Origin of the sequence: Paraburkholderia sp. Ac-20340, assembly GCF_017104965.1 — a bacterium.
Classification (GTDB): Bacteria; Pseudomonadota; Gammaproteobacteria; order Burkholderiales; family Burkholderiaceae; genus Paraburkholderia.
The window spans coordinates 1-46321 of the sequence record NZ_JAAGPR010000049.1 but is presented as its reverse complement, the minus strand read 5'-3'; the positions used below and the strand labels follow the sequence as shown (position 1 = coordinate 46321).

41 protein-coding genes and 1 rRNA gene are annotated in these 46321 nt (G+C 64.0%); 26 read left to right on the top strand and 16 right to left on the bottom strand.

The features are described 5' to 3' along the window. Nucleotides 1–115: 115 nt before the first annotated feature. From G3N59_RS34470 to G3N59_RS34445, 6 genes are all read left to right on the top strand, one after another. A complete protein-coding gene (locus G3N59_RS34470) occupies nt 116–889 on the top strand; it encodes a class II aldolase/adducin family protein (RefSeq protein WP_205987310.1) in 774 nt (257 codons plus the stop codon). A gap of 40 nt (nt 890–929) precedes the next feature. Further along, nucleotides 930–1118 (top strand): 4-oxalocrotonate tautomerase, encoded by a 189-nt coding sequence (locus G3N59_RS34465; RefSeq protein ID WP_205987309.1) that lies wholly within the window; start codon nt 930–932, stop codon nt 1116–1118. 428 nt (nt 1119–1546) lie between these two features. Continuing rightward, nucleotides 1547–3019, top strand: a complete 1473-nt coding sequence (locus G3N59_RS34460; RefSeq protein ID WP_241024753.1) for a cytochrome ubiquinol oxidase subunit I — start codon at nt 1547–1549, stop codon at nt 3017–3019. 53 nt (nt 3020–3072) lie between these two features. After that, the gene (cydB, locus tag G3N59_RS34455; RefSeq protein ID WP_205987308.1) at nt 3073–4077 is read left to right on the top strand and encodes a cytochrome d ubiquinol oxidase subunit II; all 1005 of its coding nucleotides are present in this window, start codon (nt 3073–3075) and stop codon (nt 4075–4077) included. Beyond that, entirely contained in the window at nt 4052–4201 is a 150-nt protein-coding gene (locus tag G3N59_RS34450) for a hypothetical protein (RefSeq protein ID WP_205987307.1), read from the top strand. The genes cydB and G3N59_RS34450 overlap by 26 nt, the downstream gene beginning before the upstream one ends. A gap of 72 nt (nt 4202–4273) precedes the next feature. After that, on the top strand, nt 4274–5062 hold the full coding sequence (locus G3N59_RS34445) for a hypothetical protein (protein ID WP_205987306.1): 789 nt from the start codon (nt 4274–4276) through the stop codon (nt 5060–5062). 16 nt (nt 5063–5078) lie between these two features. On the opposite strand, the gene G3N59_RS34440 is transcribed toward G3N59_RS34445, so the two are convergent. Together G3N59_RS34440 and G3N59_RS34435 are read right to left on the bottom strand one after the other, a co-directional pair. Then, a complete protein-coding gene (locus G3N59_RS34440; protein ID WP_205987312.1) occupies nt 5079–5756 on the bottom strand; it encodes an isoprenylcysteine carboxylmethyltransferase family protein in 678 nt (225 codons plus the stop codon). 55 nt (nt 5757–5811) lie between these two features. Continuing rightward, the gene (locus G3N59_RS34435; RefSeq protein WP_205987305.1) at nt 5812–6654 is read right to left on the bottom strand and encodes an arylamine N-acetyltransferase; all 843 of its coding nucleotides are present in this window, start codon (nt 6652–6654) and stop codon (nt 5812–5814) included. A 383-nt stretch (nt 6655–7037) separates the two neighbouring features. Here G3N59_RS34435 and G3N59_RS34430 point away from each other — a divergent pair, with 383 nt between their 5' ends. The 6 genes from G3N59_RS34430 to G3N59_RS34405 all read left to right on the top strand — a co-directional run bounded on the left by G3N59_RS34430 (nt 7038) and on the right by G3N59_RS34405 (nt 14879). Next, nucleotides 7038–8441 carry a carbohydrate porin gene (locus G3N59_RS34430; protein ID WP_241024758.1) on the top strand — a complete coding sequence of 468 codons (1404 nt, stop codon included), beginning with the start codon at nt 7038–7040 and terminating at the stop codon, nt 8439–8441. 97 nt (nt 8442–8538) lie between these two features. Next, entirely contained in the window at nt 8539–9699 is a 1161-nt protein-coding gene (locus G3N59_RS34425) for a hypothetical protein (RefSeq protein WP_241024750.1), read from the top strand. Between the two features lie 3 nt (nt 9700–9702). Further along, on the top strand, nt 9703–11013 hold the full coding sequence (efeB, locus tag G3N59_RS34420) for an iron uptake transporter deferrochelatase/peroxidase subunit (protein WP_205987303.1): 1311 nt from the start codon (nt 9703–9705) through the stop codon (nt 11011–11013). Nucleotides 11014–11151: 138 nt separating this feature from the next. After that, nucleotides 11152–12108, top strand: a complete 957-nt coding sequence (locus tag G3N59_RS34415; RefSeq protein ID WP_241024756.1) for an iron ABC transporter substrate-binding protein — start codon at nt 11152–11154, stop codon at nt 12106–12108. A gap of 65 nt (nt 12109–12173) precedes the next feature. Next, complete coding sequence (locus tag G3N59_RS34410) at nt 12174–13799, top strand: iron ABC transporter permease (protein ID WP_205987301.1); 1626 nt, start codon at nt 12174–12176, stop codon at nt 13797–13799. 33 nt (nt 13800–13832) lie between these two features. Further along, entirely contained in the window at nt 13833–14879 is a 1047-nt protein-coding gene (locus tag G3N59_RS34405; protein WP_205987300.1) for an ABC transporter ATP-binding protein, read from the top strand. On the opposite strand, the gene G3N59_RS34400 is transcribed toward G3N59_RS34405, so the two are convergent. Beyond that, nucleotides 14867–15736 (bottom strand): LysR substrate-binding domain-containing protein, encoded by an 870-nt coding sequence (locus tag G3N59_RS34400; protein WP_205987299.1) that lies wholly within the window; start codon nt 15734–15736, stop codon nt 14867–14869. The genes G3N59_RS34405 and G3N59_RS34400 overlap by 13 nt on opposite strands. 105 nt (nt 15737–15841) lie before the next feature. Here G3N59_RS34400 and G3N59_RS34395 point away from each other — a divergent pair, with 105 nt between their 5' ends. After that, nucleotides 15842–16780, top strand: coding sequence for a DMT family transporter (locus G3N59_RS34395; RefSeq protein ID WP_205987298.1), 939 nt, complete (start codon nt 15842–15844; stop codon nt 16778–16780). 75 nt (nt 16781–16855) lie between these two features. Here the strand turns inward: G3N59_RS34395 and G3N59_RS34390 are convergent, their stop codons facing one another. Next, complete coding sequence (locus G3N59_RS34390; protein ID WP_205987297.1) at nt 16856–18154, bottom strand: MFS transporter; 1299 nt, start codon at nt 18152–18154, stop codon at nt 16856–16858. 262 nt (nt 18155–18416) lie between these two features. On the opposite strand from G3N59_RS34390, the gene G3N59_RS34385 reads away from it, so the two are divergent. Genes G3N59_RS34385 through mdcH form a run of 8 tightly spaced genes read left to right on the top strand, consistent with a single transcriptional unit; the run spans nt 18417 to nt 25521 of the window. After that, on the top strand, nt 18417–19250 hold the full coding sequence (locus tag G3N59_RS34385) for a GntR family transcriptional regulator (RefSeq protein ID WP_205987296.1): 834 nt from the start codon (nt 18417–18419) through the stop codon (nt 19248–19250). Further along, a complete protein-coding gene (gene mdcA / locus G3N59_RS34380; protein WP_205987295.1) occupies nt 19234–20916 on the top strand; it encodes a malonate decarboxylase subunit alpha in 1683 nt (560 codons plus the stop codon). The genes G3N59_RS34385 and mdcA overlap by 17 nt, the downstream gene beginning before the upstream one ends. A 5-nt stretch (nt 20917–20921) precedes the next feature. Continuing rightward, on the top strand, nt 20922–21881 hold the full coding sequence (locus G3N59_RS34375; RefSeq protein WP_205987294.1) for a triphosphoribosyl-dephospho-CoA synthase: 960 nt from the start codon (nt 20922–20924) through the stop codon (nt 21879–21881). Continuing rightward, on the top strand, nt 21869–22219 hold the full coding sequence (locus G3N59_RS34370; protein WP_205987293.1) for a malonate decarboxylase subunit delta: 351 nt from the start codon (nt 21869–21871) through the stop codon (nt 22217–22219). Before G3N59_RS34375 ends, G3N59_RS34370 begins: the two co-directional genes overlap by 13 nt. Beyond that, a complete protein-coding gene (locus G3N59_RS34365; RefSeq protein ID WP_205987292.1) occupies nt 22216–23094 on the top strand; it encodes a biotin-independent malonate decarboxylase subunit beta in 879 nt (292 codons plus the stop codon). Before G3N59_RS34370 ends, G3N59_RS34365 begins: the two co-directional genes overlap by 4 nt. Next, nucleotides 23091–23915 (top strand): biotin-independent malonate decarboxylase subunit gamma, encoded by an 825-nt coding sequence (mdcE, locus tag G3N59_RS34360; protein ID WP_205987291.1) that lies wholly within the window; start codon nt 23091–23093, stop codon nt 23913–23915. Before G3N59_RS34365 ends, mdcE begins: the two co-directional genes overlap by 4 nt. Then, nucleotides 23915–24598 (top strand): malonate decarboxylase holo-ACP synthase, encoded by a 684-nt coding sequence (locus G3N59_RS34355; protein WP_205987290.1) that lies wholly within the window; start codon nt 23915–23917, stop codon nt 24596–24598. The genes mdcE and G3N59_RS34355 overlap by 1 nt, the downstream gene beginning before the upstream one ends. Next, nucleotides 24595–25521, top strand: a complete 927-nt coding sequence (mdcH, locus tag G3N59_RS34350; RefSeq protein WP_205987289.1) for a malonate decarboxylase subunit epsilon — start codon at nt 24595–24597, stop codon at nt 25519–25521. The genes G3N59_RS34355 and mdcH overlap by 4 nt, the downstream gene beginning before the upstream one ends. 128 nt (nt 25522–25649) lie before the next feature. On the opposite strand, the gene G3N59_RS34345 is transcribed toward mdcH, so the two are convergent. Then, nucleotides 25650–26249 carry an alpha-ketoglutarate-dependent dioxygenase AlkB gene (locus tag G3N59_RS34345; protein ID WP_205987288.1) on the bottom strand — a complete coding sequence of 200 codons (600 nt, stop codon included), beginning with the start codon at nt 26247–26249 and terminating at the stop codon, nt 25650–25652. Nucleotides 26250–26355: 106 nt separating this feature from the next. Next, entirely contained in the window at nt 26356–26679 is a 324-nt protein-coding gene (locus G3N59_RS34340) for a hypothetical protein (RefSeq protein ID WP_205987287.1), read from the bottom strand. Nucleotides 26680–27065: 386 nt separating this feature from the next. Here G3N59_RS34340 and G3N59_RS34335 point away from each other — a divergent pair, with 386 nt between their 5' ends. Then, nucleotides 27066–28223 carry a metallophosphoesterase gene (locus tag G3N59_RS34335; protein ID WP_205987286.1) on the top strand — a complete coding sequence of 386 codons (1158 nt, stop codon included), beginning with the start codon at nt 27066–27068 and terminating at the stop codon, nt 28221–28223. A gap of 118 nt (nt 28224–28341) precedes the next feature. Continuing rightward, complete coding sequence (locus G3N59_RS34330) at nt 28342–29439, top strand: AI-2E family transporter (protein ID WP_205987285.1); 1098 nt, start codon at nt 28342–28344, stop codon at nt 29437–29439. A 9-nt stretch (nt 29440–29448) separates the two neighbouring features. Here G3N59_RS34330 and G3N59_RS34325 read toward each other — a convergent pair whose 3' ends face one another. The 6 genes from G3N59_RS34325 to G3N59_RS34300 form a co-directional block, all read right to left on the bottom strand. Continuing rightward, complete coding sequence (locus tag G3N59_RS34325; RefSeq protein ID WP_205987284.1) at nt 29449–30897, bottom strand: heavy metal sensor histidine kinase; 1449 nt, start codon at nt 30895–30897, stop codon at nt 29449–29451. Continuing rightward, entirely contained in the window at nt 30894–31583 is a 690-nt protein-coding gene (locus G3N59_RS34320) for a heavy metal response regulator transcription factor (RefSeq protein WP_103706550.1), read from the bottom strand. The genes G3N59_RS34325 and G3N59_RS34320 overlap by 4 nt, the downstream gene beginning before the upstream one ends. A gap of 60 nt (nt 31584–31643) precedes the next feature. Beyond that, the gene (locus G3N59_RS34315) at nt 31644–33188 is read right to left on the bottom strand and encodes an efflux transporter outer membrane subunit (protein WP_205987283.1); all 1545 of its coding nucleotides are present in this window, start codon (nt 33186–33188) and stop codon (nt 31644–31646) included. After that, on the bottom strand, nt 33188–34426 hold the full coding sequence (locus G3N59_RS34310; protein ID WP_205987282.1) for an efflux RND transporter periplasmic adaptor subunit: 1239 nt from the start codon (nt 34424–34426) through the stop codon (nt 33188–33190). Before G3N59_RS34310 ends, G3N59_RS34315 begins: the two co-directional genes overlap by 1 nt. 19 nt (nt 34427–34445) lie before the next feature. Then, nucleotides 34446–37643 (bottom strand): efflux RND transporter permease subunit, encoded by a 3198-nt coding sequence (locus G3N59_RS34305; protein ID WP_205987281.1) that lies wholly within the window; start codon nt 37641–37643, stop codon nt 34446–34448. 300 nt (nt 37644–37943) lie between these two features. Further along, the gene (locus G3N59_RS34300) at nt 37944–38984 is read right to left on the bottom strand and encodes a LysR family transcriptional regulator (protein WP_205987280.1); all 1041 of its coding nucleotides are present in this window, start codon (nt 38982–38984) and stop codon (nt 37944–37946) included. 241 nt (nt 38985–39225) lie between these two features. Between G3N59_RS34300 and G3N59_RS34295 the strand changes: the two genes are divergently transcribed. Beyond that, entirely contained in the window at nt 39226–39933 is a 708-nt protein-coding gene (locus G3N59_RS34295; RefSeq protein ID WP_205987279.1) for an MgtC/SapB family protein, read from the top strand. A gap of 205 nt (nt 39934–40138) precedes the next feature. Beyond that, nucleotides 40139–40390 (top strand): GlsB/YeaQ/YmgE family stress response membrane protein, encoded by a 252-nt coding sequence (locus G3N59_RS34290; RefSeq protein WP_205987278.1) that lies wholly within the window; start codon nt 40139–40141, stop codon nt 40388–40390. Nucleotides 40391–40507: 117 nt separating this feature from the next. Here the strand turns inward: G3N59_RS34290 and G3N59_RS34285 are convergent, their stop codons facing one another. The 3 genes from G3N59_RS34285 to G3N59_RS34275 all read right to left on the bottom strand — a co-directional run bounded on the left by G3N59_RS34285 (nt 40508) and on the right by G3N59_RS34275 (nt 44796). Next, nucleotides 40508–42040 (bottom strand): acetyl-CoA hydrolase/transferase family protein, encoded by a 1533-nt coding sequence (locus G3N59_RS34285; protein WP_205987277.1) that lies wholly within the window; start codon nt 42038–42040, stop codon nt 40508–40510. A gap of 186 nt (nt 42041–42226) precedes the next feature. Then, a complete protein-coding gene (locus tag G3N59_RS34280) occupies nt 42227–42445 on the bottom strand; it encodes a hypothetical protein (RefSeq protein WP_205987276.1) in 219 nt (72 codons plus the stop codon). Between the two features lie 137 nt (nt 42446–42582). Further along, on the bottom strand, nt 42583–44796 hold the full coding sequence (locus G3N59_RS34275) for an FUSC family protein (RefSeq protein WP_205987275.1): 2214 nt from the start codon (nt 44794–44796) through the stop codon (nt 42583–42585). 249 nt (nt 44797–45045) lie between these two features. On the opposite strand from G3N59_RS34275, the gene G3N59_RS34270 reads away from it, so the two are divergent. After that, a complete protein-coding gene (locus G3N59_RS34270) occupies nt 45046–46047 on the top strand; it encodes a LysR family transcriptional regulator (RefSeq protein WP_205987274.1) in 1002 nt (333 codons plus the stop codon). A gap of 160 nt (nt 46048–46207) precedes the next feature. On the opposite strand, the gene rrf is transcribed toward G3N59_RS34270, so the two are convergent. Next, a 5S ribosomal RNA gene (rrf, locus tag G3N59_RS34265) occupies nt 46208–46321 on the bottom strand.

Here is a 46321-nt window from a genome sequence, read left to right as displayed (position 1 = left end):
CCGTTCGCGCTCGCGGGCTGGGCCGTGCATCTTGCCGCGCGCCTGCCGCGGCATCGGCGCCGCGCAAGCTGAGCCAAGCCGCGCGCGCCACCTCACTGACGTAGAAGGAGACCTCATGTCATTCGCGCATCGCCCGGCCGGCTTCGCCGACGCCACGCCGCCCTCCGAAGCGGAGCTGCAACTGCGCGTCGATCTCGCCGCCGCCTACCGCCTGATCGCGCTCCATGGCTGGGACGACCTCATCTACACGCACGTTTCGGCCGCCATTCCGGGCGAGCCGGGCCGCTTCCTGATCAACCCATTCGGCCTCGCCTTCGACGAAGTGCGCGCCTCGAACCTCGTCAAGATCGATACCGAAGGCCGCATCGTCGGCAACAGCGAGCACCCGGTCAACGCCACTGGCTTTGCGCTGCACGCCGCCGTGCATCTCGCGCGGCCGGACGCCGTCTGCGTGATGCATCTGCACAACACGGCGGGCATTGCCGTGTCGATCCAGCGCGACGGCCTGCTGCCCGCTTCGCAACACGCGCTGCGTTTCTACGGCCAACTGGCCTGGCACGACTACGAAGGTCTCGCCTTTTCGCCCGCCGAAGGCACGCGCCTGACCGCGAACCTCGGCGACAAACCGGCCATGCTGCTGCGCAATCACGGCACGCTCACCACCGGCCGCACGGTCGCCGAAGCCTTCGTCCTGATGGCCACGCTGATCAAGGCCTGCGAGATCCAGTTGCAGGCGCAGGCGGGCGGCGTGCCGCTCGTGACGCCGCCACCCGACATCTGCGCGCGCACGGCCGAACAGCTATTCGACGGCGGCGCCATCGAAGGCGCGCTCGAATGGCCTGCGCTGCTGCGCAAGCTCGACCGCATCGATCGCTCGTTCCGGGATTGAATTCCTCATCGCTTCAGCAACATCCAACACGGAGATCACCATGCCCACGTTCCATATCGAACTCTTCGAAGGCCGCAGCGTCGAGAAAAAGCGCGAACTCGCCGCCGCGCTGACCGAAACCACCTGCGCGGTGCTCGGCTGCGACGCTCAATCCGTCGACATCATTTTCCACGACGTCAAACCCGAAAACTGGGCGACGGCGGGCAAGCTCTGGAGCGATCCGCGCTGATCGCCTCACAGTCGATTAGATGGGTATCCTGAGTATTTTCATTCGAAGCGCCACGATCTCCGTGGCGCTTTTTTTACGCCTCGTCAGCGTAGAAAAAGCGTAGAAAAATTGCCGGCTCGAACACCGTTTCTTCGCGCACCTGGGCCAATTGACGCACCGCGCGCGACCATCGCGAAAATTGACGCATATTGCCGCAGCGCGCACGCCTTGCGCTAAATCAAGTAATCGCAAAACTTCCGCCGAAATTTATCGCTATCAATGCTTTAGCGCAGTCGACGACCGCTTGACGTGGGTGCGCATGCGACATGCTGGCGCAGATCGCAGCGCAGCAAAGCAGGCCATGTTCCCCTACGCTTACGTCAAATCGCACGACGCCTCGCGCGTCATGTGGAGTTTTCCGACGTATAAAAAGAGCATCAGGCACGCATATGCACCCGTCCCTCCCCGCTATACCGGCGCTCTCGGCCTTTGACCTGGCCCGGCTCCAGTTCGCCTTCACGGTGTCCTTCCATATCGTCTTCCCGGCGCTTTCCATCGGCCTCGCGAGTTTTATCGCGGTGCTCGAAGCGTGCTGGCTCAAGACCCGCAAACCGTTCTACAAAGAGCTCTGCCACTTCTGGTCGAAGATCTTCGCCGTGGCTTTCGGCATGGGCGTGGTGTCGGGCGTCGTGATGAGCTACGAATTCGGCACCAACTGGGCCGGCTTCTCGTCGTTCGCGGGTCCCGTCACCGGGCCGCTGCTGATGTACGAAGTCATGACCGCATTCTTCCTGGAAGCGGGCTTCCTCGGCATCATGCTGTTCGGCTGGAATCGCGTGAGCGAACGTGCGCACTTTGGCGCGACGCTGATGGTCGCCATCGGCACGCTGATTTCGACGTTCTGGATTCTGGCTTCGAATAGCTGGATGCAGACGCCGCAAGGCTTCAAGATCGTCGATGGTCACGTCGTCCCGACCGACTGGCTCAAGATCATTTTCAACCCGTCGTTCCCGTACCGTCTCGCGCACATGGCGATTGCCGCCTTTATCGTGGCTGCGCTGGTGGTGGCCGCAACGGGCGCATGGCACCTGCTCAAGGGCCGCCGCGATCCGGCTGTGAAGAAGATGTTCTCGATGGCGCTGGGTCTGCTGCTCGTGCTCGCGCCGATCCAGGCTTTCGTGGGCGACGCGCACGGTCTGAACACGCGTGAATATCAGCCCGCCAAGATCGCGGCGATCGAAGGCATCTGGGATACGGAACACGGCGGCACCGCGCTGAACCTGTTCGGCATTCCCGACATGAAAGCCGAAACCACGCGCTACGCCGTGCAGGTTCCGCACCTCGGCAGCCTGATCCTCACGCATAGCTGGGACGGCGAAATTCGCGGTCTCAAGACCTTCCCGCCCGAAGATCGTCCGAACTCGACGCTGATCTTCTGGACCTTCCGCGTGATGGTTGGCTTAGGCATCCTGATGATCGTGCTGGGCGTGACCGGATGGTGGCTGCGCAAGCGCGGCACGCTGTATGAATCGCGTCTGTTCCAGCGCTTCACGCTGCTGATGGGCCCGACCGGTTTCATCACGCTGCTCGCGGGCTGGATCACGACCGAAGCCGGCCGCCAGCCGTGGGTGGTCTACGGCGTCATGCGCACTTCGCAGGCCGTTTCGCCGCTCACGGCGCAGCAGGTCGGCATTTCGCTGATGGCCTTCGTGTTCGTGTACTTCCTCGTGTTCGGCACGGGCATCTATTACCTGCTCAAGCTGATGCGCAAGGGTCCGGCGCTGCCCGGCGCGCCGTCGCATGACGGTCACGGCAATAACGGCGGCCACGGCGAACGCATCGTGGAAGCCCACTCCGCGCTCGCCGCGAACCAGACCGCGCGCCGCCCGATGGCCGCCGCCGATCAACTGATCGACGCCTGACGCGAAGCTTCAAAGCCCCAACACACACGCACACAGAAACGAGGCAACGCAACATGGATGTCACCGTCATCTGGGCCGCGATCATCGCGCTCGGTCTTTTACTCTACGTCGTGCTGGACGGTTTCGATCTGGGTATCGGCATCGTCTTCCCGTTCTTCCCCGACGAGGAAGAGCGCAACCTGATGATGAACACCGTCGCGCCCGTCTGGGACGGCAACGAAACCTGGCTCGTGCTGGGTGGCGCGGGCCTGTTCGCCGTGTTCCCGATCGTGTATTCGACGGTGCTCTCGGCGCTCTATCTGCCGCTGATTTTCATGCTCGCCTGCCTGATTTTCCGCGGCGTGTCGTTCGAGATTCGCGCCAAGGCCAACCGCACGCGCCATCTGTGGGATCTCGCCTTTATCGGCGGATCGACGGGCGCGGCGTTCTTCCAGGGCATCGCGCTGGGCTCCTTCCTGCAAGGCATTCCGATGCAGGACGGCCATTTCGCGGGCGACGCATTCGGCTGGCTCACGCCGTTCACCCTGCTTTCGGGCTTCGGTCTGGTGGCCACGTATGCACTGCTCGGCAGCTGCTGGCTGGTCGCGAAGACCGAAGGCGATCTGCAGCGCCGTCTGCACAAACTGGTCTGGCCGCTGACGGTCATGCTGCTCGGCTTCATTGCGCTCGTGAGCCTGTGGACGCCGCTGCAAGACCCGTCGATTGCGAATCGCTGGTTCTACTCGGGTCTGTTCTGGCGTCTCGCGCCGGTGCCGCTGCTGGTGATCGCCTGCGCCGTGTGGATGCGCTGGGCCGTGCAGTCGCGCCATCACAAGACGCCGTTCGTGGCCGCGCTCGCGCTCGTGCTGCTGGGCTATATCGGCCTGCTGGTGAGCCTGTGGCCGTACGCGATCCCGCAGCATCTGACGCTCTGGGAAGCCGCTGCACCGCGCGAAAGCCAGACGTTCACGCTGATCGGCGCATCGGTCATCCTGCCGATCATCCTCGCCTATACGGCGCTCGGTTACTGGGTTTTCAGAGGCAAGCTCAATCATGGCGACGCTCATCACTATCACTAGGAAGGGCGCCCTGCCCGGCTGGCTCTGGTTCGTGCTGCTCTGGTGCGGCGGCGTGGCCGGGGCGGTTTCGCTCGGCGAAGTGTTCAGGGTGTTCATGAACCTGACGCTATTCGCCGTGAAATAGCGCAAACCGGGCGCACTCGGGTCCCACGCCGCGTTAGACTGTAGGCCATCTGTCAACTTCGACCTAAGCACCATGCAACAGATGACCTTCATGGAATGCGTCAAGCGCGCGTGGGCCAGCGCCTGGCAAACCGTCACGCACATGCCCGCCGTGGTGCTGGGCGCGTTTGCCATCTATGCCGTGCTGGGCTGGCTCGCGCTGGCCGGCCGCCCCATCCCGGGCGAGGGCGACATGCCCTCCACCGCCCTCATTCTCGCGGGCAATATCGCGTCTCTCTTCAACGCCCTCGTTTATCTCTGGTTCACGCTGAAGGTCTACCGCTTCGTGCTGCTGGGCGAGCGCACCGCGCCGCTCATGCCCAACGGCGCGCGGCCGATGCTGCGCATGCTCGGTCTGGGCGTGCTGATGATGCTGTTCTTTATCGGCACCGGCGCGGGACTCTGGCTGATGTTGAGTCCGCGCACCGCGGCCAGCGAGTTGTTCCTCGCGCTGGTCGTCGCGGCCATCTGGATGATCGTGGGCGTGCGCGTCTGCCTGCTCTATCCGGCACTGGCGATCGGCGAGCGTTTCTCGCTGGGCGCCGCGTGGCGCGATAGCCAGGGGCACTTCTGGAATCTGCTGGGTGTCTCGTGCGTGGCGGCGTTGCCGCTGATCGTGTGCGCTGCGCTCGTGCTGATCGGCATGGGCCACGCGGGGATCTCGCCTGCCGTCGTGCAGACGCCGGGATGGTTTACGGCGCTCGCGATCATGCAGAGCGTGGCCAATCTGGCCTTCGCGCTGGTGACGAGTTCGGCGCTGGCCTGGCTGTATCGGCGCTACGCAAATGCGCTGGGGCCGGCTGCGGGTTCTTCTGCGCACTGAAGCGGCGCGTTTGGCGTCACCACACGCCAGGCACGAACCGATACCTCACCCGCTCCATATACGCGCGATAGCCCGGCAATTCCGCGGCTAACGCGCGCTCTTCACGCACGGCGCGCCAGCCGACGCCCACGATCATCAACGGCACCCACGCCAGCCCCCACCACGATCCCAGCATCAGCGGCGTGCCCGCAAGCAGCAGGATCGCGAATGCGTACATGGGATGGCGCACATACGCATACGGCCCGCTATCCGTCACCGCATGCCCACGCTCGCGCTGGATCTTGACGACAGGCGCCGCGTAGCGATTCGCCGCGAACACACAACGCGTGGCATACAGATCGACGAAGATCGCCACCGCGCCGCACACGCTGAGCCACAGCGGCACATGCGACCAGTGAAAACGCATGGCATCCACGCCGATAAAAACCAGCCATCCGCACCAGACCAGCGCCACGGCGATCATGAACACGCGATCCCAGCGCGCCTGTTCGCGCTGCGCAAACGGTGCAAGACGCTCGGCCAGCAGACCCGGATCGGTGCGGGCGAGCCACAAGCCGATCCACGCGCTGCACGCCGCCCATTCGAGCAGCCAGAGCCACGCCGCCGGCCAGGCCAGCGTGCCCGCGCCGACGAACAACAGCGCGCCCTGAAACACCAGCCAGATGGCGGTCTGCGTAACGAGCCGCAAGACCAGTGGCGTGTTCATCGTCCCCTCCCTGCGCCGCGTTCGAAGCGGACGCAACGAAGCTTCAGCGTGCGAGACTCTGTTCGCGTCCTTCCACGCGCGCGAACATCTCAGGCACATCGAAGCCTGTCGTATCCAGATTGAAGCCTTCGTTCAGGCATTGCGCGAGTTCGCCAGCGCTGCCGATAAAGCGTTCGACCAGCAACTGGCCGTTACCGTCGCGTTCGCTATAGCGATTGTTGAACAGCACCGCGCGGCGTCCTTCGTGCGCGATGCACGCGATCAGGTTGCCCCTGAAAAACGATTCCGGCAAGGTCGACGTGTACCAGTTCGACATTTCGTAATCGACCCACTGTGCCGGTTTATCGTCGAAGCGATAAACATCCACCCACGCATTGCCGTCGAACGATTCGAGCTTCCATTCGGTTGCGTCGATCGGCGCGAGGCGCGCGGGTTCGAGCCGCGTCTGTTGCGTGCCGCGTTGCGCGAACGCGAGCGGCGCGCTCAGCGATGCGCCACCAAAGCCGACATCGGCGAGCCATGCCTGGCCGTCGATCTTCACGCGCAACAACATATGCGTGCGCGGCATGATCAGGCCGTCCGGCAGACCGAACAGCACGCGCGCCGCCATCGGCTCGACTTCGAAACCCAGTTGCATCAGCACGTGCGCGAACAGCGTGTTGTGCTCGAAGCAGTAACCACCGCGTCGCGAGTCCACCAGCTTCGCGACGATATCGGGCAACGCCACCGACACCGGCCGCGCCGCGAACGGATTCAGGTTTTCGAAAGCAATCGCGCGCGGATGCAGGTCATGCAGCGCGCGCAAAACATCGATCGTTGCTTCACGCGGGCCTGCATAGCCGATACGGGAGAAATAATCGTTCAGATTTAGTTCGAATGCGGACATCGGTCTCACCTGCGTGCAAATAAATGAAATAACAGCATCAAAAAATCGGGCTGACAGACGAGGCATTTTCGCGTGATTTCCTCATACCGTACAGCGGCTTATCTAACTGCTTGTAATGATCAGGATCACCGATGAAAGCGCCTTGTAAACACTGCGCTTACGACTCGTAATTAATGTGAGAATCATTCTCATTTGTGTTGACGACCTTATTAGCGAATCGTACGATTGCGCCGTCTCGGAGACAAACGATTCACGCTCGCTAATTAAGCGGGCATGGAGATTCGATACCGCTATAAAGAATTAAATAAGTAAGGAATACGATGAAACCAATCCGGTCATCCCGTTCGTTCGAACGGCGTGCGCCTGCCCTGCGCGGTCTCGCGATGTGGGCTGCCTGTGCGACTTTCGCATGCGCTGCACACGCCCAGTCGAGCAACCCCGATGCCGCGCCCGAAGCCCCCGAGGCCGATCTGTCGATCAAGGCGCAACCGTCGAACTTCTGGACCGGCATCTGGACGCGTCAGAACCTGCTCGGCGATATGGGCGGTCTGCGTCCGTGGCTCGGCAAATACGGCGTGACGTTCGAACTGACCGAGACGAGCGAATATCTGGCGAATCTGCGCGGCGGTCTGAATCGCGGCGGCGCCTATGACGGCCTCACAACCGCGACGGTGCAGGTGGATACGAGCAAGGCGCTCGGCATTCAGGGTGGCCTGTTCAATATCAGCGCACTGCAGATTCACGGCTCGAATCTGAGCGCGAATAATCTCGGCACGCTGAATACCGCGAGCGGCATCGAGGCGCAGGACACCACGCGTCTGTGGGAGATGTGGTATCAGCAGTCCTTCCTCGACAAGAAGCTCGATATCAAGGTCGGTCAGCAAAGTATCGACCAGGAATTCATGGCGAGTCAGTATTCGGCGCTGTTCGTCAACACGATGTTCGGCTGGCCGGCACTGCCTTCGTACGACATGCCTTCGGGCGGCCCGGCGTATCCGCTTGCGGATCTGGGCGTGCGCGTGCGCGGCCAGATTACGCCTTCGCTGACGGGTTTGATCGGCGTATTCGATGGCGATCCGCTCGGCAACAATCCGAATAACCTTAGCGGTACGAACTTTAATCTGCACAACGGCGCACTCGTGATCGGCGAGTTGCAGTATGCGATTAACCAGCCGTCCGAAGGCGAACTCGTGAGCGCGGACAATCACGGTCTGCCGGGCACCTACAAACTGGGCTTCTGGTACAACAGCAATTCGTTCGACGACCTGCACTACGACACCACGGGGCCGTCGCTGAACAATCCGGCCAGCACCGGGATTGCCGCGCAACATCACGGCGACTACAGCATCTACGCCGTGGCCGACCAGATGATCTGGCGTCCCGATCCCGACGAACCGCGCAGCATCGGCGTATTCGCACGCGTGATGGGCGCGCCGGGCGACCGCAATCTCGTGAGCTTTTCGGCGAATGCGGGCGTGGTCATGAAGGCGCCGTTCAAGGGTCGCGACAACGACAGCGTGGGTCTGGCGCTCACGTATATCAAGGTCAGCAATGCCGTGCACGACCTCGATCTGGACTACCGAAATTACTACGGTACGCCCTATGGCGTGCGTACCCAGGAAACCACGCTGGAAGCGACCTACCAGTATCAGGTCACGCCCTGGTGGCAATTGCAGGCCGACGCGCAATACACCTTCAATGCCGGCGCCGGCCAGAATCCGAACGATGCGACCGCGGCGCTGCGCAACACCTTTGTGTTGGGCGTGCGCACCAACATCACGTTCTGATCCGCTCGATCCGTTTATGTCTAACCCCAAGTCCTCGCGCTTTTCCGCTACGCCCATGAAGGCGCGTGCGTGCCTGCGCGGGGCACGGAGAAATACCATGAATCACGCCATGCGCAAGCTGCTGCTGTGCTCGGCTCACGCCACCCGCGCGGCGCTCGCGCTCTCCGCTGTCGCCGTGCTCGGCGCGCCGCTCGCCGCTCATGCCGACCCGCAAGGTCTGCTCGAAATCGTTCATCACCAGACCACGCTCATCAACACGGTGCCCGATAACGGCGACCAGAATCCGTACGCTCTGGTTGTCGCGCCGGTGAGCGCCGGCACGGTGAAACAGGGCGACGTGCTGATCGACAACTTCAACAATGCCGCCAATATGCAGGGCACCGGCAGCACGATCGTCGACTATCACCCCGACACGAAGCAGATGACGCTGTTCGCGACGATTCCGCGCGACCTCAAGGAATGTCCGGGCGGCGTGGGTCTGTCGACCGCGATGACGATGCTGAAGTCGGGCTGGGTGATCGTCGGCAGCACGCCGAGCAACGATGGCACGACCAGCACCAAGGGCGCGGGCTGCATGATCGTGCTCGATAGCGGCGGCAAGATCGCGAAGGTCATCAGCAGTCCGAACATCAACGATCCGTGGGGCAATATGGCCGTGGTCGATAACGGCGACCATGCCACGTTGTTCGTGAGCAATGCGGGCTTTGGCGTGGGCGGCGCGGAAGGCAATCCGCCGCCGGTGTTCAAGCAGGCCACGGTGCTGCGCATGGAACTCGACGTCCCGAGCGGCCAGGCGCCGGTCGTGAAGAGCGAAACGGTGGTGGCGAGCGGCTTCGGCGCGCAGGCGGATCGCGGCGTGTTCCTGGTCGGCCCGACCGGTCTGGCACTCTCCGCCGACAACAAGCTGCTCTACGTGTCCGACGCGATCGGCAACCGCATCAACGTGATCGAAGATCCGCTCACGCGCGATACGAGCGCAGGCGTGGGCCGCCAGCTGACCGCCGACGGTCTGCTGCACCGCCCGCTCGCGATGATCGCGACGCCGCAGGGCCATCTGCTGGTGACGAACGCGCTCAACGGCCAGGTCGTGGAAATCGACCCGGTCGCGGCGAAGCAACTCTACGCACGCTGGATCGATACCGACAAGGCGCAGACGCCGCCCGGCAACGGCGACCTGTTCGGCATCGCGCTGACTCCGGCGGGCGACGGCTTCTACTACGTGGAAGACGACGTCAATACTCTTGTGCTGGCCAAATAAATCATGTCCTCCGATGATCCCCACGACCGCCCGCGGCAAAGTTCGCGGCGCGGTTTCCTGAAGGCAGGCGGCGCGGCCGTCGCGGCGGGCGCTACGCTCGGCGCGACGCTGTCGCAGCAGGCGCAGGCCGCCGAAGCGAAGCACCGCACGGCGGCAGCGGACCCGCTCGCCGCCATCGAGCCGTTTTACGCGCCGCATCAAGGCGGCATCGTCACGGCTCAACAGGCGCATACCTATGTGGCCGCGTTCGACCTCACGACCACCTCGCGCGACGACGTCATCAAGCTGCTGCGCCAGTGGACCGACTCCGCCGCGCGCATGACGCAAGGCCACAGCGCCGCCGCGCTCGACGGTCTGAGCGACGACCAACCCGCGCCGGATTCGGGCGACGTGCTGGGTCTTGGCCCGGCGGGTCTCACGCTCACGTTCGGCTTCGGTCCCGGCCTTTTCATGTCCGAAGGCAAGGATCGCTATGGTCTCGCGAGCAGGCGCCCTGCTGCGCTCGTCGATCTGCCGCGCTTTAACGGCGACCAGTTGATCGCCGAGAAAACCGGCGGCGATCTCTACGTGCAGGCCTGCGCGAACGACGCGCAAGTGGCCTTCCACGCGGTACGCCAGCTCGCGCGCCAGGGCTACGGCATGCTGCGCATGCGCTGGGGCCAGGCGGGCTTTCTGTCGGGTCCGCGCGGCCAGACGCCGCGCAACCTGATGGGCTTCAAGGACGGCACCAACAATCCGCCGACCGCCGACCCCGCCGCGATGAAGGAATTCGTCTGGGCCACGTCCGCCGATACGCCGTGGATGCAGGGCGGCACGTACACGGTCGTGCGCCGTATCCGCATCACGCTCGAACACTGGGACCAGATGGAACTGGGCTTCCAGGAGCAGGTGTTCGGCCGTCGCAAGTACAGCGGCGCGCCCATCGGCAAGGAGAAGGAATTCGATCCGGTCGATCTCGGCGCGCAGGATAAGGACGGCAATGCGCTGATTCCCGACAACTCGCACGTGCGCCTGTCCAATCGCGCCTCGAATAACGGCGCGCAGATTCTGCGCCGTTCGTACTCGTACAACGACAGCACGAACTTCTATATCGAGCGCTGGCCGCCATGGCGTCAGGAAACCGAATATGACGCGGGCCTCATCTTTATCGCTCACCAGGCGGACCCGCGCACGGGCTTCATTCCGATCAACGAGAAGCTCGCGAAGTTCGACATGATGAACCAGTTCACCACGCACGTGGGCAGCGCGATTTTTGCGTGTCCGCCGGGTGCGAAGCCGGGCTCGTTCATCGGCGCCGAACTCTTCGAGGCCTGACATAAGCCTGAAATAAGCGCTTTTTTGCATACGCATTCGACACACGCAATCGACAAGAACGGATAACGACCGATCATGAAAACAACATTCCCTGGCGCACGCCTGCGCGCTGCCGCCCTCGCGCTCTCCTTTGCGGGCATGGTGCCGTTCGCCGCGCACGCCGCGTCGATCACGCTCTACAACGCCCAGCACGAGCAGGTCGTGAACCAGCTCGCGAAGGACTTCGAGCAGCAGACCGGCATCGACGTGAAGATCCGCAGCGGCGAAGGCCCGGCGCTGGCCGCGCAACTCGTGGCCGAAGGCGAGAAGACGCCCGCCGATGTCTACTTCACCGAGAACTCGCCCGAGCTGATGCTGCTCGAAGAAAAAGGCCTGCTCGCGCCGGTGCAGAAAAACACGCTGGGCGAAGTGCCCGCGCGCTACAACTCGCCCGCCGGCCAGTGGGTGGCCGTGACCGCGCGTGAGAACGTGCTGGCCTACAACACGGCGAAGGTACCGGCCGCGCAACTGCCGCAATCGCTGTTCGATCTGGCGAAGCCGGAATGGAAAGGCAAGGTTGGCATCGCGCCGAGCGACGCCGACTTCCTGCCGGTGGTGGACGCCGTGCTGGCCGCCAAGGGCGAAGCCGCTACGGTCGCCTGGCTCAAGGGCCTGAAAACCAACGCGCAGATCTTCGACGACGATGAAGGCGTGGTCGCCGCCGTGAACCGCGGCGCGGTCGCCACGGGCATCATCAACAACTACTACTGGGACCGCCTGCATGCCGAGATCGGCGACAAGCAGACGCGCAGCGCCGTAGCGCATTTCGCCGACGGCGACGTGGGCGCACTGGTGAACGTCTCGGGCGCAGCGGTGCTGAAGGCCGCGCATAACCAGGACGGCGCGCAGAAGTTTCTCGCTTACCTCGTGAGCGAGCGCGCGCAAAAACTCATGGCGCAAGGTCATATCAGCTTCGAATATCCGCTGCGCCCGGGCGTGGCCGGCGATCCGATCAACAAGCCGTTCGACCAGCTCAAGCCGCCCGCGCTGACGATCCAGCAGCTCGGCGACGACAGCCAGGCCGCCCGTCTGCTGCGTCAGGCCGGTTTGCTCTGACGCTTGATCAATTCACAAGGATACCTGATTAAATTGTGAGTGACGCTGTTTCTCCGGCACCTCCCGTGCCGGATACATTGGATGCACCGGACGGCGCGACGGTCACGACCTCGCGCCGGCGGGCGCCGCGCGCGCTGTTTCTGGCCGCGGCGCTCGGCCCATTGCTGGTGCTGCTGCCGCTCGCGCTGACGTTCTGGCGCGCGCTGTCGTTTGCGCAGGAAACCGGTTTCGCCGATGCCGCCGACCTGATCTTCCGGCCGCTGGTGGGCGAACTGCTCGTCAACACGCTCGAAATCACGGTGAGCGCGACGCTGGCTTCGGCCGTACTCGGCACCGCCTGCGCCTGGTTCGTCGAGCGCACCGATGTGCCCGGAAGGCGCGCCTGGGCGCTGCTCGCCGCCGCGCCGCTGGCGATGCCCGCATTCGTGACGAGTTACGCGTGGGTTTCGCTAAGCCTCGATTTGCAGGACTTTCTGGGCGCATTGATCGTCATCACGACCGCGTATTTCCCGCTCGTCTATCTGCCGGTGGCCGCTGCATTGCGCGGGCTCGATCCCGCGCTGGAAGAATGCGCGCGTGCGCTCGGCTGCAATCGCTGGACCACCTTCGTGCGCGTGGTGCTACCGCAATTGCGCCCTGCCCTGCTTGGCTCGATGCTGCTGGTGGCGCTGGGCGTGCTGTCCGAATTCGGCGCATTTACGCTGCTGCGCTTTCGCACCTTCACCACCGAGATTTACGCCGAATACCGCACGAGTTTCGATGGCGGCGGCGCATCGCTGCTCGCCTGCGTGCTGATTCTGCTGTGTCTCGTGTGCCTCGTATTCGAATTTCGCATCCGCGGACGCGCGCGTTACGAGCGTGTCGATCGCGGTACGCGCCGCGCGAGCGTGCGGCACGCGTTGGGCCGCTGGCGCTGGCCGGTAGCGCTGGGATTCGCCGCGCTCAACATCGGCACGCTGGGTGTGCCGCTCGGCATGATCGGCTACTGGCTCACGCAGCCGGGCGCCGCCGCCATCACGCCCGCCGATGTCTCGCCCGAACTGCTGCTGTCCACCACCTTCGCATCGCTGCGCCTGGGCCTCACCGCCGCCGTGGTGACGACGCTGCTGGCGCTGCCGCTCGGCTATCTGCTCGCGCGTTTTCCTGGGCGCGCGGCAACGTTTCTCGAACGCACCACGTTTATCGCGCAAGGCGTGCCGGGTCTCGTGATCGCACTGGCCATCGTGTCGCTCGCGGTACGCATGCTGGAGCCGCTTTATCAGGGCAACACGCTGCTGATCGCGGCCTACGCGATCCTGTTCCTGCCGCTCGCGCTCGTCAGCGTGCGCGCGGCGCTATTGCAGGCGCAGCAGCGTCTCGAAGAGACTTCGCGCGCGCTTGGCCTGGGCTGGTTCGCCACCTTGCGGCGCGTCGTGCTGCCGCTTGCGGGGCCGGGCCTGGGCGCGGCGGCGTCGATGGTGTTCATCTCCGTCGTCACCGAACTCAACGCCACGCTGCTGCTTGCGCCTATCGGCACGCACACGCTCGCCACCCAGGTCTGGTCCGATACCTCGACGCTCGCGTTCGCCGCGGCCGCGCCCTATGCGGCGCTGCTCACGGCGCTTTCGCTCGCGGCTTCGGGGCTGCTGTTCGCGTTCGCCGGAAAATCGGCGCTCGCGGGACAGGCTTCGGCGCCTGCCGGCGACCAGTAGCGGGCAGCCTTGATCGACGTTTTATCCGTATCCATGAGCACACTTCGCATTTCCGGCGTCTCCAAGTCCTTCGACGACCATCCCGTGCTGCACGACGTTCATCTCACGGTGAAATCGGGCACGCTGGTCGCCTTGCTCGGCCCTTCGGGCAGCGGCAAGACCACGCTGCTGCGGCTGCTTTGCGGCTTCGAACGCGCCGATGCCGGCACGATCGAAATCGGCGGGCGGCGCGTGGCCGGCGACGGTCTGCATCTGCCGTCCGAGCAACGCCAGATTGGCTACGTGCCGCAGGAAGGCGCGCTGTTTCCGCACCTCACGGTGGCGCAGAACATCGTTTTCGGACTACCGCGCTCGCAGCGGCGCGCCAATCATCGCGTGGCGGAACTGCTCGAACTCGTCGGGTTGCCGCAGTCGTATGCCACGCGTGCGCCGCAACAGTTGTCGGGCGGCCAGCAGCAGCGCGTGGCGCTGGCGCGTGCGCTCGCGCCCTCGCCGGGACTCGTGATGCTCGACGAGCCGTTTTCCTCGCTCGACGCCGCACTGCGCGTGGAAACACGCGAGGCGGTTGCGCGGGCGCTCGCGGCTGCCGGCGCAACCGCCGTGCTGGTCACGCACGATCAGGCCGAAGCGCTTTCGATGGGCCATGAAGTCGCGGTGCTGTGGCGCGGGCGTCTGGTGCAGACGGCGGCGCCGCAGACGCTTTATCGCCGCCCGGTGACGCGCGAACTGGCCGCTTTCGTCGGCGAAGCGGTGTTGCTGCCCGGACGCGTCAGCGCAGGACGTGCGCATTGCGCGCTCGGCGATCTGCCGCTTGCCGAAGGCACGCGGCCCGAAGACGGCGATGTCGATGTGATGCTGCGGCCCGAGCAGATCGACGTGCTGCCCCACGATACCGCGAGGCCAGCCCTCGAAGCGCTCGTGCGCGAAGTCACGTTCCAGGGCCAGGATGCCGCGCTCACGCTCGAACTCGCCACCACCGCCACCACCCTGCGCGCACGCGTGCCGGGCTATCGCACACCGCGCCCCGGCGAGCGCGTGCGCATCGCCGTCGGCGGTGAGGTCAACGTTTATCCGCGCTGACGTTTGACGGCGAGATCCTGCATCATCTGTTCTACGAAGTAATCGCAGGTAGGCCGGTTCGACTTCACGCTGCGTGCAACGACGATTTCGAGCGGCTCGATCTTCGGCAAGCCGTGCGCCTCGCCCAGCACTTCGAAGCGCGGCGGCACGCTGCAACGCGTGAGCGCCACCACGGCGATGCCCGCTTCCACCGTCGCCATCAGTCCCATCAGGCTCGCGCTGCTATAGGCCGCGCGATAGCGGATACGCGCCGCATCGAGCGCCGCCACCGTATGCGCGCGCGCCACGCTGCCGTGCTCGTACAGCCCGACCGGCAGCGGCGACATCGAGAGCGGCGCGGGGTCGTCCGGCGAGCCTACCCACACCATATCTTCGCTGCGCACATACTCGCCGCGCAGCTTGCGGTCGCGCGTGACAAACGCCACATCGATCTTGTTGTCCGCCAGCATCGGCCCGAGCGCCACGCTCTGCGCGCAGACGATCTCGATCTCCACATGCGGATAAAGCGTCGAAAAGCGCCGCAGCACCGGCGAAAGCAGCGCGGCCATATAGTCGTCGGGCGCGCCCAGCACGACGCGTCCGGTCACCTCGGACCGCACCAGCGCCGACCACGCCTCCTCCTGCAAATCGAGCGCGCGCCGCGCGTATTCCAGCAAGGTATTGCCGGGCCGCGTCAGCGCGAGATTGCGCGTATCGCGTGCGAACAAGGTCGTGCCCAGCATCTGCTCCAGCCGCTTGATCTGCATGCTCACGGCCGCCTGCGAGCGATGCACGGTGACGGCGGCTTTGGTGAAACTACCCGCGTCCGCGACGGCCGTGAAGGTGCGCAACAGATCGAGATCGAACTCGGGATTCATGATTTATCAGCTGCGTTGATGGAATTCTTCAATTTAATTCGTTTGCCGACACCCTGCAACTGACGAATACTGGGACCGTTTTCAACGTGCTTTCAGTCCATCGCCATGCAGTCCGATCTACACACCAATCGCCGGAGCGGCGTCGCCATGCTCGCGGGCGGCGGCCTTTTGATGGGCACGATCGGCGTGTTCGTCGAAGAAGCGCATCTGGGCGCGCTCACGCTGGTGTTTTTCCGCTGTTTCTTCGGCATGCTCGCGCTCGCGGCGTATTGCGCATGGCGCGGCTGGCTCGCACCGCGCCAGCTCGCGCAGCAGTTCACGCGCCGCACGTTCACGCTGGCCTTTATTTCCGGTCTGCTGATGGTGACGCAATGGGTGGGCTTTTTCGATTCGATCCATCGCACCAGCATCGCAGTCGCGACAGTCGTATTTCATGTGCAGCCGTTCTGGGTCGTGCTGATGGGCGCGGCGCTCTTTCACGAGCGTCTGGGCGCGGACCGTTTAGGCTGGATCGCGATTGCTTTCGTCGGTCTCGTGCTGGCTTCGGGCGTGCTCGCGGAAAGTCATGTGGCCGATCATTCGCGCTATCTGATTGGCCTCGCCGAAGCGCTTGGCGGATCGGTGCTCTACGCGAGCGTCACGCTGATCGCCAAGAGCCTGCGCGATTTTCGCCCGCATCTGCTGACGCTCACGCAATGCGCAGTGGGCGCGGTGTGTCTGCCGCTGATCGCGCCCTTCGTCGCGCCGCTCGAACTCGCGCATATTTCGCCGGTGCAATGGGGCTGGTTGATCGGCATGGGCGTGCTGCACACGGGGCTGTCGTATGTGCTGATCTATGGCGCGCTGCCGCGCCTCACGACGCCGGTGATCGCCGTGTTGCTGTTCGTCTATCCGCTCACGGCGATTGCCGTCGACGCGCTGGTTTATGGCCGCGCGCTGAGTGTGCCGCAATGCGCAGGCATGGTGCTGATCGTGGCGGCGAGCCTCGGCGTGAATCTTGGCTGGCGTTTGTTGCCGCCACGGCTTGCCCTCAAACGCCGATAAAAACGGCATTGAAAAAGGCGCGTGCAAAACACGCGCCTTTGAGTTTCGCTTTGAGTTTCGCTTTGACTTCGACTATCAAGCCGGCAACTGTTCGCCCTTGGTCTCCGGCGCGAACGGAATAATCAGCAGGCCAATCACAAATGCAATCGCGGTCAGCGCCACCGGCACGCCCAACGTGTGCATATGCAGCACGGCCGCGCCCAGCAGGAAGTTCACGCCCGCGCCCACGAAACGGCCGAACGACGTGCAGAATGCGAACGCCGTCGCCCGCACGCGCGTCTCGAACTGCTCCGGCAACCACAGGCTGAACAGCGCGAAGTTACCGCCGAAGAAGCCCAGCACGAACAGCAACGCGATAAACGGCACCAGCCCGTTTTGCAGGTAATAGGCCCAGCCGAAGCTCGCCGCAATCGTCACCGCCATCCCCGAAAAATACACCGCGAGCGTCCAGCGCCGGCCGATGCGTTCAGCCATCGGCGGCAAAGCCAGGCAACCGAAGATCGTGCCGATCGACAAAATTCCGGTCGCAATCGACGCCGTGCGGATCGCTTCGGGCTTGCTCGCCCCGGCGCGCGTCGCGAGCTGGATCACCGCCGACGGTTCATACACCGCGCCCGCCCACAAGCCGATGATCGCAATCGTCAGCAATGCGCAGGCCACCACCGTGCGCTTGCGATAAGCACTGCCGAAGATCTCGCGAAGCGGGCTGCCGCGATGCACATGGCTCGCTTCCGACTTCTTCCACGTGGTGGGTTCCTCGACGCGCGTGAGCACGAGAATCGCCACGACGACCGGAATCGCGCCCGTGAGGAACATCGCGCGCCAGCCGAAGTGCACGCCCACCGTGTAGTTGAGCGCCGCCGCGATAAAGAAGCCCGCGTAATAGCCGGTTTGCAGATAACCCGCGCCCATCTTGCGCCGGTCCTCGGGCCACGACTCCGCCACATAGGTGCCCGCCAGCGCCCATTCGCCGCCAATCCCCACGCCCGCCAGGAAACGATAAATGCCGAGCGCCCACACGCTTTGCGCGGTGGCCGAAAGCCCCGTGAAGATCGCGAACATGAAGATGGTGCCCGCCAGCACGCGCGTGCGGCCGAAGCGGTCGGCCATCGGCCCCCAGATGAACGACAGCCCCCAGCCGACCAGAAACAGCGCGAACAGGATCGAGCCCGCGAGGCCGACGTTCGACGCCGTCGCCGCATAGCCCGATTTCGGCAGCAATTCCGTCAACGCGGGCGTCAGCACGAGCGCGTAGATGAACGAGTCCATCCCGTCGAGCGTCCAGCCCGCCCACGCGCCCCAGAAACCTGCGATCTGCGAACGGTTGAGCGGCGTCTTCTGCGCTCGCCGCGCGGAACCGGTAATCGAATTCATGATGCTTGTCTCCTCCTGTGGGGCGGCGCTGTGCCTTGAGCACCCTGGCCGATCCCGTGCAACGTGGTTGCGTGGCCGCTCGCTTCGCGCCCGATCCGGCTGGCGCCGCGCAGCGTGGAATGCGCGCCGGCTCGAGGCCAGCGCGCTGTGGAAGCTCGCTGTAAGGCCATTGCGAGATCCCCGGTTGTCTACCCCGTCTATGCTGTGTTGCGGGTTTGCGAGACTTTCAGTGTCACCGTTTTTATATATAATATTTGATGTTATGAGCAACGCAACGGATGGTTTTCCCCTGGATGGCGGCTCCGCGCCCACGTCGCAGACCTTGCTGACGGGCGTGGCGGCCCCGCTCGCGCCGCCCACCAGCACCTCGCACGTGATCGCGGACGCCCTGCGCACCGCCATCGTCGAGGGGACGCTGGCGCCCGGCGCGCCGCTGCGCCAGGACGCCATCGCGCGGCATTTTTCGGTCAGTGCAATTCCCGTGCGCGAAGCGCTGCGCCAGCTCGCCAGCGAAGGCTGGGCGCGCATCGAACTGAACAAGGGCGCGAGCGTCGCGCCGCTGTCACGCGACGAAGCGCGCGAGATTTACGAAATCCGCTCGGCGCTGGAAAGCCTGGCGCTTGGACTTGCGATTCCGAATCACACCGACGCGTCGCTGCGCGAAGTCAGCGCGCTGGTCAAATCCGCGTCGAGCGAAACCGATCCGTCGCTTTACGTCGCGCGCAACGAGGCCTTCCATATGAGCCTCTACGCGCCCGCCGGGCGTCCGCAACTGATGGAGATGCTGGCCACGCTGCATCGGCGTGGCGAGCGTTATCTGCGGCTCAAATTTGGCTTTCCGGCCTACAAAGGCGAGTCCGACGACGAACACGCCGAAATCCTCGCCGCCGTAAAGCGACGCGATATTCCCGCCGCCCAGGCGCTCGTCGCGGCCCACCTGCTGGGCACCGGCGAACTCATCTATCGTTTTCTGACCGAGCGCGCAGCGGCGCAACCCGCCGCGAAAAAGCGCCGCGCACGCACGGCCAGCGCAGCGCCCGCCTCTCCCGCACCATCCCGCTCACGGAGCCGAACTCCCGATGAAGCCTCAAGCTGAAACGCCCGACCTCGCCCAGACCGCGCCGCGTTCGTGGACCACGCGCCGCGACGAAAAAACCCGCCGCCTCGCCTCGATTGCCGGCTGGCTCGAAGACGGCGTCCTGCCCACCGCGCGCGCCACCGAAGCGCTCGAACTGCTGATCCGCCCAGGCGACCGCGTCGCCCTCGAAGGCGACAACCAGAAGCAGGCCGACTTTCTCTCGCGCTCGCTGGCCAAGGCCGATCCGGCACGCGTCAACAATATTCATCTGCTGATTTCGACGATCAACCGCCCCGAGCATCTGACGCTGTTCGAGCGCGGCATCGCGCATCGCGTGGACTTTTCGTTCGCGGGTCCGCAAAGCCTGCGCGTGGCGCAACTGCTCGAAGACGGCCAGCTCGAAGTGGGCGCGATCCACACATACGTGGAGCTTTACGCGCGCATGTTCGTCGATCTGATTCCGCAGGTCGCGCTGCTCTGCGCGGAGAAAGCCGATCGTCACGGCAATCTCTACACCGGCCCGAACACCGAGGACACGCCCACGATTGCCGAAGCCGCGGCGTTCAGCCAGGGCATCGTGATCGTTCAGGTCAACGAAATTGTCGATGAACTGCCGCGCGTGGATATTCCCGGCTCGTGGGTCGATGTGGTCGTCCAGGCCGACCGTCCGTTTGCAGTCGAGCCGCTGTTTACGCGCGATCCGCGTCATATCGGCGATCTGCAGGTGCTCACGGCGATGATGGCCATCAAGGGCATTTACGCGCCGTACAACATCACGTCGCTCAATCACGGCATTGGTTTCGACACGGCCGCGATCGAATTGCTGCTGCCCACGTACGGCGAATCGCTCGGCCTGCGCGGCAAGATCTGCCGCAACTGGACGCTCAATCCGCATCCCACGCTGATTCCGGCGATCGAATCGGGCTGGGTGGAAAGCGTGCATTGCTTCGGCAGCGAAGTGGGCATGGAGTCATATATCGCCGCGCGCCCCGACGTGTTCTTCACCGGCAACGACGGCAGCCTGCGCTCCAACCGCGTGCTGTGCCAGCTTGCGGGGCAATATGGCGTCGATCTATTTATCGGCTCGACGCTGCAGATCGACGCCGATGCGAATTCGTCCACCGTCACGCGCGGACGTCTCGCGGGTTTCGGCGGCGCGCCGAACATGGGCCATGATCCGCGCGGCCGACGACATGCGAGCGAGGCGTGGCTCAAGCTGCTGCGCAAGAGCGATCCGCAATCGCCGATCGCGCGCGGACAGAAGCTCGTCGTGCAACTCGTGGAAACCTGGAAGAAAGGCGGCGAACCGACTTTCGTCGATGAACTCGACGCGATCGCCGTGGGCGAGAAGAGCGGCATGCCGGTCGCGCCCGTGATGATTTACGGCGACGACGTGAGCCATGTCGTGACCGAAGAAGGCATCGCGCATCTGCATCGTGCAGAAGGTATCGAAGAGCGGCGCGCGACGCTTGCGGCGGTGGCGGGCGTGACGCCGATCGGCCTGCGTGCGAAAGCCGAAAAAACGGCTGAACTGCGCCGTCGCGGCATCGTGCAATTCCCGGAAGATCTGGGCATTCGTCGCGGCGAAGCCAAGCGCTCGCTCCTCGCGGCGCGCAGTATCGACGATCTCGTGACGTGGTCGGGCGGTCTGTACACGCCGCCCGCGCGCTTCCGTAGCTGGTAAGCGCGATGCAGACGCTCATGCTGGATACGCTCGCGGACAGCGCGGCGCCGCATTACGCGCGCGCCGCCGCGCCCAGTCCCGACGCGCTGCTTGCGCGCTTCGCCCGCGACGCGCTGATCGAAGAAGCGCGCCTCACGCCCAAGCCCGCGCTTGTGGATGCACGCGGCAGCGGCGCGCATGTCGATCTCGATCTCGCGACGATGCTGCGCTCCGCCAACGCGCTCGAACCTACATTCGAGGCGCTGGCGCGCGCGTCGCGCGGCGCCACGCCAGGCAGCGTGCTGCGCACCGATCTCGCGCGCATCGGCCGCGCGGGCGAAGCGGCGATGATGCGCGCCACCGGCGGCAGCAACGCGCATCGCGGCGCGATCTGGATCGTTGGCCTGTTAGTTGCTGGCGCAACCATCGTGCACACGGCGGGCGACAGCGCAATCGCACATGCCCATGCCATCGCCGATACGGCTGCGCAGATCGCGCGCTTCGACGACCGGCTGGCCGCGCCGATTGCGTCGTCCGCTTCTTTGTCCGTTATGCCGAGCAACGGCGAGCGCGTGCGCCAGCGCTACAACGTCGGCGGCGCGCGGCAGGAAGCCCAGGACGGCTTTCCGCACGTGATCCGCGCTGGCCTGCCCGCGCTGCACGCGGCGCGCGCGCAGGGTCATGACGAAGCGAGTGCGCGCGTCGATGCGCTGCTCGCGATCATGGCCTCGCTCGACGACACCTGCGTGCTGCATCGTGCGGGTCTCGCGGGACGCGAAGCGGCGCAAGCGGGCGCGCAGTGCGTGCGCGACGCGGGCGGCATCGCCACGCGCGCGGGCCGCGCGGCATTCGACGCGCTCGAACGCGCGCTGCTCGCCCTCAACGCATCGCCAGGTGGCGCGGCCGATCTGCTCGCCGCGACGCTCTTCATCGACAGACTGCTTCAGCACCGCATCGGCGGAAGGACGGTTTCATGGAACAACTGACATTCGATTATCCGGCGCAGCGCGCCGTGACGACGCGCGCCCACGTGGGCGTAGTGGGTTCGGGCGATCTCGAAGTGCTGCTGCAACCCGCCGCCGACATGCAGGCGCGCGTGGTCGTGCACACGAGCGTCGATGGCTACAGCCACATCTGGAAGAGCGTGCTGGATCGCTTTTTCACGCGTTACGACGGCGCGGCGCTCATCGAGATCAACGACTTCGGCGCGACGCCGGGCGTGGTGGCGCTGCGGCTCGCCGAAGCCGTGGAAGCCACGCAGGACGATGCACAGAACGATACGCAAAACGGCGCACAGAACGGCGCGCAGGGAGGCCAGCAATGAGCGCCTTGCCGAACTCCCCTTCCACCTTGCTGCGCGAGAGTTTTATCGAATTGAGCGCACGCGAGCGCGCGGCCGCGCTGCTCGATAAAGGCAGCTTCCGCGAATTGCTCGGGCCGTTCGATCGCATCGAATCGCCGTGGCTGCCGCTGCAAGGCATCGTTTGCCAGGCCGATGACGGCGCCGTGATCGCGCGCGGCACCATCGACGGCGAACCGGCCGTTGTGTGCGCAATCGAATCGGCATTTCAGGGCGGCAGTATTGGCGAAGTGTCGGGCAGCAAGATTGCCGCGGCGCTCGAACTCGCGCTGGCCGACTGCGAGCGCGGCAAGATCGTGCGCCCTGTCGTGCTGTTCGAAACCGGCGGCGTGCGCCTGCAGGAAGCGAATCTGGGCCTTGCGGTGATCTCGGAGATCCAGTCGGCCATCGTCGCCTTGCGCCGTCATGTGCCGGTGGTCGGCGTGGTGGCGGGCATGGTGGGCTGCTTCGGCGGCATGTCGCTGGCCGCGGCGCTGTGCTCGTATCTGGTGATGACCAAACAAGGTCGCCTGGGCATGAACGGCCCCGAAGTGATCGAACAGGAAGCGGGCATCGAGGAACTCGATGCAAGCGATCGCCGCCGCGTGTGGCAACTGATTGGCGGCGAGCAGCGCGCCAGCACCGGTTTTGCCGATGCGCTGGTGGAAGACGCCGTCGACGATGTGCGCGCCGCCGTGCAGGCCGCGTTCGCGCAAGGCGTGCCCGCTGCGCATCGCACGGAACGCGTCGACGCCACGCTCGCGAAGCTCGCGCAGATCGACCCCGCGAGCATTTCGCCCGAAACGATGCGCGCGGTGTTCGCTGCATCGCCGCTGACCGTCCCCGGAGAACAGGCATGAACGAAACGACGATGAGCCGGGGCGCGCGCTGGCTGCGCGCGCTTGCGGGCGACAAGGTGCAAGGCGCGTGTGTGCAATATGCGGATGCGCCGCTCGATGGTAGCGATGGCGAAACGGCGCGCTTTATCGCGGTCGTGCCCGACGCTGACAACCGCTTTCCGCGTGCGCGCGACAACGTGGTCGGTCTGGAACAAGGCTGGCGTCTGGCCGAAGCCGTGCGTGCCGCGATTGCCGACGATGCCGCCAGCGGCACGCGCCGCCCGATCGTCGCCGTGGTCGATGTGAAGAGCCAGGCATATGGCTTTCGCGAGGAAATGCTGGGCATTCATCTGGCCTGCGCAGCGGGCGTCGATGCGTATGCGAGCGCGCGTCTTGCCGGGCATCCGGTGATTGCGCTAATCGTTGGGCCTGCGATGTCGGGTGCGTTTCTCGCGCATGGTTATCAGGCCAACCGCATCGTCGCGATCGACGCGCCGGGCACGATGGTGCACGCGATGGGCAAGGAAGCAGCGGCGCGCGTGACGCGGCGCAGCGTCGAGGATCTCGATGCGCTCGGCGAAAAGATCGTGCCGATGTCGTACACGATGGCTTCGTTCGCGAAGCTCGGCTTGCTCGACGAACTGATCCACGATATTGACGCCGATGCGCCCACCGATGCGCAGATCGTCAAAGTCCGTGATGTGCTCGCGCAGAAAGTGCGCGAGGCACGCGACGATACAAGCGGTCTCGCGCATCGTCTGCAAGGTGAAGCGGCGCAACGCACGCGCGCGGCTTCGATCGAGGTACGCAAGCGCCTTGCGCAACAGTGGGACGCTGCCTGATGCGCGTGTGCGCCGCCCCGCCGTTTGCCGTTGACGCGCCACGCGTGAAGCAAACGCGCTGGCGCGCGCACGATCTGCTGCGGCTCGAGCGCCTTGCAATAGCGGAGGACGAGCCGTGCTGGGTGCGCGAGGCGTTTGCGCGCGCGCCTTTCGCCGTCGTGCGGCGCGCCGAAGCGGCAGCAGGATTCGTGGCGGCAGGCGTGCGCGGTGCAACGCGTTCGCAGCGCTTCGGGACGTGGATCAATGATCAGGATATCGAATCATGTGTTTCGCCCGAATCATTGTCTGATGTCGAACCTTTGGCGGAACGCGCGGCGTGGCCAGCGTTCGTCGCGCTTGCGGCGTTACAGCGCGCTTTCGCTGGCAGCGGCCTGAACACATTCGTCTGGGGACCGACGGGCAGCGCAGGCTTCGAACTCGCCACGCGGGTTCCCACCATCAGCGCGAGCAGCGATCTGGATATCCTGATCCGCATGCCGGATCGCTGCGAATGGGCAACCGTCGCGGCATTGTCCGATCTGCTTGCGCAAGTCGCTCAGCGGGCTGGCACGCGCATCGATGCGCAGCTTGAAACGCCTTCTGGCGGCGTCGCGCTCGCCGAACTCGCAGCCGGCAAATCGCGCGTGCTGGCACGCGCAAACGACGGCGCGCGCCTTGTCGCCGATCCCTGGCAACCATCATGACACTCGCCTGCATTTTTCCCGGTCAGGGCGCGCAAAGCCCCGGCTTTCTGCATCGGCTGCCCGAGCATGAAGTCGTGCGCGCGGCGCTCGACGAAGCATCGATGGTGCTCGACATCGACGTGCTCTCACTCGATAGCGCCGATGCCTTGCAATCGACCGTTGCCGTGCAGATCAGCCTCGTGGTGGCGGGCGTTGCGCATGCGCGCGCACTGGCGCATGAAGGCTTGACGCCGCAATTCAGCGCGGGGCTGTCGGTCGGCGCGTATCCTGCTGCGGTGTGTTGCGGCGCGCTCGCTTTCGGCGACGCGCTGCGCATGGTGCGCAAACGGGCCGAATTGATGGAATCCGCGTGGCCTTCGGGGTATGGGCTCACCGCGGTCTCCGGCATGAGCGAAACGCAGGTCGAAACGCTGGCCGCCGATACGCAGAGCGAACGCGTCTACGTGGCTAACGTTAATGCGCCGCGCCAGATCGTCGTGGCAGGCGCCGATAAAGCGCTCGATGCGTTCGCGGAACGCGCCCTCGCCGCAGGCGCGCGCAAGGCACAGCGTCTGGCGGTTTCCGTTCCTTCGCATTGCGAACTATTGGCCGATGCCGCCGATCAGCTGGTTGCCTGGTCGCGCGACATTCCCTTTCGCACGCCCATGGGTGCGTATATCGACAATCGCGGCGGCCGGCCGCTCTATCGCGGCGATGCCATTCGCGCCGATCTCGCCACCAATATGCGCCACACGGTACGCTGGTTCGACGCGCTCACGGTCATGGTGGAATCCGGCACGACTGTGATGGTGGAAGCGCCACCGGGCCAGGTGCTCACCGACATCGCCCGCGAGCACTGCCCGGATATCGCGGCGCTGAGCGCTTCCACGTTGCCGCTCGACCGGCTCGTTGCGACGGTGCGACGTCGGCTCGGCGAAGATTGACTCGATCTTTCGCGCTAAATTTCGAATAAGAATTTTATGCGCATAAAGTCGCATTGGATTTCTGGCGTGTCAGCAAACGGCGAAACATTCAAAATTCGCTCATCCACGGCCAAAAATACGCTATTTACTTACTTCTTGCGCAATTCCGGCATCACCACGCGGAATGTGAGATTCAGGCGCTCGCTGCTCACCGAAGGCTCCTTGGGCACCCGATGCCGCCACTGCGCCTGCGTCTGTCCGCGCATGACCAGCAGGCTGCCGCCCGCAAGCGCGAACGAACGCGTTACGCCGCTGGCGGTGTGACGAAGATCGAAGCGCCGCGTCGCGCCCAGACTCAGCGAAGCGATGACCGGTTCCGGCCCGAGTTCGGGTTCGTGATCGGCATGCCAGCCCATGCTGTCGGTGCCGCCACGGTAACGGTTGAGCAGCACGCTGTTGAAGCGCACCTTGCAGAGCGCGGCGATGGCGTCGCGCAGCTCCGCCACTGCGGGCGTCCACGGCTGCGGCTCGTTGCGGATGCCGGAATAGATGTAAATCGCGCCGGGATCGCCCTGCCACGCTGTCAGCCGCGGCTGGTCCACCCAGCCGCCCGGCGTGCGGATGCGCTCCTGGCGCCAGTCGGTTTCGGCGACGATGCGCGCGAGGTAGCCGGCCGCGTCGGCGGGCTTGAGCCACGACGGATGCCAGTCGACATCGGGTTGCGGGGTATCGTCGAAAAGATCGAACATCGGAAACGCGTGCGTGAAAGCTGAAGCGAAATGCGCAGTGTCGCACGACGCGGCACGCGTGCCGGCGTCGTGATGGATTCGCTCGAATGCCGCGTTGGGTCGTGCTTCAGCTCAACAGTGCGATGTAGAACACCACCGCACCAATCAGCGCGCCGATAAAGCAAAAACCTTCGGGCGCGTCGTCGGTGGTGCGTGAGCGCAGCCAGCCGCCCGCCACGCCGAACATCCCCGCGATACCGAGCGCGACGAACACCATCACGACATCGAATAGCGCGCTACGGCCGATTTCGAGAATATCGAACTGCCTGACCGCGTAGTACAGCACGATGGCCATGATCGAGAGCACGACAAGCGGCAGCATGACGTGGCTACCCTCGTGCCCAACGTGACGACCATGATGCCCTTGCACGACCGGCTTGGTAATTTTCATGACCCGTCTCCCCCAGAGCGCCCGAAACCGCACGGGCCTCGATTCGAGCATAGTTCACAGATTGCGCGGGTTCAATAAACGTTTAATAGCGCTCATGCCCACGAGAAAATCATGCGGCGCGTCCCATATTTTGGCAATCCAGGGTTATGCCGCAGTGCCACAGACCGGCTGTATAGCGCGCAGCAAGCTGCGAGCAAGGCCGCAGCAAGCTTTATCGACGATCGATTGCGCGCTGCGCAAAGCGCTACCTCGTCTGACTGCGTTGCCCCGCCTTGCCCGCACGCGGCACGAAGTCTGCTCTCTGGCTAGAATGCATCGTGATTCGTGCGTGCCCGCCGCCCGGCGACGCCGCGCACGTCGCGCCCTCCACTGCCTTCGCGCCCGCCATGCCCCGACTTTCGTTTCTGGTCCGCTTTGTTTCCATCGGCGTGCTGCTGCATGTCTATGTCGGTTTCCGGCTGATTCCCGATCTGCCCGTGCCCGCCGCCGGCAAATGGCTCGCGGCGCTCTGGCTCGTGCTCTCGGTGCTGGTGATTCCGCCGGGACTGCTTGCACGCCGCTTCGAGCGTCAACCGCTGGGCGACCGGCTCGCATGGATCGGCATGCTGGCGATGGGCTTTTTTTCGTCGCTGCTGATGCTCACCATCGTGCGCGATCTGATACTGGCCTCGCTGATGACGGTCGAGTCGATCTGGCCTGGCATCGTGAGTCTCGCGCACTGGCGCATCGCCAGCGCCGCGACGGTCGTTGCGCTCGCATTCTGTTCGAGCGGTATCGGCTTTTTCAATGCGCGGCGGCGCGCTCCGGTGCGCAACGTCGAAGTGCCGATCCGCAATCTGCCCGCCGCGCTCGACGGCTTCACGATCGTGCAGCTCAGCGACATTCACGTGGGACCGACGATCAAGCACGATTACGTCGAGGCGATCGTGCGCGCGGTGAACCAGCTCGATGCCGATGTCGTCGCCATTACCGGCGATGTGGTCGACGGCAGCGTGCAGCATCTGTCGAATCACACCGCGCCGCTCGGGCAACTGGCCGCGCAGCATGGCGTCTTTCTCGTCACCGGCAATCACGAATATTATTCGGGCGCCGATGCCTGGGTGGCCGAATTCCGCCGCATCGGCCTGACGGTTCTGATGAATCAGCATGTGGTGATCGAGCATGACGGCGCGCGACTCGTGCTTGCGGGCGTGACCGATTACACCGCCGGTCATTTCGATTCTTCGCACCGCAGCGATCCGCAAGGCGCGTTGCGCGGCGCACCCGACGATGTGAATACGCGCGTGCTGCTCGCGCATCAGCCGCGCACCGCGCACGCTGCCGTCGATGCGGGTTACACGCTGCAACTCTCCGGCCACACGCACGGCGGCCAGATTTTCCCGTGGAATTTCATGGTGCGGCTGCAACAGCCGTTCACGGCGGGCCTGGAAAAGCTGGGCAGCCTGTGGGTCTATACGAGTCGTGGCACGGGCTATTGGGGACCGCCGAAGCGCCTTGGCGCGCCATCGGAAATCACGCGCGTGCGGCTGGTGGGCGCGCATTGAACGCCGCTCCTCAACGGGTTGCGCGCGCATCGAATACACGCCCTTGCATGAACGTGCACGCAAAGCCGCTATGATGATCTGATCAGTCCCTGCCCGGAACCACAGGAATCCATCGCTCATGGACGGCAACAAGCATCTCCATCAAACCGCGTTTTATCTGCTGCTCTTCGTTGTCTCCATCGCATTGTGTTTCGTGCTCGCACCGTTTTTCAGCACCGTGCTGTGGGGCGCAATACTCGCGCTGATCTTTCAACCCGTGCAGCGCCGCATCGTCGCGCGACTCGGGCGGCGGCATACGCTGGCCGCATTCATCACGCTCACGATCTGTCTGGTGATCGTGATCTTCCCGCTCACACTGGTCGCGGGTACGTTGATCCAGCAAGTGGGTTACGCCTACGCGCAGGTGCGCTCAGGAACGCTCGACTTCGGCGCGTTTTTCAGCCAGATCGTGCATGCGCTGCCGCAATCGATCCAGAACGTGCTCGCGCGTTACGACCTGATGGATCTGCCCGGCCTGCAGCAACGTCTTTCGGCGGGCGCGGCGCAGATCAGCCAGTTCGTCGCGACGCGCGCGCTCAGTCTTGGCCAGAACACCGTGCAGTTTGTGGTGAGCTTCTGCGTGATGCTGTATCTGTTCTTCTTTCTCGTGCGCGACGGCCGCGAAATCTCGCGTCTGATTCGCGATGCGATTCCGCTCGACGAAACCCACAAGCAGCATTTGATCCGCAAGTTCACCACGGTGATTCGCGCGACGGTAAAAGGCAATGTGGTCGTGGCCGTCGTGCAGGGCACGCTCGGCGGCATTGCGCTCTGGGTGCTCGGCATTCAGGGCGCGCTGCTGTGGGGTTTCGTAATGATGCTGCTATCGCTGCTGCCCGCCGTGGGCGCGGCGCTCGTGTGGCTGCCCGTGGCGATCTATTTCCTGTCGACGGGCGCGCTCGTGAAAGGCATCGGCCTGGCGCTGTTTGGAACGCTGGTGATCGGCACCGTCGATAACGTGCTGCGGCCCGTGCTGGTGGGCAAGGACACGCGCCTGCCCGACTGGGTCGTGCTGATTTCCACCCTCGGCGGCATTTCGCTTATCGGCATCAACGGCTTTGTGATCGGGCCGCTGATTGCCGCGCTGTTTATCAGTTGCTGGGATCTGCTGCGGCGCGATCAACACCAGCACGGCGACGGCGCGGCCGCGCCCGATCCCGACGACGATCCCGTGTAACGCGGCCGTCTACGACGAAACGTGCATCGGCAAACCGGCACGCCCTTGACGCGGCAGATCGGGGACGACCGGCTCGTTCGCGCTCGCAGCCGAACCGCCCTGCGCCGCCACGGAAAAACCAAACGTATTGATGCCGTTGGCACTGCGCACGAACACCGTGCCGCCATGCATTTCAGCCACGGCCTTGACGATGGAAAGCCCTAGCCCGTGGTTTTCGTGGCTGTTCGAACGCGCTTCCTGAATACGATAAAAACGGTCGAAGATATGCTCGCGCACATCGGGATCGAGTGGCTCGCCAGGATTCGATACGGCGATTTCCACGTGGCCGTCCTGCGGCGCAATCGTGGCCTGTAAAACCGTACCCGGCGACGAATGCTGGATCGCATTCACAAACAGATTGCTCACCGCACGGCCAATCAGCGAAGTATTGACCCACGCGCGCGCATCGCCTTGCACGTCCACATTCAATTGCGCTTCTTCGAGCGGCATTTCCAGAAACTCCAGCATGCGCTCGACTTCGCCGCGTAACGACACTTCCGCCAGCTCCGTTGCGCGCTCGCCGCGATCGCTGCGCGAGAGGAACAGCATGTCGTTGACGATCACGCGCAATCGTTCGAATTCCTCAAGATTCGATTGCAGCGTCTGTTGCAACTGTTCGACCGAGCGATCGCGCGTGAGCGCCACCTGCGTCTGGCCGATCAGAATGCTCACCGGCGTGCGCAATTCGTGCGCGACATCGGCATTGAACGATTCGAGGCGTTCATAGGCTTTATCGAGCCGCTCCAATGCGCCGTTAAACGACGTTGCGAGTTCATGCAATTCCTCGGGCAATTCGCCCGAATGCAAACGCTGACGCCGGTTCGACGGACTCAGTTGCGTCGCCTCGCGCGACAGCCGCGTGAGCGGCGCAAGACCGAAGCGCGTGACCGCGCGGCTCAGCAACGCAACCGCAATCGTGGACAACGCAATCAGCACGCCCAGCGCGATGCCAAAGCGCCGCAACATGCTTTCGGTACGCACGCAATCGCTCGACACCACCAGCTTCACTTCGGGGCGATCGCCGCTCGCGGGCACGACGATGCTCGTGACGATCACGTCGTAATTGCAGCCAGGCGGGCGCACGAGTTGATGGTTCGGGCCAACGTCGCCCGTGACCGTGCCCGCCACCGGCGCGCCAAAGCGAAAGCGCGGATCGGGGCCTTCGACGTAGTAGTGCATGCGGCTATCGGCGGGCGAAAGATCGCGCAGCTTTTCCTGCACGAAGGCCCACTTCTTCACGTCGGGCGCGTGCGAAACGATCAGGCTGGCGATACGCGCGCGCGTGTCGAGCGTCTCGCGCAGCTCGTTGAAAAGCTGCCCTTGCATCAGCAGAAAAAGTCCCGTGCCGGTCAGCGTGAAGACGACCAGCGACACCGCTGCGAACATCGCCGAAAGCCGCAGCGAAATCGAGCGCTTCATGACAGCGCGCCCCCGTCTTCGCGCACTTCGAGCACGTAGCCCATGCCGCGAATCGTGTGCAGCAGCTTGGCCGCATGCGGACCGTCGAGTTTCGCGCGCAGGCGTTTGATGGCGGTTTCGACCACGTTGGCGTTGCTTTCGAAGTTCACATCCCAGACCAGTTCGGTGATGAGCGTCTTCGACAGAATCTCGCCGCGCCGCCGCGCCAGCACCGAAAGCAACTGGAACTCCTTGGCCGTGAGATCGAGGCGCACACCATCGCGCGTGGCGCGGCGGCTGATCAGATCCACCTGCAGATCGCCCACGGATATCAGCGTCGATTCCTGTGCGCGTGCGCGACGCGTCAGCGCACGCAAACGCTCGACCAGTTCGAGAAACGAAAACGGTTTGGTCAGATAGTCGTCGGCGCCATCGCGCAGACCATGGACACGATCGTCCACGCGATCGCGCGCGGTCAGCATGATGACCGGCGTTTCCTTTTTCGCGCGCACCGCGCGCAGCACGCCGAAGCCGTCGAGCTTCGGCAACATCACGTCGAGCACGATGACATCGAAATCGTATTCGGTGGCCATCCACGCGCCCTCTTCGCCGTCCATCGCCACATCGACGATCCAGCCCTGCTCGCTCAAGCCGCTGCGCAGATAGTCCACGACTTTGCGTTCATCTTCGATAACCAGTACTTTCATGCTTGCCCTCCACTTCGCGCGCGGCCTCGTGGGCCGCGTCGAATCGTATTTGTGTTGCCGTCAGCCTCGTCCGGGCGCGACGTTCTGCGAATTTTGCGGATCTTGCGCGCCGCCTGCCGGCACTTCGCGGCAGGTGCCCATGCTACAGGCGAGCGCGCGTTCGTCCGCGCTCCAGCCGCCGCCCAGCGCCTTTGCCAGATATACCACCGTGGCGGCCTGCTGTCCGTGAATCTGCACCTCCTGGCGCTCGCTGGCAAGCAATTGCTGCTCGGCGTTGAGCACGTCGATGAAGGCGACCAGACCGCCCTGATAGCGGTCGTTGGCGAGATCGAACGATTGGCGCGCGTCGTCCACCGCAGCCTGGCCGTCCGTCGACGCGCGTTCGAGCACGGAAAGCCCCGTCACCGCATTCTGCACCTCCTGGAAGGCCGTGAGCACGGTCTGCCGATACGACGCCTGCGCCGATTCGTAACCCGCCTGCGCGTAATCCACGCCGGCCGCGCGCTTGCCGCCGTCGAACAGCACCTCGCCCGCACTCGCGCCGAGCGACCATAGCAGGCTCGACGCGGTAAACAGGCTGCCGAAGCTGGTCGCTTCCCAGCCCAGCGTCGGCGAGAGCGTGATGTCGGGAAAGTACGCGGAACGCGCCACGCCGATCTGCGCGTTGGCTGCCGCCATCGCGCGCTCGGCCGACGCCACATCCGGGCGGCGCTGCAGCAACTCGCTCGGCAAGCCGGTCGGCAACGCGGGCGTGGGCAAGGGCGTGACCCTGGGTGCGAGCGCGAATGCCGGCGCAGGCTTGCCGACCAGCACGGCAATGGCGTGTTCGTCCTGCTGACGCTGGTTTTCCAGCAGATGCACCTGCGTTTTCGTGGCGTCCAGTTGCGCCTTCTGCTGCAGGAGCGTGAGGCCCGACACCGCGCCCAGATCGTGCTGCGCGTTGACGAAGTCGAGCGCCTTCTGTTGCAGCGCGATCGAGCGGTTCACCACGTCGATTTCATCGTCGAGTTCGCGCAGCGCGAAATAATCGGTGGCCAGTTCAGCCGTGAGCACGAGGCGCGCGTTGGCGAGATCGTCGCCCGCTTCCTGCGCGGACGCTTGCGCCGATTCCACCATGCGCCGGATGCGCCCGAACAGATCTAGTTCGTAGCTGATGGTCGGCCCGACCTTGATGTCGTTCTGCACCGTCGACATATTCTGCGTCACATAGCTCGTCTGCGGGCGGTTCGCGGAGATGCGCTCGCGCGCAAGGCTGCCGTCGAGCGACACCTGCGGCGACTGTTGCGAGGACACCGAGGCAAGCGTCGAGCGCGCCTGAGCGTAGTGCGCGACGGCCACACGCAGCGTCTGGTTTTCCGCCAGCGCCGCGTTTTCCAGCCCGTCAAGCTCCTGATTGCCGAACACGGTCCACCATTGCGGATCGAGCGGCGCATGCGAAGGCTGCGCCGCGTGCCAGTAGGCATCGGCGGGATCGACCTGCCATGCGGCCGGGCTGGCCGTTTGCGGCGCGCGATAATCGGGGCCGACCGTGCAGGCGGCGAGACTCGCCACTGCGCCTGCAAACAGCATTGCGCGCGCGGCTGGCAACGAAAAACGCACGGTCATCACGTCGTTCCTCGCGGCGTAGAAGCCGCGCCCTTTTGCGGCGCGACCACGACGACGGAATCGCCATCGGCGATCGAATCGCTGGGATTGAGCACGACGCGATCGCCCGCATCGAGCCCGCGGCTGATTTCCAGCGTCTGGCCCTGATCCTGCGCGATTTCCACGGGTTTGAGCTTGATCTTGCCTTGCGCATCCACCACGGCCAGGCGCGGCCCTTCCGAACGGAACAACAGCGTGTTGCCGGGAACCGTCAGGAGTCCGTGCGAATCGGTTTGCAGCGCGGCCTGCACATAGGCTCCGGGCAGCAGTTTTCCGTCGTGATTGGGCAGCGCAATTTCCACCTGCAGCGTGCGCGTGGCCACATTGATCGCCTGCGCGGTGCGCGTGACCGTGCCGTCGAACGTCACGCCGGGCAATTCCTGCTCGCTCACGCTCACGTGCTGGCCCACCGCTACTTGCGGTGCGTAGGTCTGCGGCACGTCCAGATAGAGCCGCAGCGGATCGGACTGGGCAATCGCAAACAGCGCACGCCCCGCGCCGCCATTGCCCGCATTCACGAGATCGCCGATATCGACGTTACGCTGCGTAATTACGCCCGTGATCGGCGCGACGATATGCTGGAACGATCGGGTCTGCTGCAGGCGGCGCACGTTGGCGTCGGCGGCAGCGAGATTCGCCACGTCCTGGTTGTACGCGCCCTGCCGGTCGTCGAGTTCCTGTTGCGAAACGGCGTCGCGTTGCCGCAATTGCTGCGCGCGGTCGAACGAAGTCTTGGCGAGCGCGAGCGTCGATGCCGACTGATCGCGTTGCGCCTGAGCCTGCGCGAGTTCCTGATCGATTTCGGGCGTGTCGATATCGGCGAGCAACTGGCCTTGCTGCACATGCGCGCCAATATCCGCGTACCACTTGAGCACGTAGCCGGTCGCGCGCGAATAGATCGGCGCTTCCACGTAGCCGCGCAGCGTGCCGGGCAGCACGATGCGGCCGTCCGCGCCTGCGGGCGTGGGCTGCACGACGCTCACGTACTGCTTCGCGTTCTGGCTGGTGACATCGGCGAGATGGTGGGCATTGAGCACGTTCGACACGATCGTGCGCGCCGCGCCCGCCGCCAGCAGCAAGGCCACGACGATTACCGCGAGGCGTGCACGCCGTCCCGCCTGAGCGCGCGCGGGCAGATCCAGGCCCTGCTCGCCGCTCACGGAGATGTCGAGAGAAGAATGGTGGTGAGGTTCGTTCATGTCTTCGGCATCGGAAAGATCAATCGGCACGACGCTGCGCGGCGCGCGCGCGTTTCGTTTCGGCGCGGTGGGCAAGGCGCGAGTGCACCGTTGCAAACATCAGGGGTACGAATAAAAGCGTGGAGACAGTCGCAAACAGCAGACCGCCGATCACCGCGCGGCCGAGCGGTGCATTCTGTTCCGCGCCTTCGCCCAGACCCAGCGCCATCGGCACCATGCCGATCATCATGGCGAACGCGGTCATCAACACGGGCCGGATACGCGTCGCGCCCGCTTCGAGCGCGGCTGCCAGCGGCGTTGCGCCCGCCGAAAGACGCTGGCGCGCGAACGAGACCACCAGAATACTGTTTGCGGTCGCCACGCCCACGGTCATGATCGCGCCCGTCAATGCGGGCACGCTCAGATGCGTGCCGGTGATGAACAGCATCCACGCGATGCCCGCAAGGGCAGCCGGCAAGGCACTGATGATAATGAGCGGGTCGGCCCACGACTGGAAGTTCACCACGATCAGCAGATAGACCAGCACGATCGCCACCGCAATCCCCGCACCCAGACCGATAAACGAGGAACGCATGGTGTCGATCTGGCCGCGCATCGTAATCATGGTGCCGCGCGGCGCGTGCGCCTGCATGCTCTTGATAAGGTCGTCGATATGCGCGCCCACCGCGCCAAGATCGCTGCCCTCCACGCTGACGAGCACGTCGATCACAGGCCGAATGTTGTAGTGCGTGACGATCGCCGGGCCGTCGTGCGGTTTGAGTTGCACGAGATTGCTCACGAGTTGCAACGGCGCGGCGGCGTTGCCCACATGCGCTGAAACCGGCGTGCCCATCACTTCGTTGATCGACGTTTCGCGGTATTGCGGCGTTTGCACGGCAAGCGGATATTCCACGCCATTCTGCGGGCTCACCCAGAACGCCGGCGAGGTCTGCGAGCTGCCCGAAAGCGCGATCAGCACATCCTGCGCCACGTTTTGCGGGCTCAAATTGAGTTGCTGCATGCGCGTGCGGTCCATCGCGAGCATCAATCCCGGTTCGTCGTTACGCTGTTCGATGTGCGCATCGACCGCGCCCGGCAACTGGCGCACCTGCTTGAGCAGCGCGCTTGCGATCGCCATATTCTTGTGCAGATCCGATCCCACCACCTGCACGTCGATCGCCGCAGGCTGACCGAAGTTCAGAATCTGCGTGATGATGTCGGCGGGCTGGAAGAAAAATTCGACGCCCGGAAAACGCTGCGGCAGCAAGGTGCGCAGTTTGTCGATATAGACGTGCGAAGGATCGTGCTCGGGCTTGAGCGCGATCTGGATTTCGCCGTCGAGCGTGCCCATCGTGCCCGCGTTGCTGTACGAAAGATTGATACCGCTATACGGCAGGCCCAGATTATCGACGATGGTGGCGAGTTGATCGGCGGGCACGACCGTGCGGATGGTGCGTTCGACTTCATCGGCGAGACGTGCGGTTTCTTCGATGCGATAACCCGTCGGCGCGCGCATATGCAGGCGGATATTGCCCGCATCGACGGTTGGGAAAAAGTCGCGGCCGAGGAAAAACACGAGGCCCAGCGAAAGCAGACAGAACGACAAAAACGACACGCCAAAGAAGCGCCGCCGTGCGAGCAGAACGCTCAGTAGCGCGATGTAATTCGCACGCACGCGCTCGAAACCATGATTGAAACGCTCGTGCACGCGCGCGAACATCGACGCGCGTGCACCCTTCTGCGCATGCGCAGAAGGATCGTGGCCTTCGAACAGCAGCATCGCAAGCGTCGGCACCAGCGTGCGCGAAAGAATGTACGAGGCGATCATCGCGAACACCACGGCTTCCGCGAGCGGCACGAACAGGAAGCGCGCCACGCCCGTGAGAAAGAACATCGGCACGAAGACGATACAGATGCAAAGCGTGGAAACCAGTGCCGGCACGGCGATTTCACCAGCGCCTTCGAGAATGCCTTCGTGCAGTTTCGCGCCTAAATGAAGATGCCGTTCGATGTTTTCGATCGTGACCGTTGCGTCGTCAACAAGAATACCCACGGCGAGCGCGAGGCCGCCGAGCGTCATGATGTTGATGGTTTCGCCCAATGCGAACAGCGCGATGATCGACGCCAGAATCGACAGGGGAATCGATACCGCAATAATGAGTGTGCTGCGCCAGTTGCCGAGGAACAGCAGGATCATCGCGGCGGTCAGCGCGGCCGCGATCAGCGCTTCGCGCACCACGCCCTGCACGGCCGCCGATACGAAAATCGACTGGTCGAACAGCGGCTGGATCACCAGATCCGCAGGCAAGGTGTTGCGCACTTGCGGCAGCAGGCTTTTGAGCTTGCCGACGACTTGCAGCGTCGATGCATCGCCGCTCTTGAGGATCGACATCAGCACGCCGCGCTGGCCATCCTGACGCACGATATTGGTTTGCGGCGTAAAGCCGTCGCGCACATGCGCGACGTCGCCGAGATAAGTCGTCGCGCCATTCACCGTCTGCACGGGAATGCGATTGAGGCCCGCGATCGTGTCGGGCGACGCATTGGTGTCCACGCGATATTCGGTCTGGCCGAGTTTGGCCGTGCCGGTCGGCAGAATCAGATTCTGCGCGCTCACCGCGTTGACGATATCCGCTGGCGTAAGGCCTTTGGAAATGAGCGAGCGCGTGTCGATATCGACGGAAATCACCCGCGTTTTGCCGCCATACGGATAAGGCACCTGCGCGCCCGGAATCGTAATGAGTTGCGGGCGCAGAAAATTCATGGCGATATCGGCGAGCGCCTGTTCGCTCATCGACTTGCTCGACAGCCCGAGCTGAATGACCGGAATACTCGAAGCCGAATAGCTGATCACCAGCGGCGGCGTCGCGCCCGGCGGCATCTGTTTGACCTGCGCCTGCTCGGAAGCCACGGCCTGCGCGATCGCCGTTTGCAGGCTCGCACCCGGTTGCAGAAATAGCTTGATGATGGCGATGCCGGGCAGCGACTGCGATTCGATGTGCTCGATATTGCTCACCGTGGTCGTGAGGCTGCGCTCGTTGACCGAGGTGATGCGCTGGGCCATGTCCTGCGCGGAAAAGCCCGTGTACGACCAGATGATGCTGATGACCGGAATATTGATGTTCGGCAGCACATCGGTGGCCATCGACATCAGCACGAACGGCGTGGCCAGCACGATCATGATGGCCATCACGATGAACGTGTATGGCCGCTTCAGCGCGAGATTAACGATCCACATGAGACGGGTTCGGGTAAATCAGACAAATTCGGCGAAATAGCTGGCGAAAGAAAATACGCGCTGCGCGTCGGTCAAACGGTGCCGCATCATAGGCAATCGCACTGGCGGTTGGCTGGCGCGAATATGGCGAAACTGACAGCTACGTTCAATCGCTCAAACGCGGCTGCTACAGCGTGCCTTTGCGGCTCGTTCGCAAACGTTGGACGCAGGTCTCCCGTCACGCCATGCGCGTGCGTTTTTCTAGTCGTGCTTAATGAGCTTGGTGAGCTTTGTGATTTTTGTGGGCCTGGCTGGCCGCTTCTAGTTCACGAGGCGCAGACGCTCCACCTCATGTTTCTCATGTTTATCGGCTTTCGCATGCAGTTGCCGCGCTTCGCGAAACGGTGTGGCCGCCGCGCGTCGACCCGGCGCATCGCAGGTGGCAAGCGCGCTTTCCTGCTCGGTGAGCACGAGCGGCACTTTCTCGCGCAGAAACTCCACGAAGGTGCGGATCTTCGCGTCCAGATAACGGCGCGATGCGTAGAGCGCGTAGATATTGAGCGTTTGCAAACGGTGCGTGGGCAACACGCGCACGAGCGTGCCATCGGCCAGTCCCGGCAGCGCGACAGGCACCGGCAACGGACCGATGCCCATGCCTTCGCGAATCGCCAGAGCAAGCGCTTCCGGGTTGTTCACCTGGAACGGCGTAACGCCGGTATGCCGGAAGGTTTCGCCCTGCGGGCCTTCGGAAACCCACTGCCCGGCGGGCAGGCTTGCATCGGTGAGATGCAGGCAGGTGTGCGCGTCGAGGTCGTCGAATGAATGCGGCACGCCGCGCGCGCGCAGATAGTCCGGCGACGCACACAGAATGGCCGCCGTGCTGCCGAGCTGCTGGGAAATCAGCGCGGAATCTTCGAGTTCCGCGGCCACCACCACGGCCACGTCGTAGCCTTCTTCGATGATGTCGGGCATCTCCTGCGCGATCGTCAAGTCGACGGCCACATCGGGCAGATGCTGCTGATAACGAGCTATCAGCGGCATGACGTAATGCTGTCCAAAACTCGTGCCACCATAGACACGCAGCTTGCCGGCCGGATTCGCGTGCGCCGCGGCGGCTTCGGCTTCGGCCTGCTCGATGTCAGCAAGAATGCGCTTGCAGCTTTGCAGGTAGCGCTCGCCCGCTTCGGTCAGCGACATGCGCCGCGTGGTGCGATTCAGCAGGCGCGTACGCAGACGCGATTCCAGATCGGTGACTGCGCGCGAGACCTGCGCTGTCGTCATCGCTTCGTTCGCGGCGGCGCGCGTGAAGCTGCCCGACTCCACCACTCTTACGAAAATACGCATGTTGCGCAGCGTGTCCATCAGCGTCTCCTTTCCATCGTCTTGCTCTTCCCGGCGTGATTCATTGTGAATAGTCGAATACCGCCAGTCTCGCCTGGAGGCCGTGGCCAGATGCTGACTTCTAAATGGCAGGCGTGTCAGCTTGGCGAGCCGCCTTGTCCCGCGTATGATCCACCGCGCCCACAGCATGGCGGATCGCCCTTGCGACAAGGCTTGCGCGCGGGTTTCTCAAGCTCCCGCCGGCCGCTTTCATGACAGAACGATGAATTACGAATTCGCCTTGCGATTGCTCGCGGCGTTCGCCTGCGGCGTCGCCATCGGACTGGAACGCCAGATGCGTCAGCGCACGGCGGGCCTGCGCACCATCACGCTCGTGGCCAGCGGCGCGTGTCTGTTCGTCACGCTTGGCGTGTTGACGGGCAACGGCACGAGCGGCGTCACGCAGATCGCGGCCTATGTGGTGTCGGGCGTGGGCTTCCTCGGCGGCGGCGTGATCATGCGCGACAAGGGCTCCATTCAGGGCATCAATACGGCAGCGACCTTGTGGTGTTCAGCGGCCGTGGGCGTGCTGTGCGGCGCGGGCCATTACGTGCCCGCCATCGCGGGCACGGCGGTCGTGCTGCTCACCAATACGGTGCTGCGCGAGGTGAGCCGCATCATCAATCAGTCGCCCGTATCGAACGCCGATCTCGTGCGCGTCTACGAGCTGACCGTGGTGTGCCGCGAAGAGGACGAAATCCATATTCGCACCGTGCTGTCCAATTCAATGTATTCCACGCCGCTCTCGTTCCAGAGTCTGACGAGCGAAGATCTGCCGGGCGAACCGCAACGGCTGCGCGTGACGGCCACCGTGCGGCTGCATCCGAAATATCAGTCCAAGCTCGAACTGATGGCGAGCCGCCTCAGCATGGAAAAAAGCGTGTCGAGCGTGAGCTGGACGGCGGCAGAAACGGAAGTTGCGCCCGAGTAATTAAAACGAAAGCGCCGCCCGTCTTTATGGAAATCGCCTCGCATTCCTTACGATTTCATTTCTATCGCGTTGCATCAATCGAAACAACGCGCGGCGGCTTTCAAGAACTGTCAATTCTGACTGTGTTTCGTGGACGCGATCCTGCCCTTCGACTAAGCTCCAATTCATCGTGAGAGTGTTCACGTCAACGAGGGGAGTCTTCTATATGGAACACGGCATCATCGCCTGGCTCATCATCGGCGCAATCGCTGGCTGGCTCGCTGGAGTGCTCGTCAAGGGCGGCGGCTTCGGATTGATCGTCGATATCATCGTCGGGATTGTCGGCGCGTTCATCGGCGGCTGGCTTGCCGGGCTGCTCGGCATTCATATCGGCACCGGCATGATCAGCTCGATCATCACCGCGATTGTCGGCGCGGTTATCCTGCTGTTTATCATCAGGCTGTTCCGCAGGGCGTAGCGTGTTTCGCTAACCTGCTAATGCGCTAATACGCGGACGCCAAGGCAAAACGGGAGCACCGTCACCGGTGCTCCCGTTTTTTTATGCTCGCGCGTCAGAAATGATGCTCAAGCGCGTTTATGCATTCGCGACGAGTTCGCCTGCATCCGGCGCGCCCGGCAGCATCGAGCCAGTCTCGTTGAAGCGCAGATGCATTTCGTACGCCTTGGCGAGGTTGTGCGGCGTCTGACCACCGATCTTCTGCGCGTCCTTGTAGTAGTCGCGCAGCAGATCGCGATAGAGCGGATGCACGCAACGCTCGATGATCAGCGTGGCGCGTTCGCGCGGCGCGAGACCGCGCAGATCGGCGAGACCTTGCTCCGTCACGATCACATCGACGTCATGCTCGTTGTGATCGACGTGCGGCACCATCGGCACGATACTCGAGATCTTGCCGTCCTTGGCGATCGCCTTGGTCGCGAAGATCGCGCACGACGCATTGCGCGCGAAGTCGCCCGAACCGCCGATGCCGTTCATCATGTGCGTGCCGCCCACGTGCGTGGAATTCACGTTGCCGTAGATGTCGCATTCGAGCGCCGTGTTCAGCGCGATCAGGCCGAGGCGGCGAATCACTTCCGGGTGGTTGCTGACTTCCTGCGGACGCAGCACGAGCTTGTCGCGATAGCGGTCGAGTTCGGCGAGCACCTGTTCCTGGCGCGGCGCGGAAAGCGTCATGGACGCGCCCGAAGCGAACACCATCTTGCCCGAGTCGATCAGATCGAACGTCGAATCCTGCAGCACTTCCGAATACATCGTGAGCGCTTCGAACGGCGAATCGACAAAACCCGACAGCACCGCGTTCGCAATCGTGCCGATACCGGCCTGCAGCGGCGGCAGTTGCGCGCTCATGCGGCCGTGCTTGACTTCATGCTGGAGGAAGTCGATCAGATGGCCCGCGATACGCGCGGTTTCTTCATCGGCGGGCAGCACGGTCGAGGGGCTGTCCGGTTCGTTGGTGATGACGATGGCGGCGATTTTCTCGGGCGGAATCTCGATCGCCTGGGTGCCGACGCGATCGTTGACGCGCACGATGGGCAGCGGATCGCGATGCGGGCGGCGGCCCGGAATCCATACGTCGTGCAGGCCTTCGAGACCGAGCGGCTGCGCAAGATTGATTTCGACGATCACCTTCTCCGCGAGAATCGCGAAGCTTGCCGAGTTGCCCACGGAGGTCGTGGGAACGATCGCGCCCGTCTCCGTAATCGCCGCGGCCTCGATGATGGCGAGGTCGAGCTTGCCAAGCAGGTTCGCGCGCAACATCTCGACGGTCTCGGAGAGATGCTGGTCCACGAACATCACTTCGCCGCGATTGATCGCACGGCGCAGCGTGGTGTCCACCTGGAACGGCAGGCGGCGTTCGAGCACGCCCGCTTCGGTCAGCATGCGATCGACGTCGTGGCCGAGCGAGGCACCCGTCATCAGCGTGATACGCAGCGGTTCCTTCTCTTCGCGCGCGCGGCGTGCGAGTTCGAGCGGCACGGCCTTGGTGTCGCCCGCGCGCGTGAAGCCGCTCGCGCCGACGCGCATGCCATTGCGCACGAGTTGAGCTGCTTCGGCAGCCGAGGTGATCTTGCCGCGCAGTGCGGCACAACGAATACGGTCTTCGTACATCAAAGTCTCCACAAACTCTCTGATCGCCAAGTGCCCATTTTCAGGTCTCGCTATGGCGGCCTTGCATCACGGCGTTTGCAATACTGTTTTGCGGCCGGAATGCGCAAACGCCGCGGGACCCTGAATCAAGGCGCCGCGGCAAGAATTTCAAGCTTGCGCCTGCTCATGGCGGGCGGTTACTCGATCTCAGCTACCGAAATAAATGTTGCAGAAGCTGGCAGGTCCGACGCATTCGCCGTGACTTGCCGGCGTCATTTCACGGTGCGAGGACGCTTGAGCGACAGGCTGACCTGCGCTTTGGGCGACCTGCTGCGGGACGCCCGCCGCCGTTGCGTCGTTCTGTGCATAAGCAGCGGCGGCGGCAAACATCGAACAGGCAACAACAGCGATCTTCAGGGACTTCATTTCACTCTCCAGTGCTAACGGGTACTGCCGAAGCAGTGACGCCACTATATGACCGGGGCCTGGATTGATTAAGGAGCTGGGGTGGAAGGCATATTTCCAGACTGCGACAAGATCACGCAGGCGCCCATCGGACGGGCTCAGGAGAAACGCAAACGCAGCGCGCGGCGACGGCGCGCCTGACGCGCATGGGCGCCAAGCGGGGCATCGCGGTCGAGCAGCGCGCTGCGGATGAAGTGGAGATGGCTCAGGAGCCGCTGAACGTCGTGGCGGCGGTCCCGGTCGTGGTGCACGCGCGGCAGTGCCTCCTGCGCGATCCACGTGGCCGTACGCACGGCCTGCAGCGCGCGATCGAGCTGGGCTGCATCGGGGTGCTCGAATAGCCGCGCGATATCGGCGAGCACGTGGTCGAAGGACACACGCCATCGGCTATCGCTCTGCGCGAGCCACGCGGCCGTTTGCGCGTCGTGGCGCAAGTCGATGACCGCATGCCCCACTTCGAGCGTCACGAGCATCCAGCGCAGCGCGCGCCGGTGCGCCTGCTTGCGGCCGTTGAGCAGCAACCGCAACTGGTGCATGAGATCGTGCGCGCCCGACTGGAACTGCTGGCCGATGCCTGGCAGGTCGTCGCGACAGGCCAGCACGACCTGGCCGCGCAAGGCCGCGCACATGCGCTCGACCAGCCAGCTCATATGCGGCGGGAACACCACCGAAAAGGCCAGCGCGGCCACCAGCATCGACGCCACCACGGCGATACCGTTGTTGATCAGCAGATCGGGCGTGTAGGCGATCACGTTGTCCGGGCCCGCGAGCAGACACAGAAATACCGAGAATCCGACCCCGAAGCCAGCGATGCGCGCACGCGTGGCGAAGAACGCGCCCAGCGCGAGCGCCGGCGCCAGCGCCGCGCAGAGCAGCGGAAAGCCATCGACGTTCGGGTAGACGTAGCACGTCAGCAGATAGCCGACGACGGTCGCGCAGCTCGCGCCCGCCGCCATCTGGAACGCCATGCGCGTCGCGCGCGGCGCCGATGAGGTCAGCGCGCAGGTGATGGCGGCGGCGATCATCGCGAGGCCGCCGCTCGGCCAGTCGGTCTCGACCCAGAACCAGCCGACGGCCGCCACCACCACCGCCGTGCGCATGAAGGTGAACGCCACCACGTACCAGCTGGTGCGCGGCACGTAGCGCGTGATGCGCGGCTCGGGCGGCAGGCCAGCTTGCGTCAGCGAGGCCCAGGTGCGGCTGTAGCGGGCGATTTCGGCGCTGAAGCGGTAGATCAGTTCGGCGGATGTATCGAAGTCCTGGAGCGTCTCGGGCGGCGCTGTTTCGAGCGGCCGACGCGTCTCGCGAACGTGACGCGGCAGCGTGCGCTGGAACGATTCGAGATCCTGCGCGAGGCGCAGCGCGTAGGCGCGGTCCGATTCCTTGAGGCTCGGACGTTGCGCGAGTATCGCCGCAAGTTCGCTGAAATAGGGGTCAAGCGGTGCGATCGAATCGTCGCTCCAGCGCAGGCGCTTCTTCAACTGACGCAGTGCATGCAGGCGCGCGCTCGCATCCATGAACTCGCCGTTCAGACGCGCGAGCAACTGGCTGCGCGAGCGCATGGTCGGATCTTCGAAAAATGAGAAAGCGCGCGTGGCTTCGAAGCCGACGATTTCATCGACGAGTTTCGCGAATCGCCCTTCGAACGCGTCCCTTTCGAGGCCGCCGGACAGCACTCGCGCAGCGAACGCAGTAAAATCGAGATACCGTGTGCGCAAGGTGCGCTCAAGCACCGAGCCTGATTGCCGGGGCACGATAACCGCACTGACGACCCCGGAACACAGAATCCCCACGGCGACCTCGGCACCGCGCCCGAGAGCGGCCAGAAACAGGCCATTGGGCTGCAACACGAGCGGAATGCCGATCAGCGCAGCGGTGTAACCGGCCAGCACGAACGCGTACCAACGAAAATGTCGATTGCGCATGGCAGCGGCCGTACAGGCGGCCACCCACATCGTCATCCCGGCGATATAGAGTTCGGGCTGCTGGATGAATACGGCTCCGAGCACGACCGCCGCCACCATGCCCACCGCCGTCCCGACGATGCGGTACACGCTCTTCGCGAACACCATGCCGGACAGCGGCTGCATCAGCACGAACACCGTGGTCATCGCAATGCGCGGCTGCGGCAGGTCGAGCAGCATCGCAATGCCCATCGCCAGCAATCCCGCCGTCACCGTTTTCAGCAAATGCAGCCAGATCGCGCCGTGCGTGGCCTGCCAGTCGCGCAGGGCAAGCCGCGCGGCACGCCAGATAATTTCGACGCGACGACGCGGGTCGGTCGCACGATGTATCGTTGGCTGCCGGTTCATGGGAAACGCACTACTTTTGGATTGATACGATGATTACGGATAACGCGACGCTGCTATGGCAGGTCGTCTGTCGATGTCAATGCGCAAGCGCAAATCTGGATCGACAAAGCGCCGATTGTAGGATCGCCAATAAAGCGAATTAACGGGACCGGCAAGGAACGTCCGTTCCAGATCGCTCAACAATGCCAGGGCCCGCGAGGCGGACAATATCGTTTTCGTGCCAAACAAGAAGTTCTTAAAGAAGGTCTGATGGATACGCTACAAAACATGCGGGTGTTCGTCCGCGTCGTCGAAGCCGGCAGTTTCACTGCCGCGGCCCAATCGCTCGATTCGACGACGGGCGCCATGTCGCGCGCGGTGTCGGAACTGGAGGCGCATCTGCGCACGCGCCTGCTCAACCGGTCGACGCGCCGGCTCGCGCTGACACCGGCAGGCGAGCGCTACCTGAAGCGCTGCGGGCAGATTCTCGCGGATGTGGATAGCGCGGAAGAGGAAGCGAGTTGCGCGCATGAGCGTCCGGCTGGCGCGCTGCGCATGCATAGCTTCGCGAGTATTGGGCAGCAGTACGTACTGCCTGCGATCTCGCGCTATCGCGCCTTGCATCCCGAAGTCACGGTGGAGTTGACGCTTTCGCAGCGCCTGCCCGATCTGTTCGAGGGCAGCAGCGATGTGTCGGTGGTGACGGCCGCTTCGTTGCCGAATTCGGATCTGGTCTCGCATCAGCTAGGTTCGACGTACAGCATTCTGTGTGCATCGCCGGGATATGTGCATACGCACGGCGCGCCGCGCACGCCGGCGGACCTGGCCCATCACGACTGCCTGATTCTCAAGACGCCAACTTCCGACGCGCACGAATGGACGCTCGAAGGCCCGGACGGCAGCGTCGAAATGCACGTCGACGGGCCGGTTCAGGTGAATATCGCCGAATCGCTCGCGGTGGCAATTCGCGAAGGTATGGGTATCGGCACGTTGCCGGTGTATGCGGCGATCGAAGGACTGCGTAACGGCACGCTGGTGCGTGTGTTGCCGCAGCACATTCTGCAGAAGAGCAATGTGTATGCGCTGTATCCGTCACGCAAGTTCGTCGATGCAAAGACGAAGACGTGGGTGGAGTTTCTGCGCGCGCATCTTCCGCAAGTGATTGCGCGCGATATGGCGTTGCTGGAAGAACTGACTCAAGAACAGCTCGCCGATGCAGCGGCATTGGCGCCGCAAGGTGCGCCGGATGCGGAGCAGAATTCCGCAGGTTGATGATTTGAGTTTGCTGAATGCAAAAAGCCGTCCCTGTGGGACGGCTTTTTTATGCGGGCTTCGCGGTGCCTGCATCTGCGCGTGCTTTTCCGGCCGCGTAAACGCCAGAACCCCGGTTCTCGCTAGGAGCAACCGGGGTTCTGGACCTACTGCATAAGGAGCCTGACGATTACCTACTTTCACACGGGCAATCCGCACTATCATCGGCGTGGAGTTGTTTCACGGTCCTGTTCGGGATGGGAAGGGGTGGGACCAACTCGCTATGGTCATCAGG

Bases quoted from the DNA above. Each gene is read 5' to 3' on its own strand.
- G3N59_RS34470 (WP_205987310.1), top strand. From the start codon at position 116: ATGTCATTCGCGCATCGCCCGGCCGGCTTCGCCGACGCCACGCCGCCC.
- G3N59_RS34465 (WP_205987309.1), top strand. From the start codon at position 930: ATGCCCACGTTCCATATCGAACTCTTCGAAGGCCGCAGCGTCGAGAAA.
- G3N59_RS34460 (WP_241024753.1), top strand. From the start codon at position 1,547: ATGCACCCGTCCCTCCCCGCTATACCGGCGCTCTCGGCCTTTGACCTG.
- cydB (WP_205987308.1), top strand. From the start codon at position 3,073: ATGGATGTCACCGTCATCTGGGCCGCGATCATCGCGCTCGGTCTTTTA.
- G3N59_RS34450 (WP_205987307.1), top strand. From the start codon at position 4,052: ATGGCGACGCTCATCACTATCACTAGGAAGGGCGCCCTGCCCGGCTGG.
- G3N59_RS34445 (WP_205987306.1), top strand. From the start codon at position 4,274: ATGCAACAGATGACCTTCATGGAATGCGTCAAGCGCGCGTGGGCCAGC.
- G3N59_RS34435 (WP_205987305.1), bottom strand. From the start codon at position 6,654: ATGTCCGCATTCGAACTAAATCTGAACGATTATTTCTCCCGTATCGGC.
- G3N59_RS34430 (WP_241024758.1), top strand. From the start codon at position 7,038: ATGTGGGCTGCCTGTGCGACTTTCGCATGCGCTGCACACGCCCAGTCG.
- G3N59_RS34425 (WP_241024750.1), top strand. From the start codon at position 8,539: ATGAATCACGCCATGCGCAAGCTGCTGCTGTGCTCGGCTCACGCCACC.
- efeB (WP_205987303.1), top strand. From the start codon at position 9,703: ATGTCCTCCGATGATCCCCACGACCGCCCGCGGCAAAGTTCGCGGCGC.
- G3N59_RS34415 (WP_241024756.1), top strand. From the start codon at position 11,152: ATGGTGCCGTTCGCCGCGCACGCCGCGTCGATCACGCTCTACAACGCC.
- G3N59_RS34405 (WP_205987300.1), top strand. From the start codon at position 13,833: ATGAGCACACTTCGCATTTCCGGCGTCTCCAAGTCCTTCGACGACCAT.
- G3N59_RS34400 (WP_205987299.1), bottom strand. From the start codon at position 15,736: ATGAATCCCGAGTTCGATCTCGATCTGTTGCGCACCTTCACGGCCGTC.
- G3N59_RS34395 (WP_205987298.1), top strand. From the start codon at position 15,842: ATGCAGTCCGATCTACACACCAATCGCCGGAGCGGCGTCGCCATGCTC.
- G3N59_RS34390 (WP_205987297.1), bottom strand. From the start codon at position 18,154: ATGAATTCGATTACCGGTTCCGCGCGGCGAGCGCAGAAGACGCCGCTC.
- G3N59_RS34385 (WP_205987296.1), top strand. From the start codon at position 18,417: ATGAGCAACGCAACGGATGGTTTTCCCCTGGATGGCGGCTCCGCGCCC.
- mdcA (WP_205987295.1), top strand. From the start codon at position 19,234: ATGAAGCCTCAAGCTGAAACGCCCGACCTCGCCCAGACCGCGCCGCGT.
- G3N59_RS34375 (WP_205987294.1), top strand. From the start codon at position 20,922: ATGCAGACGCTCATGCTGGATACGCTCGCGGACAGCGCGGCGCCGCAT.
- G3N59_RS34370 (WP_205987293.1), top strand. From the start codon at position 21,869: ATGGAACAACTGACATTCGATTATCCGGCGCAGCGCGCCGTGACGACG.
- G3N59_RS34365 (WP_205987292.1), top strand. From the start codon at position 22,216: ATGAGCGCCTTGCCGAACTCCCCTTCCACCTTGCTGCGCGAGAGTTTT.
- mdcE (WP_205987291.1), top strand. From the start codon at position 23,091: ATGAACGAAACGACGATGAGCCGGGGCGCGCGCTGGCTGCGCGCGCTT.
- G3N59_RS34355 (WP_205987290.1), top strand. From the start codon at position 23,915: ATGCGCGTGTGCGCCGCCCCGCCGTTTGCCGTTGACGCGCCACGCGTG.
- mdcH (WP_205987289.1), top strand. From the start codon at position 24,595: ATGACACTCGCCTGCATTTTTCCCGGTCAGGGCGCGCAAAGCCCCGGC.
- G3N59_RS34345 (WP_205987288.1), bottom strand. From the start codon at position 26,249: ATGTTCGATCTTTTCGACGATACCCCGCAACCCGATGTCGACTGGCAT.
- G3N59_RS34340 (WP_205987287.1), bottom strand. From the start codon at position 26,679: ATGAAAATTACCAAGCCGGTCGTGCAAGGGCATCATGGTCGTCACGTT.
- G3N59_RS34335 (WP_205987286.1), top strand. From the start codon at position 27,066: ATGCCCCGACTTTCGTTTCTGGTCCGCTTTGTTTCCATCGGCGTGCTG.
- G3N59_RS34330 (WP_205987285.1), top strand. From the start codon at position 28,342: ATGGACGGCAACAAGCATCTCCATCAAACCGCGTTTTATCTGCTGCTC.
- G3N59_RS34325 (WP_205987284.1), bottom strand. From the start codon at position 30,897: ATGAAGCGCTCGATTTCGCTGCGGCTTTCGGCGATGTTCGCAGCGGTG.
- G3N59_RS34320 (WP_103706550.1), bottom strand. From the start codon at position 31,583: ATGAAAGTACTGGTTATCGAAGATGAACGCAAAGTCGTGGACTATCTG.
- G3N59_RS34315 (WP_205987283.1), bottom strand. From the start codon at position 33,188: ATGACCGTGCGTTTTTCGTTGCCAGCCGCGCGCGCAATGCTGTTTGCA.
- G3N59_RS34310 (WP_205987282.1), bottom strand. From the start codon at position 34,426: ATGAACGAACCTCACCACCATTCTTCTCTCGACATCTCCGTGAGCGGC.
- G3N59_RS34305 (WP_205987281.1), bottom strand. From the start codon at position 37,643: ATGTGGATCGTTAATCTCGCGCTGAAGCGGCCATACACGTTCATCGTG.
- G3N59_RS34300 (WP_205987280.1), bottom strand. From the start codon at position 38,984: ATGGACACGCTGCGCAACATGCGTATTTTCGTAAGAGTGGTGGAGTCG.
- G3N59_RS34295 (WP_205987279.1), top strand. From the start codon at position 39,226: ATGAATTACGAATTCGCCTTGCGATTGCTCGCGGCGTTCGCCTGCGGC.
- G3N59_RS34290 (WP_205987278.1), top strand. From the start codon at position 40,139: ATGGAACACGGCATCATCGCCTGGCTCATCATCGGCGCAATCGCTGGC.
- G3N59_RS34285 (WP_205987277.1), bottom strand. From the start codon at position 42,040: ATGTACGAAGACCGTATTCGTTGTGCCGCACTGCGCGGCAAGATCACC.
- G3N59_RS34280 (WP_205987276.1), bottom strand. From the start codon at position 42,445: ATGAAGTCCCTGAAGATCGCTGTTGTTGCCTGTTCGATGTTTGCCGCC.
- G3N59_RS34275 (WP_205987275.1), bottom strand. From the start codon at position 44,796: ATGAACCGGCAGCCAACGATACATCGTGCGACCGACCCGCGTCGTCGC.
- G3N59_RS34270 (WP_205987274.1), top strand. From the start codon at position 45,046: ATGGATACGCTACAAAACATGCGGGTGTTCGTCCGCGTCGTCGAAGCC.